This window comes from Marinifilum breve, assembly GCF_003202155.1.
GTDB lineage: Bacteria > Bacteroidota > Bacteroidia > Bacteroidales > Marinifilaceae > Marinifilum > Marinifilum breve.
The window spans coordinates 403,700-461,370 of sequence record NZ_QFLI01000002.1 but is presented as its reverse complement, the minus strand read 5'-3'; the positions used below and the strand labels follow the sequence as shown (position 1 = coordinate 461,370).

General features: G+C 35.4%; 45 protein-coding genes (2 of these 45 running past the window's edge). 19 read left to right on the top strand and 26 right to left on the bottom strand.

Features of this window, described 5'->3' with window-relative positions:
• A protein-coding gene (gene dapA, locus DF185_RS05980) for a 4-hydroxy-tetrahydrodipicolinate synthase (protein WP_165835956.1) crosses the window boundary here: on the top strand, positions 1–718 show its 3' portion. It extends 197 nt beyond the left edge of the window; the window shows 718 of its 915 coding nt (coding positions 198–915); the start codon falls outside the window, past its left edge; the stop codon is at positions 716–718.
• Positions 719–756: 38 nt separating this feature from the next.
• Here dapA and DF185_RS05975 read toward each other — a convergent pair whose 3' ends face one another.
• The gene (locus DF185_RS05975) at positions 757–2,061 is read right to left on the bottom strand and encodes a dicarboxylate/amino acid:cation symporter (protein ID WP_110359825.1); all 1,305 of its coding nucleotides are present in this window, start codon (positions 2,059–2,061) and stop codon (positions 757–759) included.
• 214 nt (positions 2,062–2,275) lie between these two features.
• On the opposite strand from DF185_RS05975, the gene DF185_RS05970 reads away from it, so the two are divergent.
• Positions 2,276–3,070 (top strand): hypothetical protein, encoded by a 795-nt coding sequence (locus tag DF185_RS05970; RefSeq protein ID WP_110359824.1) that lies wholly within the window; start codon positions 2,276–2,278, stop codon positions 3,068–3,070.
• A gap of 431 nt (positions 3,071–3,501) precedes the next feature.
• Here the strand turns inward: DF185_RS05970 and DF185_RS05965 are convergent, their stop codons facing one another.
• From DF185_RS05965 to DF185_RS05950, 4 genes are all read right to left on the bottom strand, one after another.
• Positions 3,502–5,349 carry a carboxypeptidase regulatory-like domain-containing protein gene (locus DF185_RS05965; protein ID WP_110359823.1) on the bottom strand — a complete coding sequence of 616 codons (1,848 nt, stop codon included), beginning with the start codon at positions 5,347–5,349 and terminating at the stop codon, positions 3,502–3,504.
• Positions 5,342–6,367, bottom strand: coding sequence for a FecR family protein (locus tag DF185_RS05960; protein WP_110359822.1), 1,026 nt, complete (start codon positions 6,365–6,367; stop codon positions 5,342–5,344). Before DF185_RS05960 ends, DF185_RS05965 begins: the two co-directional genes overlap by 8 nt.
• Before the next feature lie 85 nt (positions 6,368–6,452).
• Complete coding sequence (locus tag DF185_RS05955) at positions 6,453–7,052, bottom strand: RNA polymerase sigma-70 factor (protein ID WP_207784591.1); 600 nt, start codon at positions 7,050–7,052, stop codon at positions 6,453–6,455.
• A gap of 124 nt (positions 7,053–7,176) precedes the next feature.
• Positions 7,177–9,537, bottom strand: coding sequence for a TonB-dependent receptor (locus DF185_RS05950; RefSeq protein WP_110359820.1), 2,361 nt, complete (start codon positions 9,535–9,537; stop codon positions 7,177–7,179).
• Positions 9,538–9,916: 379 nt separating this feature from the next.
• Here DF185_RS05950 and DF185_RS05945 point away from each other — a divergent pair, with 379 nt between their 5' ends.
• The 13 genes from DF185_RS05945 (at position 9,917) to DF185_RS05880 (ending at position 27,734) form a co-directional block, all read left to right on the top strand.
• On the top strand, positions 9,917–10,801 hold the full coding sequence (locus DF185_RS05945; RefSeq protein ID WP_110359819.1) for a DMT family transporter: 885 nt from the start codon (positions 9,917–9,919) through the stop codon (positions 10,799–10,801).
• 199 nt (positions 10,802–11,000) lie between these two features.
• On the top strand, positions 11,001–11,483 hold the full coding sequence (locus DF185_RS05940; protein WP_110359818.1) for a YciI family protein: 483 nt from the start codon (positions 11,001–11,003) through the stop codon (positions 11,481–11,483).
• Between the two features lie 160 nt (positions 11,484–11,643).
• Complete coding sequence (locus DF185_RS05935; protein WP_165835955.1) at positions 11,644–13,635, top strand: hypothetical protein; 1,992 nt, start codon at positions 11,644–11,646, stop codon at positions 13,633–13,635.
• Positions 13,636–13,661: 26 nt separating this feature from the next.
• Positions 13,662–14,735, top strand: coding sequence for a DUF6340 family protein (locus DF185_RS05930; RefSeq protein WP_133249971.1), 1,074 nt, complete (start codon positions 13,662–13,664; stop codon positions 14,733–14,735).
• Between the two features lie 72 nt (positions 14,736–14,807).
• On the top strand, positions 14,808–16,055 hold the full coding sequence (locus tag DF185_RS05925) for a M48 family metallopeptidase (protein WP_110359815.1): 1,248 nt from the start codon (positions 14,808–14,810) through the stop codon (positions 16,053–16,055).
• Between the two features lie 13 nt (positions 16,056–16,068).
• Complete coding sequence (locus DF185_RS05920; protein WP_110359814.1) at positions 16,069–17,307, top strand: competence/damage-inducible protein A; 1,239 nt, start codon at positions 16,069–16,071, stop codon at positions 17,305–17,307.
• Between the two features lie 286 nt (positions 17,308–17,593).
• The gene (locus tag DF185_RS05915) at positions 17,594–18,928 is read left to right on the top strand and encodes a TolC family protein (protein ID WP_110359813.1); all 1,335 of its coding nucleotides are present in this window, start codon (positions 17,594–17,596) and stop codon (positions 18,926–18,928) included.
• 29 nt (positions 18,929–18,957) lie between these two features.
• Positions 18,958–20,040, top strand: a complete 1,083-nt coding sequence (locus DF185_RS05910; protein ID WP_110359812.1) for an efflux RND transporter periplasmic adaptor subunit — start codon at positions 18,958–18,960, stop codon at positions 20,038–20,040.
• A 48-nt stretch (positions 20,041–20,088) separates the two neighbouring features.
• Positions 20,089–23,313 carry an efflux RND transporter permease subunit gene (locus DF185_RS05905; RefSeq protein ID WP_110360135.1) on the top strand — a complete coding sequence of 1,075 codons (3,225 nt, stop codon included), beginning with the start codon at positions 20,089–20,091 and terminating at the stop codon, positions 23,311–23,313.
• 18 nt (positions 23,314–23,331) lie between these two features.
• Positions 23,332–23,640: a hypothetical protein gene (locus tag DF185_RS05900; RefSeq protein WP_110359811.1), complete on the top strand. Its 309-nt coding sequence runs from the start codon at positions 23,332–23,334 to the stop codon at positions 23,638–23,640.
• Positions 23,641–23,651: 11 nt separating this feature from the next.
• Positions 23,652–23,840, top strand: coding sequence for a YgaP family membrane protein (locus tag DF185_RS05895; RefSeq protein WP_110359810.1), 189 nt, complete (start codon positions 23,652–23,654; stop codon positions 23,838–23,840).
• A 652-nt stretch (positions 23,841–24,492) separates the two neighbouring features.
• Positions 24,493–26,571 (top strand): ATP-binding protein, encoded by a 2,079-nt coding sequence (locus tag DF185_RS05885; protein ID WP_110359808.1) that lies wholly within the window; start codon positions 24,493–24,495, stop codon positions 26,569–26,571.
• A 458-nt stretch (positions 26,572–27,029) separates the two neighbouring features.
• A complete protein-coding gene (locus DF185_RS05880) occupies positions 27,030–27,734 on the top strand; it encodes an acyltransferase (protein ID WP_110359807.1) in 705 nt (234 codons plus the stop codon).
• Positions 27,735–27,901: 167 nt separating this feature from the next.
• Here the strand turns inward: DF185_RS05880 and DF185_RS05875 are convergent, their stop codons facing one another.
• From DF185_RS05875 to DF185_RS05840, 8 genes are all read right to left on the bottom strand, one after another.
• Positions 27,902–28,759 carry a formate/nitrite transporter family protein gene (locus DF185_RS05875; protein WP_110359806.1) on the bottom strand — a complete coding sequence of 286 codons (858 nt, stop codon included), beginning with the start codon at positions 28,757–28,759 and terminating at the stop codon, positions 27,902–27,904.
• A gap of 66 nt (positions 28,760–28,825) precedes the next feature.
• Entirely contained in the window at positions 28,826–29,551 is a 726-nt protein-coding gene (pflA, locus tag DF185_RS05870; RefSeq protein ID WP_110359805.1) for a pyruvate formate-lyase-activating protein, read from the bottom strand.
• Between the two features lie 124 nt (positions 29,552–29,675).
• Positions 29,676–31,937 carry a formate C-acetyltransferase gene (gene pflB, locus DF185_RS05865; protein ID WP_369073408.1) on the bottom strand — a complete coding sequence of 754 codons (2,262 nt, stop codon included), beginning with the start codon at positions 31,935–31,937 and terminating at the stop codon, positions 29,676–29,678.
• A 498-nt stretch (positions 31,938–32,435) separates the two neighbouring features.
• Positions 32,436–33,266 (bottom strand): nitroreductase family protein, encoded by an 831-nt coding sequence (locus DF185_RS05860; RefSeq protein ID WP_110359803.1) that lies wholly within the window; start codon positions 33,264–33,266, stop codon positions 32,436–32,438.
• Positions 33,267–33,431: 165 nt separating this feature from the next.
• Positions 33,432–34,010: a porin family protein gene (locus DF185_RS05855; RefSeq protein WP_165835954.1), complete on the bottom strand. Its 579-nt coding sequence runs from the start codon at positions 34,008–34,010 to the stop codon at positions 33,432–33,434.
• Between the two features lie 160 nt (positions 34,011–34,170).
• On the bottom strand, positions 34,171–34,896 hold the full coding sequence (locus DF185_RS05850) for a hypothetical protein (protein WP_110359801.1): 726 nt from the start codon (positions 34,894–34,896) through the stop codon (positions 34,171–34,173).
• 23 nt (positions 34,897–34,919) lie between these two features.
• Positions 34,920–36,440 (bottom strand): DUF4369 domain-containing protein, encoded by a 1,521-nt coding sequence (locus DF185_RS05845; protein ID WP_110359800.1) that lies wholly within the window; start codon positions 36,438–36,440, stop codon positions 34,920–34,922.
• Between the two features lie 48 nt (positions 36,441–36,488).
• Positions 36,489–37,940 carry a TlpA family protein disulfide reductase gene (locus DF185_RS05840; RefSeq protein ID WP_165835953.1) on the bottom strand — a complete coding sequence of 484 codons (1,452 nt, stop codon included), beginning with the start codon at positions 37,938–37,940 and terminating at the stop codon, positions 36,489–36,491.
• A 1,086-nt stretch (positions 37,941–39,026) separates the two neighbouring features.
• Between DF185_RS05840 and DF185_RS05835 the strand changes: the two genes are divergently transcribed.
• The 3 genes from DF185_RS05835 (at position 39,027) to DF185_RS05825 (ending at position 41,791) form a co-directional block, all read left to right on the top strand.
• On the top strand, positions 39,027–39,758 hold the full coding sequence (locus DF185_RS05835) for a hypothetical protein (protein WP_110359798.1): 732 nt from the start codon (positions 39,027–39,029) through the stop codon (positions 39,756–39,758).
• A 319-nt stretch (positions 39,759–40,077) separates the two neighbouring features.
• Entirely contained in the window at positions 40,078–40,725 is a 648-nt protein-coding gene (locus DF185_RS05830; RefSeq protein ID WP_110359797.1) for a DUF5675 family protein, read from the top strand.
• A 229-nt stretch (positions 40,726–40,954) separates the two neighbouring features.
• Positions 40,955–41,791: a hypothetical protein gene (locus DF185_RS05825; protein WP_110359796.1), complete on the top strand. Its 837-nt coding sequence runs from the start codon at positions 40,955–40,957 to the stop codon at positions 41,789–41,791.
• Positions 41,792–41,906: 115 nt separating this feature from the next.
• Here the strand turns inward: DF185_RS05825 and DF185_RS05820 are convergent, their stop codons facing one another.
• From DF185_RS05820 to DF185_RS05790, 7 genes are all read right to left on the bottom strand, one after another.
• Positions 41,907–42,497, bottom strand: a complete 591-nt coding sequence (locus DF185_RS05820) for an NAD(P)H-dependent oxidoreductase (RefSeq protein ID WP_110359795.1) — start codon at positions 42,495–42,497, stop codon at positions 41,907–41,909.
• 76 nt (positions 42,498–42,573) lie between these two features.
• Positions 42,574–43,116 (bottom strand): Crp/Fnr family transcriptional regulator, encoded by a 543-nt coding sequence (locus DF185_RS05815; RefSeq protein WP_110359794.1) that lies wholly within the window; start codon positions 43,114–43,116, stop codon positions 42,574–42,576.
• Between the two features lie 141 nt (positions 43,117–43,257).
• Positions 43,258–44,103: an SDR family oxidoreductase gene (locus DF185_RS05810; RefSeq protein WP_110359793.1), complete on the bottom strand. Its 846-nt coding sequence runs from the start codon at positions 44,101–44,103 to the stop codon at positions 43,258–43,260.
• A gap of 107 nt (positions 44,104–44,210) precedes the next feature.
• A complete protein-coding gene (locus DF185_RS05805) occupies positions 44,211–45,065 on the bottom strand; it encodes a helix-turn-helix domain-containing protein (RefSeq protein WP_110359792.1) in 855 nt (284 codons plus the stop codon).
• A 77-nt stretch (positions 45,066–45,142) separates the two neighbouring features.
• On the bottom strand, positions 45,143–45,406 hold the full coding sequence (locus DF185_RS05800; protein WP_110359791.1) for a cysteine-rich small domain-containing protein: 264 nt from the start codon (positions 45,404–45,406) through the stop codon (positions 45,143–45,145).
• A 145-nt stretch (positions 45,407–45,551) separates the two neighbouring features.
• The gene (locus DF185_RS05795; RefSeq protein ID WP_110359790.1) at positions 45,552–45,926 is read right to left on the bottom strand and encodes a pyridoxamine 5'-phosphate oxidase family protein; all 375 of its coding nucleotides are present in this window, start codon (positions 45,924–45,926) and stop codon (positions 45,552–45,554) included.
• 9 nt (positions 45,927–45,935) lie between these two features.
• Positions 45,936–46,796 carry a nuclear transport factor 2 family protein gene (locus DF185_RS05790; RefSeq protein ID WP_110360134.1) on the bottom strand — a complete coding sequence of 287 codons (861 nt, stop codon included), beginning with the start codon at positions 46,794–46,796 and terminating at the stop codon, positions 45,936–45,938.
• A 263-nt stretch (positions 46,797–47,059) separates the two neighbouring features.
• Here DF185_RS05790 and pepF point away from each other — a divergent pair, with 263 nt between their 5' ends.
• Positions 47,060–48,967 (top strand): oligoendopeptidase F, encoded by a 1,908-nt coding sequence (pepF, locus tag DF185_RS05785; RefSeq protein ID WP_110359789.1) that lies wholly within the window; start codon positions 47,060–47,062, stop codon positions 48,965–48,967.
• A gap of 665 nt (positions 48,968–49,632) precedes the next feature.
• Here pepF and DF185_RS05775 read toward each other — a convergent pair.
• From DF185_RS05775 to DF185_RS05750, 6 genes are all read right to left on the bottom strand, one after another.
• Entirely contained in the window at positions 49,633–50,613 is a 981-nt protein-coding gene (locus tag DF185_RS05775) for a Gfo/Idh/MocA family protein (RefSeq protein ID WP_110359787.1), read from the bottom strand.
• A 215-nt stretch (positions 50,614–50,828) separates the two neighbouring features.
• Positions 50,829–52,250 carry an efflux transporter outer membrane subunit gene (locus DF185_RS05770; RefSeq protein ID WP_110359786.1) on the bottom strand — a complete coding sequence of 474 codons (1,422 nt, stop codon included), beginning with the start codon at positions 52,248–52,250 and terminating at the stop codon, positions 50,829–50,831.
• 6 nt (positions 52,251–52,256) lie between these two features.
• Complete coding sequence (locus DF185_RS05765; RefSeq protein ID WP_110359785.1) at positions 52,257–55,430, bottom strand: efflux RND transporter permease subunit; 3,174 nt, start codon at positions 55,428–55,430, stop codon at positions 52,257–52,259.
• A gap of 34 nt (positions 55,431–55,464) precedes the next feature.
• The gene (locus DF185_RS05760) at positions 55,465–56,619 is read right to left on the bottom strand and encodes an efflux RND transporter periplasmic adaptor subunit (protein ID WP_110359784.1); all 1,155 of its coding nucleotides are present in this window, start codon (positions 56,617–56,619) and stop codon (positions 55,465–55,467) included.
• Between the two features lie 152 nt (positions 56,620–56,771).
• The gene (locus tag DF185_RS05755; RefSeq protein WP_110359783.1) at positions 56,772–57,284 is read right to left on the bottom strand and encodes a GbsR/MarR family transcriptional regulator; all 513 of its coding nucleotides are present in this window, start codon (positions 57,282–57,284) and stop codon (positions 56,772–56,774) included.
• Positions 57,285–57,408: 124 nt separating this feature from the next.
• Positions 57,409–57,671, bottom strand: partial view of a LytR/AlgR family response regulator transcription factor gene (locus DF185_RS05750; RefSeq protein WP_110359782.1) — the final stretch only. The gene runs 466 nt beyond the window's last position; only the last 263 of its 729 coding nucleotides appear in the window; its start codon lies beyond the right edge, outside the window — the gene reads right to left on this strand; the stop codon is at positions 57,409–57,411.

Genomic DNA, 57,671 nt, shown 5'->3' with positions numbered 1-57,671 from the left:
TAAGGTGAATAAACGCATCCCTGTTATAGCAGGGACCGGATCAAACTCTACAAGTGTAGCTGTAGCGAATTCTCAAATGGCAGAAACTTTAGGTGCAGATGCTGTATTGGTAGTATCTCCCTATTACAACAAGCCTACCCGAAAAGGTTTAAAAGACTATTTTATTCAGGTTGCAAGTGCAATTTCAGTTCCCGTTATCATGTATAATGTTCCAGGAAGAACTGCATCTAATATTCCAGCTGATTTGGTAGTTGAGTTAGCAAATGAGATTGAAAATATTGCCGGTATAAAAGAAGCATCAGGAAATCTTGAACAAATGGCTTGTATTTTACGCGATAAGCCTAAAGAATTTATGGTATTTTCTGGTGATGATGCCCTTGCTTTTCCTGCAGTTTGCTTGGGAGCTGATGGTGTTATTTCGGTTGTTGCAAACTTGTTTCCAAAAGAGTTTCATGACTTAATAAGTGCTGCTTTAACAGGTGATTTAATTACTGCACGAGAATTACACTTAAAATATTTAAATATCATTCAGCTTTGTTTTATTGAATCTAATCCAATACCTGTAAAAACCGGTTTAAGCTTGATGGGAAAAGTACAGGAAGAATTCCGTTCTCCAATGAGTAGAATGGAGGATGAGAACAAAACTAAATTAATGGTAGAACTACAAAAACTATTGGTACAAACAAACACATATATGACAGAAATTGAAGAATTGTAAGTAATTCATTGATTATATTTCTCCCCCTTGAAATATTATCAGGAAACCATCTCATCAGAGGTGGTTTCTTTGTTTTCGTACCTTTCGATGATTGCAGCACCAACACTATCTCCCCAAACATTTACAGTTGTTCTGAATCGATCCAATAACCAATCAATTGTTAAAATTAATCCAATTCCTTCAATAGGAAGATGAACAGCTTTCAAAACAATTACCATAGTAACTAATCCTGCCTCGGGAATACCGGCTGCTCCAATAGCGGCGAGGGTTGCAGTGAGGAAAATAACTGTTTGTTGCGCAAAACTCAGTTCCAAACCATACAATTGAGCTATAAAAATAGCTGCTACAGCTTCATATATGGCAGTACCATCCATGTTTATTGTAGCTCCTAAGGGGAGAACAAAATTACTTGTCTTTTTTGATATCTTATTTTGCTGCTGTACACCTTGTAGTGTTAGCGGGAGAGTTGCCGTACTCGATGCTGTTGAGAAAGCATTCATTAGTGCTGTAGCAACCCCTTTTGCAAAATTTATGGGGTTTCTTTTACCAATAAACTTCAAGAGTAAGCACAAAACAAGTAATGCATGAATAGATAAGCCTAAGAGTACAGTCAGACTAAATTTACCAAGGGATATCAATTCAGGAAGAAAACCTTCATAACCTCCAGCCTTACCAATTCTGGCTGTAATTAATCCAAAAATACCAAGAGGAGCAATATACATTACCCAATTAACCAATTGCATGATTCCATCGTTTAAAACGGATAGAAACTGAATGGTTTTCTTTGCCTTTTTGCCTAGCGAAGATAAAGATGCACCAAAAAACAGAGAAAAGACGATAAGAGGCAATATGTCCATTTTTGCCATGGCAAGGAATAAATTGTAGGCAATCAATCCTTGTTGTTCCTGTTCTGGGTTTCCAACAATTAGCTGCTTTAATGTTTCAGATATTGCTGTGCTTTTTGATATGTATTGATTTGAATCTTCAGGTAACTGAATGTTTAATCCACTTCCTGGTTGAATTAAATTAACCAAAACGATTCCTAAACAAACTGATATTGCAGTTGTAGAGAGATAATAAACCAGAGTTTTACTGCCAATTTTACCCAAACTACGAAGATTATCCAGTTTTGAAATGCCTACCAGCATAGAGAGTATTACCATTGGAACCACCAGCATCATCAGAATATTTAAGAAGATTTCGCCAAATATTGAGAATTTTAAAGACATTTCTGGAAATAATCCACCAATTAAGAAACCCAAGAAAATGGCAATCATAATGCTGATAAGAAGAGCATTAGCATTATTGGAATTTGAGGTGTTATTTTTATTTTTAAAAAACATTAGATTTTTATGCAACAAAATGAACAATAATTAGTACAATAGGTTTTGTGTGAAAAAGAAGCCAGGCTTACGCCAAAGCGAAAATTTAATTTGAATGAAACATTACATTCATAACATAAACTATTGAGTCAAGAATGTCAATTATTTTTGATAAAAAATATGTAAACTGTATTGTTTCTGTTTATTATGCTATTACTTAAGATCACTATACTCAATGAATAAAGATTTACTCTTTGCACTAATACAAAATCCTAACCTAATTCCCGGAATTTACAATTACTGTGATGGATGGTGTGAGCGTTGCAAGTTTACTTCCAATTGTCTTAATTTTAAGATGATGGAAGAGGGGGTTCCTGATATAAAACCAACTGAACATGATACTGAAGCAGAAGCTTCATCAGCAATGGAGAATTTGGATGAAATGTTTCAATTAAGTATGGAGTTATTGAACCAGGCGGCAAAAGATTTGGGTATGGAGTTGCCACAGCAATCAGAAGATTTTGATGCCGAAGAGGAGGAAGAAAAAGACGAGTTGATTTTTAAAAGTCAATTGATGCTTCAGGCTGATAAGTATTCGGAATTGGTTGATGCCTGGTTTGCTGATTTTGAATCTCTTTTGTACATAGGTTCTCACTCTTTAAAAGAAATTTTTGATTTTAAGGAAGAAGAAGAGATGAGTGATGCTGAATTGCTGGTTTTCGACAAATCTGAAATTATCCGTTGGTTTCAGTTTATCATTCCAAGTAAACTATTTAGAGCACTTCGAAGTAAGGCCAATACAGAAGAGACAGGAAATGATTTTTATGCCCACGACTGCATAGCTTCGGCAAAAGTAGCCCTAATTTCAATAGACAATTCGATTGATGCATGGACAAGTTACATGCACCAATTTCCAGGAGCAGAAGATAGAATGTTGCCAATATTACTTCTCCTTTCGGGTTTAAGAACTTTGGTAGAGGAAGTATTTCCAGAGGCAAGAAACTTTGTGCGCCCCGGGTTTGATATTTAATTGGCAAACCAATTTTTTAGGGACAAAACGTTTTAATGGCTTAATAATTAATATAAAGCTTTCGTTATTTTATCAAAGCCTTTAATAAATTTATGAAACGTTTGATGATTTTACCAAGGCCTTTCGTTTTTACATTAAGAGCTTTCAAGATTTTTATTCAAGCTTTCGTTATTTTATCAAAGTTTTTTTAAAAAAATATGAAACGTTTGATGAATTTACCAAGACCTTTCGTTTTTAAATTAAGATTTTTCAAGATTCTTATTCAAGCTTTCGTTATTTTATCAAAGCCTTTAATAAATTAATGAAGTGTTTGATGATTTAACCAAAACCTTTCGTTTTTGCATCAAGACCTTTCAAGATTTATTCAAAGTAATACACTTATGTACTTAATCACTTCCTTATGGGGAATATAAGTTAGGTGAGGTGCAATTTTAGAACCTCACTCCAAACTGCCAACCAAACCAAAACTGATTATCCAGCGTACTTACCGCCTTGTCTAAATGGTAATTCCCATAAAATGGGGAACTACTACTCGATAAACTGTTATTGACCACCTGTTTTTGTTTTTTATCGGGACTACAGAAGTTGTAGGATGGTCCGGTAGTGATCAACATCTTGTTTGATACTTTAAAGTTGAAACCCAATTGAGCGCGCCAAATATCTCCAGCAAACACATCGTAGTCGGAATCGGTATTGAAAAGAGCAGAGCCCGATAAATCCAGATTTACTGAGAATTTGCGTTGTGGATTGGTGGTATAACCAATACCATAGGCAGCATTCAGGTATTTTCCTGCACCAATTTTCAAAAAGCTGTATAGATTCTTACCTCCGGTTTTATAAGCAGCATTCACGTAGAAGGTTTCATCGGTTGAGATTTCCCATTTCTGATATCCATTTCTGATGATATTGACCAAACCGATAGGGAAGCCATTTTCAATGGTGTCTGCATGATTGATCAATCCAAACTGAATTCCTCTTAGCTTATAGGTGTGATTGTAAAGACCTGTGACCTGTAGACCATTCACGGTTCCTTTAACGTAATTGACTGCCCCAGACAGCTGAAGTCCATCAACCGAATTGGCTTGATTGTAAGCTCCAGATACCTGTAGGTTAATTCGTTCTCCACCATGTAGGTTAATTCCACCACTTACCTGGCCATTCCAGCCTTTCAGAGATAGGCTATCAGCTGATTTTACCGCTGCAGTATTTATGGTTCCACTAATCTGCAATCCATTGATATCGCCTTTCACACGATTGACAGCACCAGCTACTTGTACACCATCCATATCGCCAAGGTTGGTATTTACAGCACCAGCTACTTGTACGCCATTTACATCTTCGCCAACCACATTTACAGCACCACCAATCTGCACACCATTCATTTCTTGTCTGATAATATTGGCAACTGCACCAATTTCAACACCATCAATATTGGCAGAGTATCCAGCAATAATATTCAGGGAATATTTGTTGGTAACCAAACCATTGGTTAGGCGGTTTGTTCCCCATGAAGGAATGAAGGAAACCTGGGCAAAGCGAACTTCTTGTACATTCAAATTGTTCGATACATAAAGTGTTTTTCCAGGAACCATAAGGTTAACCATAGCCAAATCTTCCAACTCCTTTTCGGTATAGGCCCAATTGATTGCCTTGTGCTTGGGGCGCAGACTTTGAGAGAATGTAGGATGCTCTTTAAAAATACTCTCAGCTTGCCATGGGTGAAGAGCAATGTTTAGATTTTTGGTTTGATCTGCACTGGCATAGGCAATGGTATCCTGATATCCCTTACAACTAAAGTTGATGCCCAAAGGCTGATCTCCCTCCAAACGAAGCATGTACTTCCCATCAGGATTGGTAATAAAGGAAGCCTGTCTGTTGACCTCGTATACAATGGCATTTTCCAGAGGATTGCCATTGGAATCAGTAATGATACCTGATAAGATCCACATGGTATCGTTCAGCCTATCTTTGTTTTTTGCTTGAAGAATGACATGCGAACCAATCACTTTGTAGGTAAATCTGCCTTGAAAGAGTTCATCCAAAATCTCTTCCAAACTAGCTCGTTTGCCTTCTATCGAAACCATTTTAGTTGGATCTAAAAGCATGGCATCGTAGGAGAAGTTGAAGCCACCCAGCTTTTCCAAAATAAACATGGTTGATTCGGTGCTTTGGTTCTTGACTTCAACAAGAATTTCTTTTTCTAAAAAGTTCTGAGCCTGTATCTTCACGTTCAGGAAAATGCAGGCGATTAATATGGTGATATATATTATTCTATTCATTGGTTTGTGGGCTAAATAAAGTGAATGTGTTGTCTTCTTTAGTGTAGGATAACTTGTAGGTATCTGATATCACCTTAATTACCTCTTCGGCATCATTATCAATAAAGGATGAAGTGTAATATTTGGCATTAATTTTTGGATCATCAGAAATGATTTCAATATCGTAACAGGCTTCCAAAACCTTAAATACTTCTTTTAGTTGTTTGTTTCTGAAGGATAGTCTCTTGTCTACCCAGAAAAAGGCTGAAGAGTTGCTGGACACACGAATGATGGTATCTTGCTCATTTGATATTAATCCACCTTCATCTTTAATCAGAATTAGATGAAGTGTATCTGTTTTTGCCTTGTTAGGACGGAAGAGTTCCACTTTACCTGAACTAACATCAACAGCAATGTCGCCGTTCTTCTTCCGTTTTACCTGGAAACTTGTTCCCAGCACTTTTACACCTCCTATTCCTGCATGAACAATGAAAGGTTGCGAGGTGTCTCTTTTGACATTGAAGAATGCTTCTCCTTCAAGATTTACGATTCTTTGATTTTTATCTGTAGACTCATAAGAGATTTTAGCAGATTCATTCAAGTAGATTTCTGATCCATCTGGTAGGATTTCTTTCAGCGTTTCATTCGTATTATTAGCCAATAAGAATTGATCACTTTGATCTGTATCCTTAGTATACCAGTTGAAAATTCCAATTAAAGCCAGTATTGATGCTGCTATGGACGTGTAAATTGCAATTTTAAATTTTGAGTGTTTTGGGATTGTAGGAGAGAGGCTTGCCTCATGTTCATCCATTCGTTTGGATAGGATGGACCATGCCAGTTTTTTATTGACTGGTATTGGGCGCGGTTTAAGTTTCCCACTTTCCAGCCAAAGGTTTTCCAGTTGGTCAAGATGTTTGCGATTTTCTTCCTTCTCATCTATCCAATCTATAATAAGCCTTTGTTCCTTTTGATTGGTTTCACCCAAAAGAAACTTGGCCAGTAATGTATCATCTATATGTTGGTTGTCACTTTTCATGTACAATTAATTTCTGTTATTGAGCTATGGTATATTTGGTGTCGTGTGTTCTTCACAAGTAAGACAATTGGCAAAGGTTTTAACCCTATTCGCCATTGAAAAAATGATTGAAAAACAATACAATCAGTGGGAGGTAGTCGGCCAATTCTTCTCGAAGAAATTTTAGAGCTTTCCCCATCTGATTTTCTACAGTCTTTACTGATATACCCAGTTGTTCTGCTATTTCTCTGTATTTTAATTGTTCATACCTACTCAATATAAAGATCTTCTTCCGCTGTTCGGGAAGCAGGTCAATGCTGGCTCTTATTTTTAATTCCAGTTCCGAAGCATTCATAGGATCTCTATCAATTTGCTCATCATACTTTATTTCTTCTTGATTGTACTCCTTGTACTTTTCTCGAATATTAATGTGTTTGATGAGGTTAAGACTTGCGTTTCGAACAGCACGATACAGGTAGGATTCCATGGAGCTCTCTATGACAATATCCTTTCTGTTGATCCACAATTTGAAGAATACTTCCTGTACGATTTCTTCTGATCCTTCCTGTTCCTTTAGAAAGTTATAGGCATAAGCACACAAACGACTATAGTGGTCGTTGAACAGGCTTTCGAAATCTTCTCTGCTAATGCAATCAGAATATGTTGTTTGCGGTGTGGTCAATGTTAAACTAGTTAGTAGAAGCAAAGGTAGACGATTTTTTAAGTTTGATAAAGTAAATGTTATAAATACAGAAGCCACACAGGGATATGGATTCTACCAATTCCTGTGTGGTTCGTTTTGTTTATGATCGAGTTTGCTAATTCATCATCTAGAAATATAAAATGTAATACAAACTTGGTAAGAGCGACAACTGTTCACCATCTTCTATTTCTCGGGTAGCCTTATTGTACCGTTCCAATATCTTTGCCTGATTATTGCTTGCGTTTTTCAAGTCTAATTTGAATTCATGGCGTGTTTTTTTTCTATTGATCTTGTAGTTGAAAGTTAGGTTCAAGATGAACAGGTCATCTCCCTGCTTTGTAAGCTCACTATTCGCTTTGTATATGGTTTCTCCGGCTTCCTGGCTTTTTGCCAAATCAACAGGAGTGTAGTATTGACCACCACGATAGGTAGCTTTTGCATTCCAACCAATTCTGTTTAGCCCTTTATTGCCCACTTTGTATTCTTTCCCAATTAAAAGATTGGCCGTGTAATTTCCATTGTATCTGGAATCTCGTTCAATACCATCCAATGCTGTAAATTTCGATTGGTACAGTGAACCGGTGAAGAGATAATAGTAATTATTGTGGAAGAATCGTTCCAGTGAAAGTTCCACTCCATAGTTTTTGCCAGTACCTTCGTTCACAAAATCATAATCAGCCAAGCCTTCTTTAATGTCTTGAAGTACGATTTTACTGTTAGGATCATTTTCTACAGCCAAATCATACAAATCCTGGTAGTAAGTTTCTACTTTTAAGTGCAAGTTGCGATTCAATTGATTGTTGTAAGCTAGAACATAGTGTCTGGCTTTACTCATTTTCAAATCTTTGTTAGGCGTAGAAGGAGTATTGTTCTTATCATTCAATTGAATGAAATAGGTTGAAAGACTCTCTAATTTGCTGTGTACTCCAAATCCGAATGAAAGGGATTGGTTGGGAAGAAATTTGTACTTCAAGCCAACACGAGGTTCTATGTTGTAATCATCATTTAGCGCAAAATAGCTTGTATTTACTCCGGATACCAGACTCAATTTGGATGTAATTCTATACTTCCAGTTCACAAAAGACTGGATGAAGTGAGAATTGCCATCTGAGTCAACATCAGTAATGAATGTTCCAGTATTTTTAAAATCATTTCTGCTATTGATATCAAAACCCAAACGAGTGTACTTGAATCCTGCTTTCAAACTGTTTTTGGCATTCAACTTTGTATTAAAAGTAGAATTGAACTTTAGGTAATCATGTTGATATTCTTCCTGCAAAGCAGTATACATCTTGTTGTCATCAGCAAGTACATCTGATTGATATTTGCTATTGGTTGCTGACCATGCAATTGTGTTTTTAAGGTAGGATTTTTTACCTAATGGCAAGAGATTAGAAATTCCAATAACACTTAAATCGGCTTCGTAGTTATTCTCACCCAGAGTAATGGTTTCATCATCATTCTCTTCCTTGTTGAGCATGTTGTTTTTTCCAAACAGACTAAAAATGGTATACTTACCAGCCTTTTGTGTAGGCAAAACTATTTTAAAAGAACCATCCTGATATTTTGGGATGCCATCAAAGTCGATGATCCCAGCATTGTTCAGTAGTGCCAGAGATGAGTAACGATAATTGGCCAGATAGGAACCGGAATAGCCTTTTTTTAGTGGGCCTTCAAGGGTGAAATCAATTCCCATGGTACTGAAACCAAATGCTTGCTCGTGTTTGGCGTTGTTTCCCGATCGCAAATTGATATCGAAGATTCCAGAGTAGGCATTTCCATATTCTGCCGTGAAAGCTCCTGTGAAGAAATCAGAATTGCGAAGCAAATTGCTGTTTAGTGCATTTACAGCTCCCCCAGAAGAACCTTCATCGGCAAAATGATTTGGGTTTGGAATTTCTATTCCTTCCAATCTCCACTGAATTCCTTTGGGAGAATTTCCTCTTACGATGATTTCATTTGAACCTTCTCCATCTCCTGAAACACCAGCGTAGGCTGAAACCATTCTTGCAGGATCGTTTAAGGCTCCGGAATATCTACTTGTTTCTTCCACCGTAAAAGCTTGTCCGCTTACACTTGCCATCTTATTCAATGTTTCGTGTTTGGCAGTTTTCGGATAGACTTTCACTTCCTGAATGTTTGTGACAAACTCTACCAATTCAATTTCCAGTACTACCTCCTTGGCTGAACCAATTTCCAGATTGGCAATCGTTTTGGCCTCGTACCCCATACAGCTAACGTGAAGAGAAACTCTTCCAATTTCAACCCTTTCTATAATAAAGTTTCCATCTATATCGCTGGCTGTTCCTTTAAAGGGATCAGAGTTTAGGATAACAATATTAGCTCCAATAAGGGATTGCTTGGTTTCGTGGTCAATAACTTTCCCTCGTATGGTTTGATAGTATTGAGAGTTGAAGTTCAATGCATAAACAGTAGATTTTCCCAGGAGTAAAAAAAGGAGAATTACAATGCGATGTAGCGTTTTCATGAATTTTTAATCTGATGAATATTATTAAAATCATGAGGAAGACAATTGAGCTGAAACATACCCCCATCGGGAAATATATTTTTTTTGATTTTTTTGTCCGAGATAAAAAAAGTATATATTCGCAGCAGATTGGGTGTTACTATTGGGTGATATTCCTGCTATGGAAGACTTTGAATATTACCTTATCTCATCACAGACCTTCTCTGTGTACCATAGCTTCATTGTTGAATCATTGATTTGTGAAGCTGTATTGGTGCGATTAATTCAAACATGTATTAGAGTATTTGTCGATTTCAATCTGAAAGAGATGTTGTATCTCGCATCGGAGATTCACTTCAATGGAAGCTAATTTGATTATTGATTTTAAAATTTATTTGTGATGAGTTTAAAATTTAAAGCAATTTTTCTACTTCTTTTGGGAACCATTTTCTGGGGAATGACCTTTGTTTTCATTAAGGATGCTGTGTCATTAATGAGTGTAGCTGGATTTTTGGGATATCGATTCTTGTTGGCAGGATTTGTTCTGGCTTTGATCTTTATTAAAAGGATTAAGCGATTGGATAGAACAACATTAAAGTATGGAGCATTAATGTCTTTGCCATTGCTATCTAGTTTTCTGGCACAAACTATCGGTTTACAGTATACCAGCGCATCAAAAGGAGGTTTCATAACTGGGCTTTCGGTGGTATTTGTTCCTGTAATTCTCTCAATCATTCAGCGAAAATTACCATCCAGTAATATTTTTATTGCGGTTCTGATGGCAACAATTGGATTGGCGATGTTGACTTTAAGTAGTAGTTTAGATTTAAATATTGGCGATTCTTGGGTGTTCTTTTCCGCCATTTTGTTTGCGATCTACATTATCATGGTTGGTAAAATAAGTCGTAAATGTGATGGAATTTTACTTTCGGTAACACAGTTTTTGATTGTTGGGATTGTTTGCACTACATATGCAGGGATTAATGGAGAGTTGTTTGTTCCAACACAATACAAGTTATGGCAAGCAATTCTATTCACAGCATTATTTGCAACAGCTTTCATGTATACCGTACAGAATTACTATCAAAAGTATATTTCAGAAATTACCACCTCTATTATTTTCTCTTTTGAGCCTTTATTTGCAGCCATTACCGCTTTCTTTTATTTGAATGAAGAGCTTACAGAGAAAACCATTTTAGGAGGATTGTTAATATTTGTGGGCATTCTGTTTGCAGAATTAAAGTGGAGAGATGTAAAGGTTCTTCTGAGGATTGGAAAATACTAGAAACAAAAAAGTCGGGAACCACCCCGACTTTTCTATATTCACTTTATAACCCTATAACTCTATGAAAAAACCACTTTTCTGTTTTGTTATAGTACAAATGTAGGCTCAAAAACGGTTAAGCACTGCGAAAAAGTGTTAAAGAAGTTTAAAAGTTTAATTATCTTGCTTTTTTAGAATCAATCAGAATAAAATAATAGCTATGAAACTTATAAAATATGGGCTGTTTGCTGCCTTTGGTATCTTTTTGTCGTGTTCATCTAACCAATCAAATGAGAATAAAGTAAAAAATGGATATAATGCTGAATTAGCAACTCAATTGAAAGCCGATCAGTATGGTATGAGTAAGTATGTTATGGCATTTTTAAAACGAGGGCCAGTTCGCAGTCAAGATTCTATTGAAGCAGCAAAGTTACAGAAAGCTCATTTGGAAAACATTGAAAGATTGGCAGAAGAAGGTAAATTGGTTTTGGCAGGTCCATTTTTCGATGATGGCGTAATTAGAGGAATTTATGTTTTTAATGTTGAAACCATTGAGGAAGCACAGGCTTTAACAGAGACGGATCCAGCAATAAAAGCAGGTAGACTGGTAATGGAATTACATCCATGGTATGGTTCTGCGGCTTTGAAACAGATTAATGAACTTCACAAGAGTTTGCAAAAGCAAAATGTAAGTGAACAATAGAGTAAATACGCTGTATAAAGAATAGTTTATTACATTTGCTACATAAAAAAGAATAAAGTTGGATATTTCTCTGGTTACCGAATACTCATTGTGGTGGATATTACCGATATTTTTGCTTTCGATAGCAATTGTATATCGCCTATATTTTTACAAACAAAGATTGATAAAAGAAATAACTGTTTGGAAAACTGTAATACTTGCTAGTTTACGTTTTTTAGTTGTTTTTTTATTGCTGTTTTTATTAATAGGTCCAAGAATAAGGTACCAAAAGCGAATTGAAAATAAACCAGTTTTAATTGTTGCTCAGGATAATTCAATGTCCTTAAAAATGGGCCAGGACTCATCTTATTATTTGAATGAATACCCTTCTGATTTAAATGAACTGATAGCTTCCTTGCAAGATGATTACGAAGTGAGACCTTTAAGTTTTGGTAAAAAGGTTACGGCCTTATCAGAATTTGATTTTACTTCACCTTTAACCGATTTTTCTTCCTTGTTTCAGTTTGTAAAAGACAATTATGGAAATCTGGAAAATGTTCAAATGCTTTTGGCTAGCGATGGTTTATACAATTCGGGGTCGAATCCTCGTTATCTAAGTTCTGAAATTGGAATGCCAATTCATACTATTCAGCTGGGAGATACATTGGAAATTAATGATGTTTCGATTTACTCATTAAAATCTAATCGAATTGGTTTTACAAATACCAAACTGCCAATAAAAGTAGGAGTTAAGGCTTTAAACTTTAAAAACAAAAAGCTTCTTGTCGAGATAAAAAATAAGGCTAAACTACTGTTGCAAGATGAAATAAAAGTAGCAAGCGATAATTTTTATCTGGAAAAAGATTATTTGTTGGATCTAGAGCAAAAAGGCTTGCAAAAATATAGTGTTAAAGTAAGTTCTTCTATTGAAGAATATACTTTAAAAAATAATGTTGCCGATTTTGTTGTCGATATTTTGGATTCTAAAAGAAAAATTGTTCTTGCTTTCGATCAATATCACCCAGATATTGCAGCTGTTAAATCAGCAATTTTAGAGAACTCTAATTTTGATTGTGAATTGGTCAATTTAAATCAGAGTCAGTTAAGTTTAGAAGAAACCAATTTGATAGTCTTATACCAAATACCATCCAAACGAAATAGTTATCAGGATTTGTTCAAGAAAATTGAGCTGTCTAAAACTCCAACTTTAATTGTTGTGGGGGTAAATTCAGATTTAAATTCATTGAATTTTTTAAGTCTGGGAGTTCGTTTAAATAGTGAAAATGAATATTATCAGGATGCTGTTTATTTGGAGAATCAGAATTTCTCGTTGTTTAATCTACAATCGAAAGAGAAGAATGTATTTGAGAAATTGCCACCGATTCTTATTCCTTTTGGCGATATTAATTTGAACAATGAATCGCAAATATTGGCTTATCAAAAAATAAAAGGAGTAGATACTCAATATCCATTAATCGCATTCGGTTCTGTGGAAGATCGAAAAGTAGGTTGGATATTTGGTGAAGGGATTTGGCGTTGGAAATTGGCTGAATTTCAATTGTTTGATTCAAATGCCCATTTTAATGATATTGTCAATAGAACCATCCAATATTTGGCTTTAAAAGAGAAGAAGGATCAGTTGGTTATTAGACACGATAAAGACTTTGCAGAAGGGAATCAGGTAAACATTCAAGCTGAATTGTACAATGAGAGTTATGAATTAATAAACAAAGTAGACCTTCGATTTGTATTAACTAATGAAGATGGAAAGACATATAATTATCAGTTTTCAAGAGAGGAAAATGATTATACTTTAACTATCAATAGTTTAAAGAATGGGAGATACAATTATAAAGTTCAAACGGTTGGATTAAGTGAGAATTTAGAGCGTTCTGGAGAATTTATTGTTCGTTCCAATAATATTGAATCGAAAAAGCTGCAAGCGGAAACTATAACATTAAAACAAATATCAGAGAGTACGAATGGAACCTACTTTGGTAGTTTTGATTCTCAGAAGATAAAAACTCACTTTTTGAATGATATATATATAAAACCAACAATTTCTTATGAATCTAATTATGGTAATGCAGTAAGTTTAATATATTTATTAAGTTTTATTATCATATTAATGATTTTGGAATGGTTTTTGAGAAAATATTGGCTAGGAAATTAATTCTAACCACAAGAAATTTCACACTAATGACAAAACAAATATCTTTTGCAAAGCGTAATTTTCGGAAATTCCTTTTATTAGGTGTTTTACCACTTATTTTTACTGGTTGCCAAACCATGGCATTATATGATTTTGAGGGATTAAAAGCTCCGAAAGTAATTATTCCTCCCGATGTTAAGACAATTGGATTTGTTGATAGAAATTTGAGTTTTGATATCGATACTTTGTCGAAATACTATAAGGTAAATGGTTTAAGCTTAAAGGATAGTATAGACTATTCAGAGATTCGTGCTATTAATTGTCATTTAGGTTTAAATGAAAATCTCTCTGTATATTTTGAATTGGACAGTGTTTCATATACACGTTTACCTGAAAATCACGTTGTAGGGGATAGACGCTATGATCCCATGTCTTGGGATAGAGTCGATAGTATTTGTGAATCTAACGGTTCAGATATTTTAATATGCCTGGAAGATCTTCAAATATTTAATGAATATGAAATTATAGAAGGCGAAGAAAACTGGGGAATAACAGATGTAAAGTATTTTGCTGTCTGGAGAATTTATGATCCTTTATCACAAAAATTTCATGATGAAAGAATGATTGCGGATAGTTTATTTACAGAAACTAGTTCTTATTCCTACACAAAATTGCTAGAGGATAAAATGCCTAAACGTAAAGAGATAAATGCCGAAGTTGCATATGATATAGGTCGGGATTATGCAGATTTAATTTCACCAAGCTGGATTTCTTTCACAAGGAAGTACTTTATATCCGGGCATCAGGATTTTTCGTTGGCTAGCTACTACCTGAATAACGATAGTGTTGATCAGGCAATCGAAATGTGGAAAAAACATGTGGATTCTGAAGATAAGAAATTAGCAGGTAGAGCAAGTTATAATTTAGCTTTTGCATACGAATTAAAGGAGGATTTTCAAAAAGCAAGTTATTGTATAAGAAAGGCAATTAAAAATTATCGGGAGCTTGAAAAAGAGCCAAAAGAATTTACGTATGTAAAAGAGTACTATAAAGAGTTAACTCAAAGAACGCAAAATAATTATTTGTTAGATAAGTTCTTTGGAAAGGAGAACGCAGAATAAAAAAAAGATCCCCTGAAAGATTATAGTTTCAGGGGTTTTTTAATTTTGCTTTTCTAAACAAAAAACAAGAAAATGACGGCAACAACAATTTTGTATATCATATTAGCCATTCTTAGTTTTGATTTCATATTGGAACGAGTATTGGATATTTTGAATCTAAGGAATTGGTCACCAACCCTACCTAAAATATTGGAAGGTATTTATGAGAAAGAAAAGTACTTGAAATCTCAGGAATATCAGAAAGAGAAGTACAAGCTGAGTTTTATATCATCGGTAATTAGTTTTGCAACAAGCTTTTTAATGATTGCTCTAGGTGGATTTGCCTGGGTAGATGAACTGGTAAGAGAATACACAACAAACCCTATCTGGTTGGCATTGTTATTCTTTGGAGTTATCATGTTGACTTCAAGTATAATAAGCTTACCATTTTCATACTATTCGACCTTTGTGATTGAAGAAAAATATGGATTCAACAGAACAACATTAAAAACATTCATACTGGACTTGATCAAAGGTGGTTTACTGGGAATGCTTATTGGTGGAGGTTTGCTTGCCTTGTTAATTTGGATCTATTTGCAAACCACAAATAATTTTTGGTGGATGGCATGGGCTGTTTTAGCTGTTTTTATGATCTTCATGACCATGTTTTACTCATCCTTAATTGTTCCTTTATTTAATAAACAGACTCCATTGGAGGATGGTGAATTGAAAGATGAGATTCAAAATTTTGCCCACAAGGCTGGCTTTAAGCTTGATAATGTATTTGTGATGGATGGCTCAAAAAGATCATCGAAAGGAAATGCATACTTCAGTGGTTTGGGAGCAAAGAAGCGAATTGTATTATTTGATACTTTAATAAGTGAACTATCAACCAAAGAGATTGTAGCGGTATTGGCGCATGAGATTGGTCATTATAAGAAAAAACATACACGAAATGGAATCATTTTGTCATTGTTACAAACTGGATTGATGTTTTATATCTTTTCATTATTTATTGGTAATGAAAATTTATCAGCAGCACTTGGGGCTGAGCAGCATGGCTTTCATTTGGGATTAATTACTTTTGGTATTTTATATTCTCCAATTTCAAGCATTCTGGGCTTAGGGATGAATTTATTGTCAAGAGCTAACGAATACCAGGCAGATGAATATGCAAAACAAAATTACGATGGACAATCATTAGGAGATGCTTTAATAAAACTTTCAGTAAGTACATTAAGCAATCTTACACCACATAAGGCATATGTGTTTTTTTATTATTCGCATCCAACCTTATTGCAAAGATTGAAAGCAATAAATTTCACAAAGAACAAAGACTAATTATAAAAAAGGAATGCAAGCAGAAATAATTACCATAGGGGATGAGATACTGATTGGGCAGATTGTGGATACAAATTCTGCCTGGATGGCAAAAGAGTTAAACAAATATGGAATTGGTGTTTCAAAGATCACGAGTATATCAGATGAAGCAGATGACATTGTAACAACTATTGAAGCTGCAATGAAAAGAGCTCCACTTGTTCTAATGACAGGTGGCTTAGGGCCAACAAACGATGATATCACAAAGAAGACTTTGAGCGATTATTTTGGAATGAAGCTGATTCAAGATGATGAGTTGTATCAAAAAATACAGGATCGACTTGCTAAATATGGTATTTCAATGAATCCTTTCAATCAGGAACAAGCCCTTATACCTGATGGAGCCAGAATTATACCTAATAACTTTGGATCGGCACCCTGTATGTGGTTCGAGAAGAACAAGCGGGTTTTGGTATCGATGCCTGGAGTTCCCTTCGAGATGAAAGGAATTATGCAGAATGGTTTGATCTCTGCGATTACTGAGCATTTTGAAACCTCTGAAATTGTTCACAAAACCATTATGACCGATGGAATAGGAGAGTCAGTTTTGGCTGAAATGTTGAGCGATTGGGAGGAAAACTTACCTCTGAATATGAAATTGGCTTATTTGCCTTCACCCGGAAAAGTAAGACTGAGATTAAGCATTACAGGAGAAAGTAAACCTGCACTTGAAAAAATGGTTGATGAGGAAGTTGAAAAATTGAAAAAGATACTGCCTGATAATATTTTTGCTTACGACGATATAGCCATTGAGGAGCGCATAGCGGAACTTTTATTGGAAAAAGGTAAAACGTTAGGAACAGCTGAGAGTTGTACTGGTGGATATATTGCTCATTTAATTACATCTCATGCTGGTAGTTCAGCTTATTTTAAAGGGAGTGTGGTTTCTTATTCCAATGAAATCAAGGAGAAGGTTTTAGGAGTAAATTCGAAAGATTTGGAGAAGTTTGGAGCGGTAAGTCAAGAAGTAGTAGAGCAAATGGCTTTAGGGGCAAGGAAAGTTCTGAATACTGATTATGCCGTAGCAACTTCTGGCATTGCAGGTCCTGATGGAGGAACTGATGAAAAACCTGTGGGAACTGTTTGGATTGCCCTTGCAGGAGATTTTGGTGTGCAATCTGAAAAGCTTGAACTGTATAAAGTGAGAGAAAGAAATATAAAGGTTTCAGCTTTTAAAGTATTGAATTTACTTCGAAAGGAACTGGAGAAATAAAATGATATTGCATATTATTGGAAGGCTTGCTTTATGGCAAGCCTTTTTTTTGTGCTAAAAAGTGGAATCCAATTTGAAATATACAATCAGATTTCTGTAGGATAGATAATGCTATGTAAAGTAAATGTTAGTTATTCTCGTTTAATGTGCTAAATTTCAGTAGCTAATCTTGTCTTGAGCTTTAACATATAGATTTAAATAATGGCCAAACACATCTAGATGTTTGGATATATAGATGAAAGTATATACATTTGAATCAAAATCAATAAACAATCAATAAAGAAACATGCGAAACATTATCTACCTATTGACTTTTGTTCTGGTGATGACAAATGCCTCAAAGGTTTTTGCTCAACAAACAGAGCTTAAATTGAGTTTAAAAGATGCTTTGCAAAAAGCCGATGAAAATAATAGGCAAATTAACAAAGCAAAAGAGAAAGGGAAAGCTGCTAAAGCAGAATTTCGTCAAACCAATTCGGTTTTTCTTCCCAATTTAAATTTATCTCATACAGCAATAACAACAAATGATCCGTTGGCAGCGTTTGGTTTTAAACTGAAGCAGGAAATTACTACACAAGCAGACTTCAACCCAGTTTTGTTGAATGATCCTGATCGCATTGAGAACTACAATACGAAAATTGAAGTTCAGCAACCCATAATTAATATTGATGGTTTGTATGGTAGGAAAGCAGCTAATGCGAAAATGCAGGCTGTAGATTATACCACGGAGCGAACTATAAACTTTACAAGGTTTGAAGTTAAGAAGGCTTACTACCAATTAGAGTTGGCACATGAGGCTGTTAATGTGGTTGGAAAATCTTTGGAAACAGCAAAATCTGCGTTACAATTGACCAAAGACAACCTGGAGCAAGGATATGTAAAGGAGGCCGACTTGTTATCTGCTAAGGTTCGTGTACTTGAATTGAACAATCAACTAGCGGATGCTAACAATGCTCAAAAACAGGCAGGGGAATTTTTAGCATATATATTGGGTTTGGACATTCAAACTGTAATTGAAACTACAGAGAAGTTAGATCAAAAGCCTTCTCTGTTACAAGCGATGGAAAATAAGCAAGATGAAGGAATGCGTTCAGATATTATGGCTTACAAAAAAAGTTTAGAGGCTCGTGAGAATATGCTGAAATCAGAGAAAATGAGATTTCTTCCACGTTTGAATGCCTTTGGGGCTTATGAATGGAACGATTCTCAATTCCTGGGAACTTCTGCTAATAATTATATGGTAGGAGCTAGCTTATCCTGGGACATTTTTAAGGGTTATAAAAATGTTGGCAAAGTGCAGAAAGCAAGGGCGGAATTAAAGATTTCAGAATTGGATTTGGCCGACTATCAATCTAAATCGAGTATGGAGATACAAGCTGCCAAAAGAAACTTAAAAGTTGCCTTTGACAGGATTGAAATGAACAAGTTGGCGAAAGATCAGGCCGAAGAAGCCTTTAGGATCAGAACCAACAGGTACAAGCAGGGCCTAGAAAAAACAATTGATGTATTACAGTCGGAGTCGATGGCGATGATGAAAAATTTGGATTATATCAATTCACTATATCAATACCATGTAGCAGTTTTCTACCTGGAATTATTGCTTGAAAAAGAACTACAATAAGCAGAACAAATCTCAAAAAAATAATAAATATGAACTCTAAGACAATATTATTGATCGCAATAACTGCCACACTAGCTTGGGGATTCCAATCGTGCGGTAGTGAATCAAATGCAAAGGAAAATCAGAAAGCGGATGTTACTGTAAGTGTGCAAACCGTTAAAATGGTAAACCAACCTGAACTTTTGAATTTTTCGGGTAAGATTGAGGCCGAAACCCATTCTAATTTGAGTACTCGTATTATGGGACAAATTGCCAGGATATATGTAGAACCTGGACAAAAAGTGAGTAAAGATCAGTTGTTGGTTCAAATCAAGGATCAGGATATTAAGGCAAAAAAAGCACAGGTAAAAGCCAATATGATTAAGGCCGAAGCAGCTTTTGAAAATGCCCAAAAGGATTACAAAAGATTTAAAGTGCTGTTCGAGCAAAAAAGTGCTTCGCAGAAAGAAATGGATGATATGACAACACATTACAATATGGCCAAAGCCGAACTGGAAGCCGTGAAGCAAATGGAAGCTGAAGTAAATGAAATGCTACGATATTCAGCAATTAAAGCTCCTTACAATGGAATTATTGCAAGAAAATATATGAACGATGGAGATTTGGCTTCTCCAGGGATGCCATTGGTGGCTATTGAAAAGCCGGGAGAATATAAGGTAATGGCAAGAATTCCTGAAACTGAGATAGCAAAAATTCAAAAGAATGATCCTGTAAAAGTAAAAATAGCGGCTCAGAACGAAATTGTAAATGGTAAAATCACAGAAGTAAATCCTTCAGCATTATATACTGGGAACCAGTTTGAAGCCAAGGTTGTTTTGCAACCAACTGATGATCAAAAAGCAAAATTATTTAGTGGCATGTATGCACAGGTTAGTCTCGAAAAAGGAGGGATGCCAGGTATTTTGATTCCGAATGATGTGTTGGTAAGAAAAGGACAATTAACAGGTGTTTACACTGTGAGCCAGATGGGAACAGCCATGTTACGCTGGGTACGTGTTGGCAAAACCAAAGATAATATGACAGAAATATTATCAGGCTTAAGTGATGGAGAACAATACATTGTTTCCTACCAAGGTAAGATTTGGGATGGTGCAAAATTAAGCATCAAGTAGTACGATCTTTAAAGAAAATTTGAGTTCTAACATCAAATGTCTTATGAAATGAAAACAGGATTTGCAGGCGGTATCGCCAACTTATTTATAAATTCAAAATTGACTCCTCTTTTAATGGTTGCTTTCATGATTATTGGAGTGTATAGCGCCTATTTAACACCAAGAGAGGAAGAACCACAAATAGATGTTCCCATAGCCGATATCTTTTTAATGTATCCGGGAGCAAGCCCATCGGAAATTGAATCTCGTGTAATGCAACCACTTGAAAAGGTTGTTGCAAATATACCAGGGGTAGAATACGTTTACTCTACATCCATGCCGGGACAGGCAATGCTAATTGTTCAGTTTTATGTAGGAGAGGATGTCGAAAGATCTCTTGTTAAGATGTACAACGAGATTATGAAACATATGGATGAAATGCCCAAAGGGACTTCCATGCCTCTGATAAAAACTCGTGCAATTGATGATGTGCCTGTGTTGGGATTGACTTTCTGGAGTGAAACTTACGATGATTTTCAATTAAAAAGAATTGCACAGGAAGTAAACAACGAAATTGAGAAGGTTAATGAAGTATCGGAAACCAAAGTAATTGGGGGGCGTTCACGTCAGGTGCGTGTTGTGTTGAACCGTGAACAAATGGCTGGTTATAATATTGATGCATTAAGTATTTCTCAGCAAATTCAGGTATCTAATCAGCAAATTGGTTCAGGATCGTTTAATAGTCACGATAAGGAATACCTTGTTGAAACGGGTAAGTTTCTTGAGAATGCTGATGATGTTTCCAATTTGGTGGTAGGTGTTTACAAGGGAAGTCCTATCTATTTAAAGCAAGTTGCCGAAGTGATAGATGGACCAGAAATACCATCACAATATGTAAGTTTTGGATACGGAAAAATCAATGATTCAAAAGAGAAATATAGAGGAGAATATCCTGCGGTTACCATCTCGGTTGCGAAACGTCGAGGTGCTGATGCCATGAAAGTATCAGAACAGATCCTAAGTAAGATTGAATCCCTAAAAAAAGATTTGATTCCTTCGGATGTGCATGTTGATGTAACCAGGAATTATGGGGAAACAGCATCCGATAAGGTAGCTGAGTTGTTACTACACCTTCTAGGTGCAATTGTAGCCGTTACATTTGTGGTGATGTTGGCCATGGGCTGGCGTGGAGGATTGGTTGTCTTTCTTTCAGTTCCAATTACTTTCGCATTAACCATGTTCAGTTATTATTTCCTCGATTACACACTGAACCGAATTACACTTTTCGCCTTGGTATTTGTAACAGGAATTGTGGTGGACGACTCTATTATTATTGCAGAGAATATGCATAGACACTTTAAAATGAAGCGTCTGCCATTTATGCAAGCAGCTCTGCGCTCCATTGATGAGGTAGGAAATCCAACCATTTTAGCAACCTTTACGGTTATTGCAGCTGTTTTGCCAATGGTTTTCGTTTCCGGATTAATGGGACCATACATGAGCCCAATGCCAATTGGGGCATCAATTGCTATGATATTCTCTTTGCTGGTGGCACTAACCATCACTCCTTATTTGGCATATCGCTTACTTCATCACGAGGAGAAAGAAGGCAAAGAGGAAAAAGTCTTTCAACTTGAAGATTCCTTGATTTACAAGATGTATGCAGCTACCATTCGTCCGATGTTAGAATCGAGATTGAAGCGCTGGGGATTTATTAGCGTTGTAAGTGTACTTCTGCTTGCTTCAACTACCTTGATCTATTTTAAAATGGTTGCGGTAAAGATGTTGCCGTTCGATAATAAGAACGAATTCCAGGTAGTAATTGACATGCCTGAAGGAACAACATTGGAACGTACAGCAGTAGTGGCCAAGGAATTGGCAGCTTATATTGCTCAACAAGAAAATGTAGTTGATTACCAAACTTATGTTGGAACTGCTGCACCAATTAATTTTAATGGTTTGGTTCGTCATTACGATTTGCGAAGGGGATCCAATGTTGCGGATATACAGGTGAATCTGACCCATAAGCACGATAGAGATCTTCAAAGTCATGATATTGCCAAGGCTATGAGACCTGGATTGCAGGAAATTGGAAAGAAATTTAATGCCAATGTAAAAGTGGTAGAAGTTCCTCCGGGACCACCGGTAATGTCGACTTTGGTAGCTGAAATTTATGGACCAGATAGCGCAGGACAGATTAATGTGGCCAAGCAGGTAAAAGGAATATTTGGAAAGACCAATGATGTTGTTGATGTAGATTGGTTGGTTGAGGATGATCAGACAGAATTCCAGTTCAATGTGGATAAGGAAAAAGCCATGTTGGCAGGGGTTTCAACTCAGCAGGTGGTTCATACTTTAAATATGGCATTGCGTGGACATGAGGTTTCTCAATTGTATCAGGAACATGAACATGAGCAAGTTGGAATTGATTTGAGACTACAGGAAAAGGACAGAAGTAGCCTAACCGACTTAAAGAAAGTAAATGTTCTCACACAGTCGGGACAACTGATTCCTTTGGGAGATATTGTTGATATCCAGGAAAAAATCAAAGAGAAAAGCATTTACAGAAAAAACCAAAAAAGAGTGGTTTATGTTACGGCGGATGTTGCCGGGAAATTAGAAAGTCCTGTTTATGGAATTATGGAGATATCGGATAATCTTACAGATGTTGAAGTACCAGAAGGATATGAATTGCTGGAGGAGTATACACAACAACCGTTTTTCGAAGATAACTACAGTTTGAAATGGGATGGAGAGTGGCAAATTACTTATGAAGTTTTCCGTGATTTGGGTGCTGCATTTGCTGTTGTGTTGTTGGTGATTTACATGTTGATTATTGGCTGGTTTCAGAATTTTAAAGTTCCATTCGTCATGATGGTATCTATACCTCTTTCTCTTGTCGGGATATTGATCGGACATTGGTTGATGGGTGCATTTTTTACCGCAACATCCATGATTGGTATGATTGCACTGGCAGGAATTATGGTCCGTAATGCGATATTACTGATAGATTTTATCAACCTGAGACTGGCCGAAGGAGTGCCACTAAAGGAAGCAGTAATTGAGGCTGGTGCAGTTCGTACTACACCGATTCTACTTACAGCAGGAACCGTAGTAATTGGTGCCGTAGTAATTTTGTTTGATCCTATTTTCCAAGGACTTGCAATTTCTTTAATGGGAGGATCAATAGCTTCAACATTCTTAACCTTAGTGATTGTACCATTAATTTATTACATGACTGAGAAGAAGAAATATCCAGAAGTAAAAGAAGAAATAGAAGTTTCCAATGAATAATCACATAAAGCCGAAAATATGAAGGTTGTTATCATTTTTTGTGTAAAAGCATTTTACAAAGAGCTAAAACAGATTTACAATACAGCAGGTATTGATGCCTACAGTGAATTTGATGTGAGAGGATATACCAATAAACGTAGTGGAAAATGTGAGGCGCCAAATTGGTTTGCTTCAAGTAAAGACTATTACGACTCTATCGCTACTTTTTCCTTTTTAGATCAGGAAAAGGGAGATGTGTTGATGAAGCAGATCGAAGAGTTCAACAAAGGAATTGATTGTTGTAGCCCAATTCATGCATACATGCTTGATGTTGAAAAGTTTATTTAAATAAAGTAGATATGAGAGAAAGAATCATAAGAGGAATTGCCGGTACTCTAGTACTGATAAGTATCATTTTGGCATTCTATGTGAACATTAACTGGTTGTTTTTAACAGCATTTGTAGGTTTAAATCTCTTACAATCCTCAATCACAAAATGGTGTTTAATGGATGATATTTTAAGAAAGGTTTTTAAAGTGGATAATTAATCCGCAAGTTTTGTTTATTGATCGAGAATCCCGAAGCAAATTTTTGTTTCGGGATTTTTTTAATATTCAAATGTAGATTTATTTACACGGGTTACATTTTAGTAGGAAATACTATAGGTAAGATTGATTTTACTGAAATTGTTCTGGTATGATAGTGGAATAGAAACAGAAATCAAAAACTTAGTATACTAAGTCTCCAACAAGAAGCATACTAAGTTTCCGACCAGAAGCATACTAAGTCTTCGACCAGAAGCATACTAAGTCTTCGACCAGAAGTATACTAAGTCTTCAACAAGAAGCATACTTAAATTTTAAATCGTCTAACACCTTTTTATATAAAAGTGGTGTTTTAGACCTAAAAGTAGTAGGATTCATATAGATTGTAAGTTTTATTAAATATTCATAATTGGTTCTTTTGTTCAGATTATCAGGAGTTAGTGGTACGTTTTGTGCTTTTTTAATGATCTGAGAATTTAATGAAATATTATGCATGAGTGATTGTGCATAAATTTTAAGCTCTAATAGGACAATTATGAGAATGTAGCCACCAAGAAAAATTAGTCTGATTGATAAAGATGATAAGTTAATATCATGCATTTGTAATTGTAGAAGTTGATGGTTAAATTTAGTAGGCTAATAAAACTCTACCCATATGAAATATATTTTCCTATTCATATCAATTGTTTTTTTGTTTGGATGTCACAAGGAGGAAGCTGTTAGCTTTTTAAATAAGGAAGAGCAAAAATGGCTTTTGGAAAATGGTGATTCAATTCGGGTAGTTCAAGATCCTTTGTTTGCACCTCTTGATTTTCTCAATGCAAAAAACGAGATCGTTGGTATTTCAGATGATTATTTGGATTTAATTGAAAAAAAATTGAATATTAAATTCATTCGAACACATCGAAACAACTTAGAAGAGAATCTAAACTTAATTAGGAATAAGAAAGTTGAAATTGCTACCTCTATAGCAGAAACTCCCCAACGTAGTGAATACTTAAATTTTACAATTCCTTACTATCAATCACCTGCGGTAATTATCAGTAATCAGAATAAAAAGTTATCTATAAGTGATTTAAAAGGGAAAAAGGTTAGTGTAAGTAATTTATTTGCAGTACATGAATTTCTGGTAAAAAATCACCCTGAATTAAATTTAGATCCGGTATTGGATGACTTAACCGGATTGAAGAAATTGGTTTTTAATGAGACGGATGTGATGGTTGTAGATTTGGGATCGGCTTCCTTTCATTTAGAGGATTTGGGGATTGTAAAACTACATGTTGCTGGTGATGTAGGCTTTACCTATGAAATAGCAATGGGTGTTCGCGATGATATGCCAATTTTAAGAGATATCCTTAACAAAACAATTCGTTCGATTGATAGAAGTGAGAAAAACAAAATACGCAAAGATTGGGTTTTTCTTTCGACTCGTGAATTTTGGGAGCGAGAATCATTCTGGTATTGGACAGCGAGTATACTTCTTGTTTTGCTGGGAGTGTTTTCAATAATTTTAGTTTTCAACAAAAGGTTGCAGAAGTTGGTAAGGATACGTACTTCAGAATTAAATAAAGAACTTTCTCAGAGGTTAATCGCTGAAACGTCTTTGCGCGATAGTGAAGAGAGGTATAGAGTGGTAGCAGAACAAAAAGGACAAATTGTGTATGATTATAACTTATTAAATGATCGCATATACTGGTCTGGTGATTTGGAGAGAACGATTGGTGTAAAACCTAAAGAATATGAGTCAGTAACAATAAAAGATTGGGAAAAATATGTACATCCCGATGATGTGAATGAAGCCAAAGAAATGTTGGAACAATCTATTGCAAATGGTGAAAATTACGATGTAATATACAGATACAAACGAAAGGATGGTTCTTATGTTCCTATAAATGATAAGGGTACTTTTCTTAAAGATAAAGACAATAAGGCCTACCGAATGTTGGGAATAATGAATGACATATCAATGCAAATTGAAAGGGAAGAGCAGCTTAAAGAAGCAATAAAAATTGCTAAAAATGCAGATCATTTAAAAACTCAGTTTCTTGCTAATATGTCTCATGAAATTAGAACACCTATGAATAGTATAGTCGGTTTTTCGTCTTTGTTAACGATGCCAACTATAACTAAAGATAAGCAACTTAAATATTGTGATTTTATTCAACAAAGCTCTGATTATTTGCAAAAAATCATCGATGACATTATGGATATTTCTATGATTGAAAGTGAGCAAATTAATTTATACAATGAGGAAGTTAATGTTAAAAATCTAATTGAAATAGTTAAGGAATTTTTCGCAAATCATGACAAAATAATCAATGAAAGTATCGAATTGAGAACACAAATTGATTTGGATGAAATTCATGAAAATTTATACACTGATGAGGTAAGGTTAAAGCAAATCCTAATAAATCTGGTAGGTAATGCTTGTAAATTTACTGAAAATGGTTCAGTCCTAATTCATTGCTCGAAAAGGGATCATACTTCTTTGTTGTTTAAAGTAAAAGATACTGGTGTTGGAATTGCTGAAGACCAAATTGAGAATATATTCGATCGATTTTTACAGGTGAAAAATCAGGGTATGGAGAACAATAGTGGAACCGGCCTTGGCTTATCTATTTCTAAAGGCTTGGTTGAGCTGCTAGGCGGGGAAATTTGGTGTGAATCGACTGTTGGGGTAGGTACAAGCTTCTATTTTACTCTACCTATAAGAGTATTGAATCAGGAACAATGACCGTAATAAGAGGAGAAATACATTAGAGCCATTGATTCTTCAATGGCTTTTTCTGAGTTCTTGCATCACGAATATATTCATACCACACCATGAAAAAGTGTAGATATTGAATGTTCAAACCACTTAGAACTAAATTTTCAGACCTCTTCATAGAACTACATTATTTTTTGACAAAATTGATGCTTAATTTAATATTGCATGTAGAGTAAGCTAAGTGTTAAATTTTGTTAAAAGTCAGGTAGTATTGAATTGTTTTTTAATTGCATGTTGATGAGTGTGTTTAAGAAATAATAACTGCAGTTTGAATTTTATATTTTCACCTTTTTATAAGGTTGTGATGCTAAACATAGTATTTATGCCAGATTTACAGGGTTTTGAGATGAAAAAAAACTTATTGAAAAAGCATTGTGATTTTTATGGAACTTTTATTTTTGCCGTTCAAATTATAGCAATTTTATATGATTCGTAAGCTTCAATACTTATTTGCAATTAGCTCAAAAGAACGATTTCACAGATATCTTTTAAAGAAAGGAGTTAAAATTGGCAAGAATGTTAATTTTAAGAATAGAAAGACCTTAGATTTTGATTTATCGAAGCCATCGTTGATAGAAATTGGGGACAATGTATTTTTCAATAAGCACTTCACACTCTTAACACATGATGCTGTATCAAGGCTGTACAGGGTGAAATATAAGGATTATATGCCTTATTCTATCGGGAAAGTTAAAATTGGAAATAATGTTTCTTTTGCTCGTAGAGTTACTGTTCTTAAAGGTGTAACCATTGGTGACAATGTATTTATTGGACATGGTTCTTTGGTTTCAAAAGATATACCATCAAACTGTGTTGCTGTTGGTAGACCGGCTAAGCCAGTGTGCTCGCTGGACGAATACTACGAAAGATCCAGAAGAAAATACATGGAAGAAATGAAGGAATATTATTATCACATTAAGAATGTAGAGAAAAGAACTCCTACAGTTGAAGATTTCAAAAAGGAGTATTCATTATTTATTAATGGTGATAAGATTGATGATTTTCTTGAATCTTTAGATAAAAGATCGAATCGAAAATTGAGACAAGAAATGGAAAATAACTATGATTGTTATAAGAATAATCATGTTGCCATGTTCAATGGATTTGATGATATGGTGGCTAATTTTTAGCCAATTGAATTCTAATATTATAAAAAGAGCCATTGATTAGTTTCAATGGCTCTTTGTGAATTAAATAACAGAAATAAATTATATCATAGGCATATGTGTTTAGTGTGTGTTAAGTATTTGTTTGTGTTGTTTTATCTTAAATGCTGTAAGCTGTTGTAGTCTTACAACTATTTCCTTTTATCGTATACATACCAGTAAGCAGTTCCTACAAATAGCGCACCACCTACAATGTTTCCTAAAGTTGCAGGAATAAGGTTTTTCACAATAAAATCCATCCAGGTAATATCAGCACCATGAAACATGGCTACAGGAATAAAGAACATATTAGCAACGCAGTGTTCAAATCCCATTGCTACAAAAGCCATAACAGGAAACCAAATTCCTAATATTTTACTGGCAATATCTTTGGATGCATAAGCAAGCCACATTGCTAAGGCTACCATCCAGTTACATGCAATTCCTTTTAAAAAGGTTTTGTAGAATGGATTAGAAGTTTTAGCAATTGCAATATTAATGGCTGAATCAACAGAAGGTGAATTCATAATCGCACCAGTAAGATAAACCAAGAAATAAGCAACGATTAATGATCCAATAAAGTTGCCGAAGTATACAATTGCCCAGTTTTTCAATGGTACTTTAAACGACATACGTTTTGAGAAAACTGATGGAATAAAGTAAGCTGTGTTTCCTGTAAACAATTCAGCACCAGCTACTGCACAAAGAATTAATCCTAATGGGAAAACTGCACCAAAGAAGAATTTTTGCAAACCTGGGTTGGTTTCGGCAAAACCAGGCATAGCACCACCAACAATTAAGGCCAGAAGGCTACCCATAGCAATATATCCACCAGCCAATAAAGCCAATACAAATGTTTTTTTATTTGCCATTACCTTTTTAGCCTCTGCAGTGTGATTCACTTCTTCTACAGTTTCAGCAGGAGAATTGAAACCATTTTGTTTTTTTACACTTACTTCAATTTGAGGTTTTGCCACCTCAATGATTTCATTAATATCTTGATACGACATTGTATTCAATTAATAATTAACAATTAGTAATTAAGAATGTAACTACCGATTATTAATATGTAATTCTTAATTTATAATAACTTCTTTGAAATATTGGCTTAGAATATTCTTAGCAGTCTCTAGTTGTTCTGTGGTGTTTTCGGGAACTCCTTCTAATTTGTATTCCCATTTTAGATGCTCGTATTTATGAACACCCAATTTGTGATAGGGTTGAATTTCAAGCTTTTCAATATTTCCATATTCCTGAAAATGTTTCCCCATTTCATGCAAATATTCTGGCTGATCAGAATAGCCAGGAACCAAAACGTAGCGCATCCAGATTCGAATATTTTCGTCACGAAGATGTTTGGCGAATTTTAGAGTAGTATCATTCCTTTTTCCAGTTAGCTTTACATGCAAATCTGGATTAATGTGTTTAATATCAAGTAAAACCAAATCGGTATTTGAGATTAATTCTTTCACATCATCGTTAAGAACATTACCATTGGTGTCGATACATGTATTAAAATCCTCCTCTTTTAGCTGTTTGAATAGTTTTTTTAATTCAGCAGCTTGCCATAGTGGTTCTCCTCCTGAAATGGTAACTCCGCCAAGCTTACCAAAGAATGGACGTTGGTTTCGTGCTTTTCTCATCACTTCATCAAGTGGAGTAGGAGTACCTCCTTTAAAACTTATGGTATCTGGGTTTGCACAGTACAAACATTTAAATGCACACCCCTGAAGGAATACAACAAGACGAATACCTGGACCATCATAAGTGCCAAGAGATTCGAATGAATGAACGTTTAACATTGTTGAGTTAGTTGTTTAGTTAATGAATCTTTCTGTTGTAATCCAGATTCATATCTTAAATAAAAAACGAGTCCGGAAAGCACAGAGTGTTTCCGGATCTCGGTATATAAGTAGAAAAACGTTCTTACATTTTTTCGAAGAAGCTACGAGAGATTACCTCAAGCTGCTGCTCGCGAGTCAAACGTACAAAGTTAACTGCGTATCCTGATACACGGATAGTTAACTGTGGATATTCTTCTGGACGTTCCATTGCATCTTCCAACATCTCACGGTTCAATACGTTCACGTTCAAGTGGTGAGCACCTTTGATGAAATATGCATCCATCATGGTTACCAAGTTATCCTGACGGATATCTTCAGTTGCACCTAATGACTTAGGAACGATTGAGAATGTATTAGAGATACCATCTAATGAATCTTCGTAGTTGATTTTTGCTACAGAGTTCAAAGAAGCAATTGCACCGTTAGTGTCACGTCCGTGCATTGGGTTAGCACCTGGCGCAAATGGTACACCAGCAGCTCTACCATCAGGAGTAGCACCAGTCTTCAAACCATAAACTACGTTAGAAGTAATGGTTAAGATAGACATTGTTGGCTCTGCATTTTTATATGTGTGAAGTTCTTTCAACAAACCGTTGAAGATCTTAGGAATCTCAACTGCAAAACAGTCTACACGATCATCATCGTTTCCATAGTATGGGAAATCACCTTCAATCTTAAAGTCACAAGTCAAACCTTCTTCGTTACGAACTGCAGTTACTTTTGCATTTTTAATTGCAGAAAGAGAGTCAGCTACGATTGAAAGACCAGCAATACCATATGCAAGGTTGATAGCAGGATTAGTATCTACCAATGACATTTGAGCCTTTTCGTAGTAGTACTTATCGTGCATGTAGTGAATGATGTTCATTGACTCATTGTAAACACGAGCCATTTCTCTCATCGCGATAGTGTAGTTTGCCATTACTTCTTCGTAATTCAACTCATCGCTCTTCATTGCAGGAATACCTTCGATCAACTGAGTACCAGTTTTCTCGCAACGACCACCGTTCAATGCAAGCAATAAAGTCTTAGCCAAGTTACAACGAGCACCGAAGAACTGAATTTGCTTACCAATTTCCTGGTATGATACACAACAAGCAATACCGTAGTCATCAGACTTACGAGTGTCAGTCATCAACTGGTCATTCTCGTACTGGATTGATGAAGTATCGATAGAAACCTGAGCACAGAATTTCTTGAATCCTTCTGGTAATTGATCAGACCAAAGAACAGTCATGTTTGGCTCTGGTGATGGACCTAATGTGTAAAGAGTGTTCAAGAAACGGAAAGAAGTTTTGGTAACTTTTGATCTTCCGTCCAATGTTCTACCACCAATCGACTCAGTTACCCAAGTTGGGTCACCAGCGAAAATCTCATCGTAAGCATTCATACGAAGGTGACGAACCATACGCAATTTCATTACGAATTGGTCGATCATTTCCTGAGCAAACTCTTCAGTAATTGTTCCTTCTTCCAAATCTCTTTGGATGTAGATGTCAAGGAAAGTAGAAACGTTACCTAATGACATTGCAGCACCATCTTGCTCTTTTACAGCAGCAAGGTATCCCATGTAAACCCATTGGATAGCTTCCTGTGCTGTTTCAGCAGGACGACCTAATTCCAAGTCATATTTAGAACCTAATTCTTTGATTTGACCCAAAGCTTTAATTTGCTCAGCAACTTCCTCACGTAAACGGATCGTTTCGTCAGTCATTGGACCATTCAATCCAGCTAAATCTTCTTTTTTAGCTTCGATCAAACGATCAATACCGTATAGTGCTACACGACGGTAGTCACCAATGATACGACCACGAGCATAGTTATCTGGCAATCCAGTAAGGAATCCTAATGAACGGAACTTACGGATTTCAGCTGTATAAGCATCAAAAACCCCATCGTTGTGAGTTTTTGCGAAGTTTCGGAAAATATCTTTAACACGATCTGATACTTCAAGACCTTGTTCAGTACAAGCTTTTTCAACCACGGCGATACCACCATATGGTTTCATTGCTCTGCGAAGCAATTCGTCTGCCTGTAGTCCTACGATAACCTCTAAAGATTTGTCAATATACCCAGCACCGTGAGAAGCGATCGTTGAAACAGTTTCAGTGTCAATTGAGCGAACACCATTGTTTGCACGTTCTTCTTTTACTGCATCAAGACACATTTGCCACAATTGCTTCGTGCGCTCTGTAGCTCCTGATAAGAATGATGCATCCCCAGCGTATGAGGTTAAGTTGTTACTAACGAAATCTCTAACGTTAATTGTCTTTTGCCATTCACCGGCTTTAAATTGCATTTTTACCATTGCAGATAATAGTTTTCTTTGATTGAATTTCTTCAATCATGATTAATTCAAATCCTTAGCGATGAATTTGAACTTGAAATGGTTGTGTTTAAAATTATATTTTGTTTTTGATCGTCAAAACTGACAATCTGAACAAGGAAAATAAACAAGATAAACTTGTCCGTTTTCCATTCAGAGCGCAAAGGAACAGACTATTTTTTTGTTACGCAATACCAATATGTTATGATATTGCTAATGCAAAGCTTTTCGAAAGGCTAAAGTTTCTGGTATTCTTAGAGTTTTGTAATGTCGAGATTACAATGTAAAAACATTCAATTTAGAATCAATCTAATTGGAGGGAGTTCTGTTTTTATAAAAAATGGATGATTGAGTGAAAAACACTATTTAACATGGGAATGTTAAATAGTAAGCTTATTGAAAAAATGAACTAGCTATACTAAGAACTTTTATACGAGATGGGAATTGATATAAAGATTAGAAATGTACAAAAATAAACAGCCTCGTTTCAATAAAACGAGGCTGTAGTATTTAGGCTTAATTTTTTAAGTTGATTTTATTCAAATGCAATCCATCAGATTGAATTCCACGTGCATATTTTACACCCGCTTTTCCGAATATCATGGAGTAGCCTATAGAATGATCTTGTGGGATTCCAATTAAGCCTCTTAGGCTAGGATCAATTTCTTCGATAACCCAAGTGATCATTCCATTCCAAAGAGTAGCAACTTTATTCGCATTGGCAGCAAATTCAAAATAAGTAAGGGTAATCAATGAATCTACTTTAGGTGAGGCATCTTTGGCTGGAGCAGTAGCAATAAGCATATGAGGAGCGTTTCTAAAAATGATATCTATACCAGCTTTCTCCCAAAGTTTTTGGAATGAAGCAAGCATAGCATATTTTTTAGGAAGGTTTCCTTCTGCAGATGCTTTTTTGATAGCATTATAAACCGCCTCACGGAAAATAATGATATCCTCTTTATTATCTATTAATGAAAATAAAACAGCATTATCGTTGTGGCCAGTTGGTGCATGTGATGCTGTTTCCATTAATTCCTGAATCAATTCCTGATCCAAATCTTCATCTTTAAATTTACGAACCGATCTTCTGGTTTTAATATGATTATTCATGGCCTGAGCCGATGGTATATCATCTTTACACGAAACTGAATCTTCAGGTTTTTTACCTAATATTGAAATAGCAGCCGTTGGGCAAATGGCCAAACAGTGCTGACATTTCATACAATTCCTTTCTTTCTCTTTAGCAATGGAAGCCTTGGGTGTAAGGTTGATAATTCCTACCGGACAATCCTCTTTACATAGGCCACATTCAATACACTTGTCTTCTGCAACTTTAAAGTCGATCATTTCTTTTGATTTTCAATTCTTCTATTTTCCAAATGGAAATTCGCGACAAAAATAGAATACTTCTTGCACAATGGCTATAGGAATCTCGGTAATTTTGAATTGACTTTGTAGTATAAAAAAACCTGCCCAAGTGGACAGGTTTAATATCTTTAATGTTGTAAAGTTTTAGAAAGCAACAGATACTCCCAATTGGATTACAGAGTTTTGAACTTTAGCATCATCTGCATCAATAATATTTGATAGCCCTAGATTGTATCGTAAGCCTAAGGCAACTTTTTCAGATATATCATATTCAAAACCAAGAGCTAGACCAAAATCAAGATCTTTCATTGCATCATCTATATCTTCGGTGATAGTTGTACTACCAGAATCAGATTCTCCTTCAGAACTTAAGTGAATACCAATTTGAGGACCTGCTATAGCATGAAATTTCTCAGCTAATTCAGCTCTAAGTAACAATGGAATGTTAAGGTAGTTTGATTTCCATTTGACATCAGAACCGTTACCATCCGCTTTAAAACCTTGTCGAGAATATACCAATTCAGGTTGGAATGCAAGTTTTTCATCAATAGCAAATCTTGCGAAAGCACCTATGAAAATATCAGTTTTCATATCTGTATCATCAACGTCATCTCCTTTGAAATTTGCAAAGTTTAAACCTCCCTTAGCACCGAATTTAACATCTTGAGCAAATAAACTTGTACCAACAAATAGTACAGCAACTAGTAGTAAAATTTTTTTCATGTGATTTGTTTTTTTAATTAGCGAAGTAAACATACAAAATAAACTTGTTTTGTGTTATGGTGTATAATATAAAATCAATTTTGATTGATGAATAAATTATAAGTGTTTGTCAAGATGTATATTCTTTATGTCAATTTATAAGTAGAAATTATATCATATGCTACTTCCTGTATCGACTTCTTTTTACCTCATGTTTCCTTGACGAATTTATGTTGATCTCATTTTCCTCTGTTGTATCAGGATCATCGCTTAGGTAAATGGCTTCTTCGCCAGTAGAGGTGATTTCCAAAACTTGACCATATTTTTCCGGAAGACCTAATTCTATGGCCGCTTTCCATTCTCCATGACCAAAGACAGCAATTTCTTCATCCTTTTCCAGAACTCCCTCTTTGCATCGTAAGGTTTTGTTAAACCCAAAGAAACCGGTAGTATCAATTCCTTTACTGTTTAAGTAAGACTCTATATTTTCGGTCGGATCATTCAAAAAACCTGATTTGTACTTGGCATCCTCAACAATGTATGATTTTAAAAGAGTATCGTTAATATAAGCATACTTGCTGCCATCTTTAATTACGTATTTGCAGTGTCTTTCCTCATCAACAAGGGTATCCCATGTCGAACTTTTCCCAGTTGACCTTTCTTGCTCAATCAATACATGATAAAGAGAGCATTTTCGTCCGGTAAGAGGAGCAATTAATGGAGTGTCAACAAATTCTACTTTCCCTACTATTCTGGCTGTTTCTCCACTTCTGAAACTAGATAGTCTTTTAAGTTCTGAATTCTTTAGTTTACGCTTGATGATTGCTTTTTTACTAAAGAAAAATGCCAATAAAAATACGATGGCAATTATCGCTACAAAGGCAATGATGATTGTTTGTTCCTGCATTCTAATCTATTTGTTATTTGAATTTACTTAGCTACGTTGCATTTCACAATTCCTTTCTTCTCTGAAGCCAGATAAAGGTTGTCTTTGTTGTCAACAATCATAGGTATGAAATTACAACCTTTTACCAGTTCCTCGATTCCTTTTATTTGTTTTGCTCCCTTGTTACTGTAAATTTTAATTCGTGTAGGATCTTTCTCTACGGTAACAATAGCACCATTTGATAGGGTAGCAACACTTACAGGATTACAACAACCATGAAAATCACCCAACTCTTTTCCTCGCTTGCCAAATGCCATTAAACTGTTTCCGTTGTAATCGAAACCCTGAACTCTAAATGCTCCTAAATTGGCTACAATAATTTCCTTTTTTTGATTTACAGAGAAATCCAAAATGCCGCAGCATGCTCGCATGTCGTCTATCTCCTTTAAAAGCTCGCCCGATGTTCTATCGTGGATCTGAATCTTTTTTAGTTTGCAATCCGATACGATTAGATGTTGATCTACAACACGACTACCCGAAGCAATATGAACTCCTGATAGTTTGTATTTGCCAATTGCTTCACCTTCTTTCGTGAAAATTTGGCACTCTACTCCAACAGGCAATTCTTTTGATATCATTCTGCCTCGAATCTTTTTCTTTATGAGTTTCATTTCGCATGATAGGATATAGATATTGTTTTCGATATCCACAGAAATTGCCGTAGGTTTGCCTGAAATGGAAGGCTTAAATCGTTTTGCAATTTTTCCTAATTCATCTAAAATTAAGATGGTTCCATCTTTTTTAAGGGCGCAAAGCTGATTGTTTGTAAAACTTGCCAAATAAATTACATCCAGAATTTGTTTCCCTTTGTATGCTTTATCTACTTGGTACGAAACCGGATTAACTCCATCCATGATTTTATCCAAACCGATCTCTAATCGGCGCATATTTTCCACTTTGTTAATTAATTGGGCGACATAAGGCTGTTTCTTTAAATCAGGATGCAAATCTTTCACCAATTCGTATAGTTCCTCATAGGTTTTAAATAAGGTTTCTTCTTTCACCAGGTATGCTGAGAATTGCGCTTTTGGATTCTTCTGCATAAAATCCTTTTTGTATTTTTTTAATGCTGGATTTCGCTCTTTTCTATTGAGTTTCATTATTGGCTTTCTGCCTTTTTCGTATCGCTCATAATCATCATGAATAACTGATCCTGTAATTTTGGCATTTTTAAAATCATTAACAGATCCTTCAAGTTTCATTTTTACATTCTCGAGCATAATCGTTTTTCTCGGAGTAGATTTAATTCCCAATCCTTTTGCCTTTAGACTTAACATGCCTTGAACTAGATTGGGGTAGTTGCCTGTAAAACAAAAATTTCCATTCTCAATTTTACTGGTGTCTCTTTGAAAACCATTTTTTGTAAATGCGAGTAATACAATTTCTCCTTTGTTTATGCCTTTTATATGACCGTTAAGAACAAAAGTGACGGTGTTCTTTTCGATGGCTTTACCAGTAATAGATAAAGTCATCAGAACTGTTACAATTAATAGGATTCTTTTCATGTTTTGGGTGTTTTGATTTGTGATTTGGTTATGAGATTATCTAATATTCTAATTCGCGTTTTGTTTTGCGTTGTTTAGTTTTAAAATAAGAGTTTCAATATTTTTATTGCTTGGTCTTGGGGCATTTTGATTTACTACTTTGCCCGATTTGTCTATCAATAAAAAATGAGGTATTCCCTGGATATTGTATCTTTTGCTAAGTGTTTGATAATCCTCATCGGAGAGTAAAACATTTATTCCAATGATATCTTTATTTGCAATTGCAGTTTCCCATTTGTCTTTATTCGTTCTACAGGCTAAATAAACAAACTGAACTGGCTTGCCATTTAGTTTCTTTTTCAATTTTTGGGAAGGCTTCATTTCATATAGGCATGGAGCACACCAAGGCGCCCAAAAATCAACATATAATATTTGGCCTTTATTCACATCAATAAGAGAATCTAGTGCTGTATGTTCGCTTGGTTTTACAGTTGAGCTATTTTTCTTTTTAAGAGTGAGTTTATTGTATTCTTTGTGTAGGTGATTTGCTATGTACGAATCTTCAATAAAATCTTTAACGGCGGAGTAAGCTGTTGATGAGTTTTGTGGTGTTTGCTTGAAATTTTGAATGGTAAATAAATACAAAAGCATATCTCTAGTTATCCCAGATGAGCTCTTATCTATGTAGTTTGCTTGTTCAGAAAAGTAGGAGTTAGGGACATTTGCATTTTCTTTGTTCTTGCGAATGTCAAAATCGATCTCTCTTAGTTCTTTATCTTGGAATAGATATAGCTTAAGCAACTCTTTAAGTACATCTGATTGTTGTAAAACAAAGAAATTACGATTGTTCATATTGTAATTTTCCAGAAAGGAGAAATAATTTTTTGGCAATTCATTATCTTCTGTTTTAACGTTATTCATCATAGGATTTGACCACCAATAGCGCATTAAATCATCTAAGTTTCTGAATTGGTTTTCTGTATTAAGAATGTCGTAATACAATGGTCCTGCACCAAATTCTTTTCCAAATTTTTCAATTATACTTTTAGTATTACTCTCTATTTTAGATATGAAATTCTTAAATTCCTCAGGTGATTTTGTCTTTGTTGCTTCATCAATAGATCGCCTAAGAGATCTTGTGTATAAAGAGTCGCTCGCCCATTCTTGAAATTTTCTAATTTTATTATAGTCTTCTTTTATTGTACCGCTTATTTGGATATAATCTTCTTTTGATATTGCTTTTCTTGACTTATCATTCCAAATATTCGCATCAATGGTGAAATGTAAACTATCACCAGGACTAATTACGAATGGAAACCATTTATTATAAATTCCCCAACAAAGACAGGGACTTATAAGTTCGGCTTCATATCTAAATTTACCGGTAGAATCTATTTTAATCTGTTTGAAGGGAGCTGATTGAGCAAAAATATCAGGATGTAATATTTCGATCCATGTTTTATTTTTGTGTTGGGATAAATTGATTACTTCGCCGCTTATAATTGCTTTGTTTGCTTGCAAAGGTTTGGATTGCTTGCAAGAAGGCAAGCTTATTATCGAGATTATGAAGAAAATGTAAAGAAGGTAATGTCTCATAAAATTAATCTGAATTAAAGTGATATTTTTTAATGCAATGACCATAGTTGTGAATTCCTAAAATGGTCTACAATTCTATATTTATTTTACATCAATTTGTTAAATGTACACAACATCTATTCTTTAGGCAAGAAATCATAAAAATTAAAACGAAACTTTTAGTAATATCAATTTATTTGATATAGGATTAACAAAAATAATGTTAAAATATTTGTTGGTTTCTTATAATAATTATAACTTCATTATCGTTTTTAAGAAAGAATATGTTGGATAGAGGCGATAGGTGAATTCTAAAATAGACTTATTATGCTACTACAAATGAAATTTGACAACCAACTGCTGCTAACCGTAAAATCCCAAGATACAGGATAATGTGTCGTTGTGGTCTGCAAGGGATAGAAATACAACTTGATTTTAGGTGTTAATAAAGGGCTTGGATTTATTAGAAGTGCAATATGTGAATATAAAATGCGCTTTAAACTTTTTCTAAGGAGGTGTGTATGTAATTTACATGAGGGTAAATTACATATTTGAGACCTTTTTCATAATTAACAAAGTGCATAGGTATTAGCCTGAGGTGTTGTACATTTATACAATGTTCCCGGAATTTCATCCGAGAGGTATGTATGTAATTTACAGGTGGTGTGTATTTTCATCCGAGGCCATTGTACATTCATACAATGTGCTCGGAATTTCGTCCGAGGGGTATGCATGTAACTTACAAGGGGTGTGTATTTTCATCCGAGGCCATTGTACATTCATACAATGTGTTCGGAATTTCGTCCGAGGGGTATGCATGTAACTTACAAGGGGTGCGTATTTTCATCCGAGGTCATTGTACATTCATGCAACGTGCTCGGAATTTCGTCCGAAGGGTATGTATATAATCTACAAAGCCCATTATATAAGGAAAACTATCATAAAACAATGTTAAATATAAGAGTTAGATAATGGAACTTGTGAAGCGGTATGTGAATCGGGTTCTGATTTTCAATTTTAAAATCAATAAATATGCCTTATTTGGTTTATCCTCGATCTGATCTGGGAAGATTAAAATTACTTGATCGGGTTACTGTAACTGCATCTAATGATGCAGAATTGGGTAAAGGATTTTTACCTGCTGAGTTGTTGACTGATATTGAAACACAAAAAAGTGCTTATCAGTCGGTGTATGACAAGTTTAATGCAAGTTTGTCTACAAAGTCTAAAGAAGTCCGAGAGAAGCAGGAATGCTTTTCGAAACTGGATTTATATGTGCGAGATTTTTTCGATGTTCTTAAGCGTCGTACCATTCGTCTTGAACATCCAGCCGAAATTTTGCGTTTTTACAATGTTGCTATCAATGGTGAGTTGCCAGATTTTAGAAAAGATGAAGATTTGCTAAAAACAAGTGAGAACATTGTAAAGGGAGATGTGAATGCTATTGCTGCAGGATTTCCAGCCATGGCAAACCCATCGGCTGAAGAAATTGGAGATGTGCTTACCGCTTCTCAGAAAGAGATGGCTGAGATTGTGCCTGCTGATCGGGCCTATGAAATGGTTCAAAAGGAGTTGGACCAAATGCGTGAGCCTATTGATGATTTGATTCGTGAAATTGCCGATTACATTCAATTTGCAGTGCGAAAAGATAAATCTTCTAATGTACGAAGAAAGATGCGTACATATGGTTTCCGGTATCAGTACCTGAAGAATGAACCGCAAGATGAAGAAGAGGTAGAAACGGAAACTGCTGAAAATAAATAGTGAACCAATGGGCATGGAAACCCAAAGGTTCACTAATGTCGAAAAATAAATGTGCTCTGTTGGTGTTTTTAAAAAACCTATGGTAAATGTCAGTAAACCAAAAAATGCAATGCATAAAAACACAACAGAGCCATTTGCTTTGTAAAGCTAATAAATAAAGTTAAATCATCGAAAAATAAAACAATAGAAAATTTACAGATTAATTAAAAAATTACAGGAGCAATATAGGTGGATTTGCTATTGACATTCAGCTTACTCTTTAATTTCTTTAAAATATAATTCATTGATAAAAATATACCTTTAACTGATTATAAAAGAGATGAATCTACAATTGATACGATACAGCATGTCGGAAAGCTCTACATTGGGCATGTTGTTTATTGATGGGTATTTTTCATGTTATACCCTCGAAGATGCAGCGCGTGAAGAGAAAATACCAGGGGAGACCTGTATACCTGCAGGGATGTATGGAATTACCCTGAGAACAGAAGGTGGACAAAATCATCGGTACAGTCAAAAGTTTCCGAATATGCACAAAGGAATGCTGCATTTGTTGAATGTGCCGAATTTCAAATACGTTTATATTCATTTTGGCAATACAAAGGAAGATACTGAAGGGTGTATATTGGTGGGTGATGGTGCCAATAACAATCAGATAGAAGAAGGTTTTGTTAGTAGCAGTGTTAAGGCATACCAGGGCATCTATAAGATTATTGTAGATGCAATTGAGGATGGAGAAGGAGTTTGGATCGAGATTTTAGATGGCATTCCTGCTAAGAACAATCAAAAGCAATTGACAAATGCTGTTGTAGCTGCCGATAAGCTTAATTTAAGAAAATCGCCAAGTGGGGAAGTGGAAGGTGTTCTAAATCAAAAAACACCAACCAAGGTTCTCGAATCGCAAGATGGTTGGAGCAAGGTGTTGATTGAAGGTTGGGTTGCCGAGGAGTACTTGGAAGAATCTTGAAATATCAAAAAACAGGAAAGTAAGTTCCGCTAGGCTATATGCTTTGGCGGATTGTTTTGTTTATGGATGCAATTGCAATCGATAAGCTTTGAAAATGATATAATCTTAATAACAACAATACAATTGTAAAAAATGAACCGAACATGAATTTTAGCATTCTAAATTGCGCACACGAGAATGATTAAATTCATCGAGAGTTCCATTTAGCCAAAAAATAAAATTTAAACAGATGAAACTGAAAATTCTAATGCTCTCTTTATTGGTTTGCAATATTGCTTATTCGCAACAATTTAAAACACTTGTAATCGAAAAACAACAGGTCGACGAAAACAATCAAATCTTTAAAACAGGGAATGCTTTTGTTTATGATTATGAGATTATAGATAATGGTGAAAAATACAAGCTGAGTGTTAATAAAGGTATGCATGCGGGTAGTGGTTTTGAGCTAATTAAGGAGGGTTTAGATACTACAAATTTGAAGATTCAGTTGCTTGTTCCCAAAGTAAATGCAAAGACTAGAACCAATAAGAATCAAACTGAAATTTATTACATATTTGAACCAAACTATAACTCTTTTAACAGGACGGGAATTGTTGAAAATTCAAATAATACATGGATTCACCCACCAAGGGAAGGATTCTTTAGAGCCTTGGAAACCTGTCCGTTTCCTTTCGTGAAACTTCCGTTACAAATAGGTAAGAAGTGGAGCGATAAAATGAAAATATCCAATTCCTGGAGCCATGAAAAATGGGGTGTTTGGAATGGCAAATTGATGTTGAATTATGATTATGAAATAGCTAAAAAATTAAAACTTAAGACTGCTATGGGAGATTTGGAGTGTTTTGTGATTAATGCTAGTGCAAATTCAGATATTGGCAAGTCTTATTTAAAGATGTATTATTCTGAAATGTATGGATTTATAAGGCTAGAGTATACAATGGCAACCGGTTTGCAGGTAAATTTAAATATGGAGAAATGTAGCAGTGGGAATGATTTTAACGACCTGCAAGCGGTTCTTAGCTATATGATGAAGTGTAAAAAGAAAAATGACAGTAATGTAAACTAGGAAGCTATAGAGAAAAATACAAAATACCTCAGTCTGAGAAATCTGTTCTGACTGGGGTATTAGTTTATATTTTAACAAATAAAAACAGCAACAGTGAGGTGTGGTGAATGTGCCTTCAATTCAATTTAGCAAACTTGGATTCAATCTTTACCAACCATTTTTTTCTTTTTTCCTCCGAAACCATTTTTACCATATTCAGGCTGATCCATTTTCGATTTTTGTAGCCCATTTTCCAAAATGTACCTCTTAATAGTGATTTCTTAATTGCATTCCCAAAAAGGAATCGATACACAATACCTGGTGTATTCATGGTGGTGACTACGCTTACACTTTTAAGGTGATGTAAAAGAGGTTTCATACCTAAACCATTTTCCTTGTATTGATAGGCAAGTCCTGGAAATAGTACCTTATCGATAAATCCTTTGGTAAGTGCTGGCATTAGTTCCCACCAGATTGGAAATATAAATACCAAATGATCGGATTTTTCGAGGCGGGACTTGTATTCCAGTACCTTCGGATCGACTGGTTCACGATTGATAAAGGCCAAAAGATCATCACTGCTCATTACTGGGTTAAAATCATCTTTATCAAGATGAATCAAGTCTATTTCATGTTGTGCTTTGCGAAGTCCTTTTTGTACCGATTGCAATATTGCATTACAGTAACTGCCATCATAAGGATGGTTGAATACGATAAGTGTTCTCATAATTTTATCTGATTTGTACAGTGACAAAACTAATGGGAACAACAAGGGCGAAACGATAACAATTGTTAAGAAATAACTATCGGCGATTTCTGATTCTACTTAATGAAACGGAAGTGATGCCCAAATAGGAGGCGATGTAATGTTGTGGTACACGTTTTAAAATTTCTGGATTGATACGAGTAAGTTCCTCATACCTTTTTTGAGGGCTATCTTTAATTCGTGACAAGAATAAATTTTGATAAGCTAACAGGCGTCGAATAATGACATCTTCCATTGATTTTTTTACAGATGCATTATTCTCTAATATTTTTTGAAAATTTGATTTGCTTACCATTATAATCTCACAAGCTTCAATGGTTTCTATACTAAACTTACTTGGTTGATTTAACTGAAAACTTTCTATAGACGAAACAGATTCTCCTTCAAAAAAAAATTGAAAAGTTATGTCTTTTCCATTGTTATTAAACCACAATCGTGCACAACCTTTTATTATCATGAAGATTTTTTTTGAAATTTCACCTTCTCTCAATAGCGTTGTTTTAGCAGGGATATCAATTTTTTCAAAAAAACCTTTAAACTGATCTTGATATAGAATATCTGAAGTTGTTAAATTTTCCATGAGGCAATTTTCTTGTCAGAGCTGATAAATGTAAGAATCTTGCCATTCTGATGCAAAAATTACATAGAAATGTATTGGTAACAAAAAGGGAATTTCACTTCTGAAATTCCCTATTATATTATTTATTGATCTGTTTTTGATTTATTGCAAAGCCACTTTTACAGATTCGGCAATAGGGGTTGTAGGTCTTCCTAAAATTCTCGAAAGCTCATGAGAATTGTTGAACAGGGCATCATTTGAAGCGCTGATGTCGCAGTTCGCCAATGCCTTTGCAAATCCCCCAGGAAGCCCGATATTTTCAAGAATATTTGCAAACTCTTCCTCCGGTAAATTGTTGTAAGGAATGTTTTTCCCAGTCTGACGAGAAATTTCTTCTGCCAACATACTTAGGGTGTAAAATTCATCACCTGCCAGTTCATAAGTTTTACCCTTATGTGTTTCGTCAGCAAGTACCATTGCGGCAGCTTCGGCATAATCTGCACGAGCCGCTGATGAAATTTTCCCTTCTCCAGCACTTCCTAGAAATGCACCACCTCCAACAGCTCCAGGAACAGATACTGTGTAGTTTTCGTGGTACCATCCGTTTCTTAAAAGAGTGTGTTCAACACCAGATTCTTTAAGGATTTTTTCTGTTTCCACATGTTCAGGTGCTAAAACGATATCGGTTGTGTCTGCATGGAGAATGCTGGTGTAAACAATCCAATTCACATCAGCTTTTTTAGCTGCGTCGATTACGTTTTTATGTTGCTGCGTTCGTTGTCCAATTTCACTTCCCGAAATCAATAGAAGTCTGTCAATACCTTTTAATGCATTGTCTAAAATTTCAGGTTTGCTGTAATCAAATTCACGTGCCTCAATTCCCAATGCAGCGGCTTTTTCTGTGTTACGTGCTAATGCTACTATATTTTCTGCTGAAACTCTCTTTTTTAATTCTTCAATAACAATACTACCCAATTGTCCTGTTGCTCCTGTAACTGCAATTTTCATATACTTTGTTTTTAATGATTTGTATTTTTAAATCTTACACTACAAAAGTATAGGAGCGTGCAGGAGTAGGAAAGGTAAAAAAGTTCTCTTGAATGGTAAAAATAGGTTTAGAGCTGTTTTTGGTATTCAGTTGGTAGCATATTTACTCTGTTTTTGAAGTATTTGGTGAAATTGGTTGGGTCTTCGAAGCCAATTTCGAACGCAATTTCCTTAATTGAAAGGGTTGTATAACCTAATAGTCGTTTGATCTCTAAAACCAATCTGTCTTCGATAAATTGCTTGGCATTAGCGCTTACAAATAACTTAATGGCAGCGTTTAATTGTTTGGTAGTAACATTTAATTCATCGCAAATATCACCTACACGTAACTTGTAGGAAATTTTCTCTTCTACTATTTTTTTGAAGCGTATGTACAAATCAAATGAATCGTTACATACGATATCTACTCTTTGTCGCTTGTTTCGTTCAAGTTGGATAAGGAAGTTTTTCAGAAGATTCCGTTGGTAGTCTGATGTATCGAATAGATCATCTTTATTTTGCTCGATAATCATTTCTTGTAATAGGCTATACACCTCCTTGTTGGCAATATTGCTGACAGGTTTTATCGAATGGGTGAAAATAGAGTAGTCGTAAAGGTATTGGTAATCCATATCTCCCTTAATTATAAAGTCAGGTTTAAATAGCAATGCATATCCATCGGCTTGATCATTGTCTGAGAATCGTTGAACTTGTCCCATGGCAACAGGAATTACAGTGTTCTCTGAGTAGGCGATTTTCTCAAAATCCACTTCGTGTACACCTCTTCCTTTGGTAAAAATTAAAATCTGATAGAAGTTCAATCGGTGTGCTTTGTGATTATTCCTTTGTGAATGTTCTAATATTCTTTGCAAAGGAATTATTTCTAATCCTAATTTAGAGCTTTTGTTGTTGAAATTATATTTGGGTATATTGGTTTCACTCATTAGCGATTCTTGTTTTGATTTTAATCTTAAAAATAACAAAAGAGTCAGTTTAACCGACTCTTTTATATTAGATTTATCTAATCTTCCTTTTTTCCCTTTTCCATAACCAAACCCATTTTACTCATTACATGATCATAGCCATTCTTTGAGTGTGGTAAGGTACATTCGCTACAATTTTTGATACCATTTTCGGTATATGAGAAATTTCCTCCACATTTATCACCTAACATGTAAAGTGGGCAAAAGCAGAACAGGCAATTGAATTCACTTTCGTTTTTCACTTTATGGCAAGGGAAATATTCACATTTTGTATTCTGTACAAATTTGTAATTTTCTGACATGATTGCTTCTTTTCTTTTCCATTAAAACTGTTTACAATATTAAGTTTTTTGATTTTGATTATTTCAAATTGAAACAAGTTTAATAGCATATTAAAAAGCTCAAGGAAGAATTTTCTTCAATGAGCTTTAAGGAATCAATTATCTGTTAAATTCTCGATATTGTAGCACTCAGATTAGCAAGGTAGAATACCTCGAAATATGGGTTTGTAGCTTCGCTATAAATGCGTTTAACCAATGGACTGTGTTCCAAAATTTTTTCTTTCACCTCCATGTGATTTTCAAATATTACTTTGGCATTAAGTCGTATCCAAGACATGTCTTCTTGGGAAGCACATAGTTCTATTGAGCTGTTTTGTTGCAGTTCTCTGTATACTTCTTTTTGATTAGAGGTACAGAACCATAACTTTCCATCATGCTCAAACATAAATTGGAATGGACGAAGTTTTGGTTTATGGTCGAGACCAATTGTAGCTAAATACTGAAACTTCGATTTGATTAAATAATCGATATATTCTTTCATTATTTGAGATTAGAAATTGAATTTTCCGTTGTTGTTTTTTGCTTCTGAATTTGGTGTGATTTTTTCTATGGTGTCCCAATGTTCAACGATTTTACCATTCTCAACTCTAAATAAATCGTAAAAGGCAACTTTCTCTTTCATGAAAATTCCTTCTGATACAGACAATACGAAATTGCCTTCGCCCAGAATAATATGATTTTTCTCGTAAACCATAGGCATTCCTGCTTCGGCTAAAGCGCTTAAAGCCTCAGATAATCCTGCCAAACCATCTTTTACTGCTGGATTGTGCTGATCGTATTGCTCCGTTGAGATGTAATCGGTGATTTTATCTGGATTTGCTCCTAGGAAAACATCCTGAATTAAATTTTTCACAAGAAGTTTGTTGTCATCCGTTGCATCAAGATTTTTTAGCTCTGTCGGACCATCAATTTGTGTTCTCCCCGAAGCTGTTTTATTTACTTTTTCCTGTAAATTGTCCCAGTGTTCAACAATTAAACCATTTTCGAAACGGAAGATGTCAAAACCAATTTTAGGACCGAAAAAGTTGTATTCGGTATGCGCAAATACATAGTTTCCATCTCCAAATACTCGAACGGTGTTTACCTTTGGACTTAAGGAAGGATCAGTTTTCGCAGCTTCAGTCAATTGTGTCAATACTGCTCCAAAACCTTCCAGACCATCGCCAACAGCTTGGTTGTGCTGAATATATTGGTTTGGATTGATGTATTCTACAGGTTTTGTGGCGCCGCTTTCAATCGATTTTAAAAGATCTATCACTTTTTGCTTGTTCCTAATCTCCTCACTTGCATTGCTATTATCACATGAAAATAGAAGCGTTGTTAATGCCAATACTAATACTAAATTCTTCATAGTTTTTTGAATTAAAATTTGTTGCTGCAAAGATGAGGTGGTATCAACATTCAGGAAAGGTAATTTTAGGACAATGAATGGTAAAAATTGAATGTTTTTTGAATTAGGCAATCAATTATAACCAGAAAAAGTACATGCTTATCGGAGAATAATTGCAATGATCTAAAAATCGCAAGATTCCAATCAGTTTAGACATGTAATCATGCAATATCACCATATATTTGCCTTAATGGGAAAAAATTAACTATTAATACTTTTAAAAAATGAACACTAAACTAAGGAGTATAGGAAGAGTTTTTACTTTAGCTCTTCTTATTTCATGTACTGTGTGGCAAGCTACAGCACAGGTAAATTATAAAACACGAGAAGAAATTCCAGCGAAATACAAATGGAATTTTTCTGATATCTACGAAAATTGGGAAGCTTGGGAAGCTGATTTTAAAGCCATTTCGGTAGATATGGAAAAAATTCAAGGTTTTAAAGGTAAATTGGGAGAGAGTTCTGAGAATTTAGCAGAAATGTTGAAGATTCAGGAAGATTTAATGAAGAAGGCATACAAAGTATACCAATTTGTTTCGTTTCAGAGTACTGTTGATCAAAGAAATATGGAGCTAATGGCTAAGCTTCAGAAAGTTCAGTTGCTATTCGCACAATTTGGTGTGGCTACTGCTTGGATCTCACCTGAGATGATTCAGATTCCAGAAGCTACAATGAAAGAGTGGGTTGCTTCAAATCCTGCTTTAAAAGATCATAAATTCGACTTATTGGACATGTACCGTTTGCAAAAGCATGTTCTTAGCGAAGAAATGGAGCAATTACTTTCTTATTACTCACAAGTAACTGGTACTGCTGGTAGTGTATTTAAAGCTATTTCAACTGCTGATATCGAGTTCCAGGAAGTAGAATTGTCTGATGGTAAAAAAGTAAAAGTTACACCAGGTGTTTACTCACAAATTGTAACCAACAACCTTAACCAGGAAGATCGTAAGAAAGCTTACGAAGCATTGTACGATGTGTATTACAAGAATAAAAACACATATGCAGCCATTTACAATGGTATTGTTCAGGCAAACTGGGCAGGTGCTCGTGCTAAAAACTATGAATCATGTTTAGATGCTAAATTGGAGGGAAATAACATTCCTAAGGATGTTTACTTGAACTTGATCAAGACAGTGAAGGAAAACACTGCTCCAATGCGCAAGTATGTAGAACTTAGAAAGAAAGTTTTGGGTCTTGAAAAATACTATGGCTTTGATGGTTCTATCAGCTTGACTGATTTTAATAAAAACTATCCATATGAAGATGCTGTTGATGTAGTTGTTGAGTCGGTTCTACCTTTGGGTAAAGAGTACCAAGCTAAATTGAAAAAAGCAACTGAAAGCGGTTGGTTAGATGTATACGAGAACCCTGGAAAACGTTCTGGTGCATTTTCAGCAGGTGTTTATGGTGTTCACCCATACATGCTATTGAATTATGATGAAACTTTGGATTATGTGTTTACTTTAGCGCATGAGTTAGGACATACAATGCACACAACTCTTTCTAACGAAAATCAGCCATTTGCTACGCATGGTTATACCATTTTTGTAGCCGAGGTTGCATCTACTTTTAACGAGCGTTTGTTGTTGGATCACATGATGGAAAATACCAAAGATCCTAATGAGAGAATTGCTTTGTTGACTCAAGCTATTGAAGGTATTATTGGTACTTTCTATGCACAAACCATGTTTGCTGATTACGAATATCAGGTTCATTCGATGGTAGAGCAAGGAAAACCTGTTAATGCTGAGATTTTAACGAATGTTTGGGGTGGTATTGCCAACGAGTATTATGGTGATGCTACAGAAAAGACCAAGTATTCAAACTATCCTTGGACAAGAATTCCACACTTCTACAATTCACCATTCTATGTATATCAATATGCAACTTGTTTTGCTTCATCGGCGAAGTTATACAAGGATGTAATGGAAGGTGACAAGAAAGATAGAAAGGCTGCTTTGGAGAGATATTTGACCCTATTGAAATCAGGAGGTAATGATTTCCCAATGGAGCAGTTAAAAAAAGCTGGTGTTGATTTGTCGAAACCAGAAACCATTATGGCTGTTATCAATCAGTTAGATGAATTGGTTGATCAATTGGCTGCAGAACTTGAAAAAGTGAAGAAAAGCTAATTAATTAGCATTATAAATATAGAAAGCAGCTCACATGAGCTGCTTTTTTTTTCTGAAAGTTTTCAAAATCTTAATGAAATAGATAAGGGTACTCTGTACCTTAATATTCGTTAAATTATCAAGTTATCTATAATTGTCAAGCTGCTTTGCACCTAGGTAATACTCAATTCTCTTCAGAAAAGCAGCAGAGCTGCGTAAGCTTTGTAGGTTGATAGTCTAAAAGATTTGGGCGGTGCGGAGCACTGTAATTTTTATATTTGTTATTGGAATTCTAAAGCTAGTCGATCTACCTCCATGGTCTGTTCATACTCCTTTACTGCTTGTAGTTGCATGTTTAAGTAATGCTGTCACTAGTTTATTAGCTGTTACTGGTACTTTAAAGCATTCCGATGGTGCGCGATAATAAAGAACTGTCGGAATATCATGGATAAATGGCGGAATGCTTTAGGCTAAGGCCGGAACGTCATTGGCTAATGTCGGAGCGTGATTGGCTAAGGCCGGAATGTCATTGGCTAATGCCGGAGCGTGATTGGCTAAGGCCGGAATGTTATTGGCTAATGCCGGAGCGTGATTGGCTAATGCTGGAATGTCATGGGCTCTGCTCGGAACATTATTGGCTAAGGTCGACAAAAGATAGAAAATGGAAGTCGAATTAGATCCTTCTCTTACTTTATGCGACCTAAAATTTTGTCCATTACCCATGCGGTATGGCTGGCCGACTTTCCGGTAGATGGATGAATAAGCTTTCCAAGAAGGTGTTCTCTCATGTTTTGAACATGATACAGTTGTATGTTTTCAGGATTCTCGATGAATTCTTCCTGAATGCCATTTTCATTTTCCAATTGGATAGGGAATTCATCGAAAACCGAAAATGTCAATTTTCCCTTGCTTCCATATATTTCAACCTTATCTTCTCGTGTATTACAGCCAAAATTCCAGCTTCCACTACCGGTAATTCCATTTTTATGTATCCAACAAGCTGTAATAGCATCTTTTGCAGGATAAAGGTTTTGCTGATTTGTAGAGATTCCTGATGCATTTTCAATATCACCAAGTAAATAGGTAAATAAGTCTAAACCATGACTTGCCAAATCATCGAAATATCCTCCTGGAGCAATTTGCTTATCGGTACGCCAGTTGTATTCTCCCGATAGATCCAAAGGGTTTGCGGCCTTATTTAAATGCCAACTAATGTGTCTGATTTCACCAATTGAATTGTGGTTGATCAATTGTTTAAGCTTATTAAATCGGGGAAGAGAACGTCGGTAATAGGCTACAAAAAGAGGTAAATTCTTTTTTTCGAAAGCATTTGTAATTTCAATACAATCGGAGTAGGATGGAGCCATTGGTTTTTCGATGCAACAGATTTTTCCAGATTCAGCTACTTTTAATGCGTATTCTTTGTGAGAATCGGGAGGGGTGGCAATGTAAATCCCATCAATATCATTGTCATGAATTATTTCATCGGAATTTGTGGAAAATTTTGTGATGTTATGTCTTTGTGCATAAGAGTGCAACAAGTTTTCATTACGACGCATTACAGCTAAAAGTTCAAATCCTAAAGTTTTTTGATAAGCTGGTCCGCTCTTAATTTCCGTAACTTTACCACATCCTATAATTCCCCAACGTATGATTTTATCTGACATATCTTATCTTTTTATGTCACGAAGATAAATGTTTTTTGGATATTGAATAGTAAAGGGATTATACTAAAACAGCACCGATTCAAAATGAACCGATGCTGTAGTTGATATGCTAAATGAAAGGTAAAAAACAATAAGAATGTGACCAGATCATTTGATTGAAGAACCACCAACAACCTTTATACCCACTATCGATCTGGTCACTTCATCCCACTATATTATTTGTTCCAACCTCCGCCTAAAGCTTTGTAAAGCTCAACGATGGCATTTAGTTGTTTAAATTTTGAATCAATCATGTTGATTTCTGAAGAAAGAGCATTACTTCTGGCAGTAAGAACTTCCAGGTAAGTTGTATTTTGGTAAGCATTGTTTAACAACTCTTCCGAGTAACTTACTGCTTCAGTCAATGCTTGTAACTCTTGTTTTCTGATTTCATATTTGTTTTGCTCACTCTCATAGCTGTATAGTGCATCAGAAACCTCTTTGCTGGCAGTTAATACCGATTTTTTGAAATTGTGCTTGGCTTCGGCTTGCTGTGCTTTGGCAACTTCATATTGTGTTCTAACTCTTCTTTTGTTGAACAAAGGTTGAGTTAGGTTTCCAACAATATTGCTGAAGATTGCTCCTGAATCAAACCAATCATCAAAATTCATACTTTCTAAACCAGCAGTAGCACTAAGGCTAATGGTAGGATAGAAGTTGCTTCTAGCCACATTCGTAAGTTCAAAGGCATTCATCAATCCATATTCAGCTAGCATCACGTCAGGACGGTTTCTTAGCAACTGAACAGGAAAACCTGTGTTTAACTCGATTTTGATGTCTTGGTTAGCAAGTTTACCTCTTTCAATCATATTAGGGTTTCGTCCCAATAAAAGTGAAATGGTATTCTCCAAAAGGTTCACATTTTGTTTTAAATCCAGAAGTAAAATCTGAGTGCTGTACAATTGTGCTTCAGTTTGCTTTACTGCAGCTTCGGTAACTTGTCCGGCATCTTTCAAACTCTTCATGGTCTCCAGACTTTCCTTTCTGGTTGTAACGGTTCTTTCTGTTACTTCAACCTGAGCATCCAATGCTAACAGTTGGAAGTATGCAGATGCCGTATTGGCAATCAAAGAACTTTCAACAGCTCTTTTTGAAGCCTCACTCTGTAAGAAAGAAGCTTGAGCAGCTCTTTTGTTACTTCTGATTTTACCCCAGATATCAGCTTCCCACGAGATGGTTCCATTCAATTGGTAATTCTCGTAGTTTGGACCATTACCACCAGCTGCTACGCCAGATTGGCTATTATCTGATAATTCATAGTTTCCGCCGTTCGCGCTTAGATTCAAGCTAGGCAAATAACCCATTTTTCCTTGCTTGTAATAAGCTTCTGCTGCATTAACACGCTCCACAGCCATTTGCAGATCAAGGTTTGAATCCAGAACCTCATTAATTAGAGTTTTTAATTGATCATCGGTAAACAATTCTTCCCAAGGCATGCTTGCCAATGTTGTAGAATCGTTCGTGCTAATATTTCGGTACTGATCCTGAACTTCTATTTCAGGTTGTTGATATTTCTTGGCTACAAAACACGATTGTAATCCTGTGCTTGTAATGGCAAGAAACACCAATCCATATATTAATTTTTTTGTATGTTTCATTAGATATTAGTTTTCTATTGCTGCCAATTCTTTTTCCTCAAGTTCTTCATTCATTTCAGGTTTTGGAGCACCACTGATTTTTTCTTGAAGCAACTGGAATATCACAAAGAATGCAGGGATTACAAATACTCCAAATACAGTCCCAATTAACATACCTCCAACGGCACCTGTACCAATTGAGCGATTACCAATTGCGCCCACACCACTTGATAGCATCAATGGTAACAGACCAAGGATAAATGCAAATGAAGTCATTAGAATTGGACGTAAACGTGCTTTTGCACCTTCAGCAGCTGCTTGCAACAGTTCCATTCCTTGTCTGCGACGTTGCAATGCAAACTCTACGATTAGGATGGCATTCTTCGCTAATAGACCAATCAACATGATCAGTGCTACCTGGAAATAGATGTTGTTATCCAAACCAAACAACTTCACAAAGAAGATACCTCCAAATATCCCGATAGGTAATGATAGGATAATTGAGAATGGCAGGATGTAACTTTCATATTGTGCTGCAAGTAGGAAGTAGACAAATATCAAACTCAAAACAAAAATGACGATGGCCTGATTTCCTGCTTTCTCCTCCTCACGTGTCATTCCAGAGAATTCATATCCGTAATTAGATGGTAAGGTTTGTGCTGCAACTTCATGAATTGCTTTGATGGCATCACCAGTACTGTAACCAGGATTTACGTTTCCATTAATGGTTGCAGAATTGAACAGGTTGAATCGATTCACAACATCAGGACCATTAACCTTCTTCAAGTTTACAAACTGGCTGACAGATACCAATTCCCCTTGGTTATTCTGTACATATATGCTGTTTAAAGCATCAGGAGTTTCTCTATCTTCAGGAGAGGCTTGCACCATCACACGATATTGTTTTCCGAATCGGTTAAAGTCAGCTGCATACCAACTTCCCAAATATCCTTGTAATGTAGAGAACAAGCTACTAACTGAAATTCCTGCTTCCTTTACCTTCTCAACGTTTACATCCATTTCATATTGAGGGAATCCAGTATTGAAAGAAGTAATGGCATATTGAATCTCAGGTCTTTGGTTTAAAGCACCTAAAAATTGTCCACTTTTTGCCATTAAGTCATCAAAAGATCCATTTGATTTATCCTGTAAACGCATTTCAAATCCATCGGAGTTACCAAATCCCATCACAGTAGGAGGGGTGAAGAACAAAATTTGTGCTTCGGTGATTCCGGCAGTCATCCCAAATAATTGTCCAACAATAGCCTGTACTTGTTCATGATCTTCTTTTCTTTCTGCCCAAGGTTTCAGTTTTGCTACTGCGAATGCTTTCGATCCACCATTTGTACCACTCATCAAACTAAATCCGTTAACAAACATGGTTTCTTCTACTGCATCAATCTGGTTGATGATTTGCTCCACTTTTTTTGATACTTCGGCTGTTCTATCTAGAGTACTTCCTGGAGGCAAAGTAATGTCACAAAAAATCATACCCTGATCCTCATTTGGAATAAACCCGGTAGGAGTTGTTTTGAAAAACCAACCGGCCAATGCAACAAAAACAACCAGAATTGCACCTGCAAGCCATTTCTTGCGAACCAATGTTTTAACCGAATTGGTATAGCGTTCGGTTACGGCATCAAAACCAACATTAAACGCACTATAGAAACGATTCAAGAAGCTCTTTTTGTTGTGATCATCTTCATTATGTGGCTTCAGTAATAATGCACAAAGTGCCGGACTCAAAGTCAAAGCGTTAATTGCGGAGATCACAATTGCCACAGCTAATGTTAAAGCAAACTGTTGGTAGAATACACCAGTGGATCCTTTTAAGAAAGATACTGGTACAAACACCGCTGACATCACCAAAGTAATAGAGATAATTGCTCCTGTAATTTCATTCATTGCTGAAAGAGTTGCCTTCTTGGCACTCTTTGCACCACCATCTAATTTTGCATGCACTGCTTCAACTACTACAATAGCATCATCCACCACAATACCAATAGCCAAAACCAATGCAAACAAGGTTAGCATATTGATTGAGAATCCAAACAGATTCAGGAAGAAGAATGTACCAATAATGGCAACAGGAACGGCAATTGCAGGAATCAATGTTGATCTGAAATCCTGAAGGAAGATAAATACCACAAGGAATACCAATAGGAAGGCTTCTATTAATGTTGTGATCACATGGTCAATAGATGCATCCAGGAAATTTTTGGTATTGAAAGGAATCACATACTTAATTCCAGCAGGGAAGTTTTTTGAATTGGCCTCAAGGGTTTCTTCAATTTGTGTAATGATTTCTCTTGCATTAGAGCCTGAGGTTTGACTAACACCAACCCCCACAGATGGAAATCCATTTGTGACATTCTCGGTTACGTAGCTAAAGGCACCCAATTCAATTCTTGCAACATCTTTCAATTTAAGAAAATCACTATTCCCTGCCGATCGTAAGATAATGTTCTCATATTCTTCCTTAGTTGATAATTTTCCTTTGTAGCGAATCACATATTCAAATGACTGCTTGGAATTTTCACCAAATTTACCTGGTGCTGCCTCTAAGTTCTGATCATTTAAAGCTGTAACAATATCTTGAGGAGTTAAGCCGTAAACCGCCATTTTATCTGGCTTCAACCAAACTCTCATAGAGTAATCGCGTGATCCAAATACATTGGCATTACCAACACCTTTAATCCTCTTAATAATTGGAAGAATATTGATTCTTGCATAGTTCTCAACGAAAGTTTCATCGAAATCTTCATTCTCCGAGTATAAAGAGAAGAACATTAAGAATGCACTTTGAACTTTTTGGGTAGTAACACCCGATTGGATAACCTGCTGAGGCAATTTACTGGTAACAGTAGCAACCCTATTTTGGACATTTACTGCTGCAATATCCGGGTTGGTTCCCAATTCGAAATAGACATTGATTGTAGCTGTACCATCATTACTTGAAGATGATGCCATGTATGTCATATTTTCAACACCATTAACGGCTTCTTCAATTGGAGTTACTACACTTTTTAATATTGTTTCTGCATTTGCTCCTGGATATGTAGCTCTAATCTCTACTGTAGGAGGAGCAATTTCAGGAAACTGCTCAACTGGCAAAGATGTTAAGCCCAGTAACCCAATTATTAGGATGAGTATTGATATTACGGTCGATAGTACCGGCCGTTCAATAAATTTTTGTAACATGTTTTTTACTTGAAAATTGTAATAAAAAGTTTACTTATTCTTTTGAGAATGCAGCGTTTGATTTGGCCTCTCCTGATTGAGGAATAATTTGCATTCCTTCGCGAAGTTTAATTAAACCATCAGATACGAAAGTTTGTCCTGGTTGTACACCTGCTTTTACAATAAAGTGATTCTCGGTAGTGTTCGCGATAAGAACTTCTTTAGACTCTACTTTATTTTCCTTTCCAAGAAGATATACAAATCTCTTTCCTTGAAGTTCAAATGTAGCTTTTTGTGGAATTATCATCACATTATTTTGCGAAGATGGCATTTTAACCTTACCACTAATTCCGCTTCTTAACAAGTTATCAGGATTTGGGAAAATTGCTCTGTAACTAATGCTACCAGTTCTAGGATTTACCATACCATTAATGGTTTCAATTCTACCTTTTTGTTTGTAGGTTGATCCATCAGCCAATACCAATTCTACATCTGGCATTTGTTTAATTTTTTCATCAATACTGCTGCCATTCAATTGTCTGTTGAATTGTAATAATTGTTTCTCATTTAATGTAAAGTATGCATATACATTTTTGATATTCGATACCGTTGTTAAGGGATTTACTTCTGTTCTTCCAACCAAACTTCCAACTTTGTATGGCAAGCTTCCAATAAACCCATCAACAGGACTTTTAATAATTGTATAATCCAAATTTTCTTTGGCATTTTGGTATTGTGCTTTAGCCGCAATCAATTGTGCTTTTGCTGCATTTAAATTACTCTCTGCAGTTTTTAACTGGATTGCACTCACAATGTTCTTTTGAACCAAAGGAGTAATTTTGTCTACTTCAACTTGAGCAGAAACAACTTGAGCTTCTGCAACTTTAATGTTTGCTTTTGCTGCATTTGCTTGTTGATTCAATGTTTCTGCACTCAGTTTAAAAAGTAATTGTCCCTTTTTTACTTGTTCACCTTCATCTACATAGATTTGCTCAACAAATCCATCGACTTTTGGTCGGATTTCTATGTTTTGAACACCTTCTATATTAGCGGCATATTCTGTGAATGTTGTAACATTAGATTTTTCTACAGTCTTAACAGGAAAGGGCATTGGACCATGTCCTGCCTGCGGTGCACTTCCGTCTTTGCATGATGTCAATCCAAATATTAATAGGATTGCAATACTCGTAAATACGCTGTGTTTGCTCATTTTAATTTAGTTTTAAAAGTTCGGGACAAACCGAACTAGTAGGATGTTTTATGATTCTATTTAATGCTAATTATAATACAATTTATAGTTCTTAAGGTTCGACATAAAACGAACCAAAGGGATGTGCGGTGAGTTTTATGTATAAAAGATTACTATTTGTTGCTATTAAAACATTTTGATTTAACGTGCTCTTTAAGTATTTCGAGACCCTTGATGGAATTTTCTAAATAATCCAAAAAGACATTCTTCTCAACATGTTCAAATTTTTGTGCTGGATCTGTTATAATTTTATTGGCGGAGGTTTTAAACTCTAAAATTTCCTCAACCAATACTTTTTCGGCCTTGAATTTTTTTAAATCTTCATCTAAGAAAGCTATAAAACCTATAGGAGATAAGGTGAAATACTTTTTTCTGTCACCAGGCTTCGTATGGTATTCGACGATTTCCATTTTCGTTAACTTTTGCAAGTTTGTAGAGACAGTACTCTTACTTGCACTTAGGAAACTTACTAATTCTTCAAAAGTAGCACCTCTATTTTCAGCTAAAAGTAAAGTGGAAAAGATTCTGGCAGCAATAGGAGGGAAATTCTCGTGTTTCTCCATAAACATACCATACTTCTCTACAATTTCCTTTTTTTTCTCTTCTATATCTTTTAGATTCTTCATTTGCCTTAAACTTTCGATGCAAATATACTATTAGTTCGGATCGAACCGAACTAAAAAATGTTAAAATTCTTAAAAGAATATTTAGCAATGGTTTTCAAAGCTTGAAAAGTGTTGTTTATTCATTCTATTTCTTTAAATGAGCATTGATTAATTCCATAAAAGTTTGCCTGTAGATTTGCCCGATTGGTACCTTCTGATCACAAATTTCAATTTGATTTCCCTCTATTGAATTAATTTGGTGTAGTGCAATAATAAAGGATTTATGGACACGAGGAAATTGCTTTTTAGGGAGTAACTCCTCCATTCTTTTGATGGTCAGTTTACTTACAATACTCTTATCCTTGAGATGTATTTTAATATAATCACCTAAACCTTCTATATAAATAA

What these genes read in the sequence shown, in the direction of transcription:
- pepF (WP_110359789.1), top strand. Translation starts at nt 47,060, where the DNA reads ATGAACACTAAACTAAGGAGTATAGGAAGAGTTTTTACTTTAGCTCTT.
- DF185_RS05880 (WP_110359807.1), top strand. Translation starts at nt 27,030, where the DNA reads ATGATTCGTAAGCTTCAATACTTATTTGCAATTAGCTCAAAAGAACGA.
- DF185_RS05855 (WP_165835954.1), bottom strand. Translation starts at nt 34,010, where the DNA reads ATGAAAAAAATTTTACTACTAGTTGCTGTACTATTTGTTGGTACAAGT.
- DF185_RS05895 (WP_110359810.1), top strand. Translation starts at nt 23,652, where the DNA reads ATGAGAGAAAGAATCATAAGAGGAATTGCCGGTACTCTAGTACTGATA.
- DF185_RS05805 (WP_110359792.1), bottom strand. Translation starts at nt 45,065, where the DNA reads ATGAGTGAAACCAATATACCCAAATATAATTTCAACAACAAAAGCTCT.
- DF185_RS05940 (WP_110359818.1), top strand. Translation starts at nt 11,001, where the DNA reads ATGAAACTTATAAAATATGGGCTGTTTGCTGCCTTTGGTATCTTTTTG.
- DF185_RS05800 (WP_110359791.1), bottom strand. Translation starts at nt 45,406, where the DNA reads ATGTCAGAAAATTACAAATTTGTACAGAATACAAAATGTGAATATTTC.
- DF185_RS05775 (WP_110359787.1), bottom strand. Translation starts at nt 50,613, where the DNA reads ATGTCAGATAAAATCATACGTTGGGGAATTATAGGATGTGGTAAAGTT.
- DF185_RS05815 (WP_110359794.1), bottom strand. Translation starts at nt 43,116, where the DNA reads ATGGAAAATTTAACAACTTCAGATATTCTATATCAAGATCAGTTTAAA.
- DF185_RS05965 (WP_110359823.1), bottom strand. Translation starts at nt 5,349, where the DNA reads ATGAATAGAATAATATATATCACCATATTAATCGCCTGCATTTTCCTG.
- DF185_RS05795 (WP_110359790.1), bottom strand. Translation starts at nt 45,926, where the DNA reads ATGAAAGAATATATCGATTATTTAATCAAATCGAAGTTTCAGTATTTA.
- DF185_RS05905 (WP_110360135.1), top strand. Translation starts at nt 20,089, where the DNA reads ATGAAAACAGGATTTGCAGGCGGTATCGCCAACTTATTTATAAATTCA.
- DF185_RS05760 (WP_110359784.1), bottom strand. Translation starts at nt 56,619, where the DNA reads ATGAGCAAACACAGCGTATTTACGAGTATTGCAATCCTATTAATATTT.
- DF185_RS05970 (WP_110359824.1), top strand. Translation starts at nt 2,276, where the DNA reads ATGAATAAAGATTTACTCTTTGCACTAATACAAAATCCTAACCTAATT.
- DF185_RS05945 (WP_110359819.1), top strand. Translation starts at nt 9,917, where the DNA reads ATGAGTTTAAAATTTAAAGCAATTTTTCTACTTCTTTTGGGAACCATT.
- DF185_RS05755 (WP_110359783.1), bottom strand. Translation starts at nt 57,284, where the DNA reads ATGAAGAATCTAAAAGATATAGAAGAGAAAAAAAAGGAAATTGTAGAG.
- DF185_RS05850 (WP_110359801.1), bottom strand. Translation starts at nt 34,896, where the DNA reads ATGCAGGAACAAACAATCATCATTGCCTTTGTAGCGATAATTGCCATC.
- DF185_RS05920 (WP_110359814.1), top strand. Translation starts at nt 16,069, where the DNA reads ATGCAAGCAGAAATAATTACCATAGGGGATGAGATACTGATTGGGCAG.
- DF185_RS05875 (WP_110359806.1), bottom strand. Translation starts at nt 28,759, where the DNA reads ATGTCGTATCAAGATATTAATGAAATCATTGAGGTGGCAAAACCTCAA.
- DF185_RS05835 (WP_110359798.1), top strand. Translation starts at nt 39,027, where the DNA reads ATGCCTTATTTGGTTTATCCTCGATCTGATCTGGGAAGATTAAAATTA.
- DF185_RS05900 (WP_110359811.1), top strand. Translation starts at nt 23,332, where the DNA reads ATGAAGGTTGTTATCATTTTTTGTGTAAAAGCATTTTACAAAGAGCTA.
- DF185_RS05860 (WP_110359803.1), bottom strand. Translation starts at nt 33,266, where the DNA reads ATGATCGACTTTAAAGTTGCAGAAGACAAGTGTATTGAATGTGGCCTA.
- DF185_RS05790 (WP_110360134.1), bottom strand. Translation starts at nt 46,796, where the DNA reads ATGAAGAATTTAGTATTAGTATTGGCATTAACAACGCTTCTATTTTCA.
- DF185_RS05930 (WP_133249971.1), top strand. Translation starts at nt 13,662, where the DNA reads ATGACAAAACAAATATCTTTTGCAAAGCGTAATTTTCGGAAATTCCTT.
- DF185_RS05845 (WP_110359800.1), bottom strand. Translation starts at nt 36,440, where the DNA reads ATGAAAAGAATCCTATTAATTGTAACAGTTCTGATGACTTTATCTATT.
- DF185_RS05825 (WP_110359796.1), top strand. Translation starts at nt 40,955, where the DNA reads ATGAAACTGAAAATTCTAATGCTCTCTTTATTGGTTTGCAATATTGCT.
- DF185_RS05830 (WP_110359797.1), top strand. Translation starts at nt 40,078, where the DNA reads ATGAATCTACAATTGATACGATACAGCATGTCGGAAAGCTCTACATTG.
- DF185_RS05960 (WP_110359822.1), bottom strand. Translation starts at nt 6,367, where the DNA reads ATGAAAAGTGACAACCAACATATAGATGATACATTACTGGCCAAGTTT.
- pflA (WP_110359805.1), bottom strand. Translation starts at nt 29,551, where the DNA reads ATGTTAAACGTTCATTCATTCGAATCTCTTGGCACTTATGATGGTCCA.
- DF185_RS05765 (WP_110359785.1), bottom strand. Translation starts at nt 55,430, where the DNA reads ATGTTACAAAAATTTATTGAACGGCCGGTACTATCGACCGTAATATCA.
- DF185_RS05910 (WP_110359812.1), top strand. Translation starts at nt 18,958, where the DNA reads ATGAACTCTAAGACAATATTATTGATCGCAATAACTGCCACACTAGCT.
- DF185_RS05820 (WP_110359795.1), bottom strand. Translation starts at nt 42,497, where the DNA reads ATGAGAACACTTATCGTATTCAACCATCCTTATGATGGCAGTTACTGT.
- DF185_RS05925 (WP_110359815.1), top strand. Translation starts at nt 14,808, where the DNA reads ATGACGGCAACAACAATTTTGTATATCATATTAGCCATTCTTAGTTTT.
- DF185_RS05915 (WP_110359813.1), top strand. Translation starts at nt 17,594, where the DNA reads ATGCGAAACATTATCTACCTATTGACTTTTGTTCTGGTGATGACAAAT.
- DF185_RS05975 (WP_110359825.1), bottom strand. Translation starts at nt 2,061, where the DNA reads ATGTTTTTTAAAAATAAAAATAACACCTCAAATTCCAATAATGCTAAT.
- DF185_RS05885 (WP_110359808.1), top strand. Translation starts at nt 24,493, where the DNA reads ATGAAATATATTTTCCTATTCATATCAATTGTTTTTTTGTTTGGATGT.
- DF185_RS05950 (WP_110359820.1), bottom strand. Translation starts at nt 9,537, where the DNA reads ATGAAAACGCTACATCGCATTGTAATTCTCCTTTTTTTACTCCTGGGA.
- DF185_RS05810 (WP_110359793.1), bottom strand. Translation starts at nt 44,103, where the DNA reads ATGAAAATTGCAGTTACAGGAGCAACAGGACAATTGGGTAGTATTGTT.
- DF185_RS05770 (WP_110359786.1), bottom strand. Translation starts at nt 52,250, where the DNA reads ATGAAACATACAAAAAAATTAATATATGGATTGGTGTTTCTTGCCATT.